The organism is Paenibacillus vortex V453, from assembly GCF_000193415.1.
Taxonomy (GTDB): domain Bacteria; phylum Bacillota; class Bacilli; order Paenibacillales; family Paenibacillaceae; genus Paenibacillus_AQ; species Paenibacillus_AQ glucanolyticus.
Genome location: NZ_ADHJ01000012.1, coordinates 115,344 through 173,014, shown reverse-complemented (window position 1 = coordinate 173,014; position 57,671 = coordinate 115,344). Strand labels below are relative to the sequence as shown.

The 57,671-nt window shown below is 50.4% G+C and carries 51 protein-coding genes and 4 pseudogenes (2 of these 55 cut by a window edge); 17 read left to right on the top strand and 38 right to left on the bottom strand.

Going from position 1 to position 57,671, the window contains the following annotated elements; genetic code table 11:
* The 4 genes from acnA to PVOR_RS05945 form a co-directional block, all read left to right on the top strand.
* A protein-coding gene (gene acnA / locus PVOR_RS05955) for an aconitate hydratase AcnA (protein WP_006208212.1) crosses the window boundary here: on the top strand, positions 1 to 1,045 show its final stretch. It extends 1,673 nt beyond the left edge of the window; 1,045 of the gene's 2,718 nt are visible here — the last part of the coding sequence; the start codon falls outside the window, past its left edge; the stop codon is at positions 1,043 to 1,045.
* A 181-nt stretch (positions 1,046 to 1,226) separates the two neighbouring features.
* Positions 1,227 to 1,382 (top strand): hypothetical protein, encoded by a 156-nt coding sequence (locus tag PVOR_RS30955; protein WP_006208211.1) that lies wholly within the window; start codon positions 1,227 to 1,229, stop codon positions 1,380 to 1,382.
* A 186-nt stretch (positions 1,383 to 1,568) separates the two neighbouring features.
* Positions 1,569 to 1,967 carry a GntR family transcriptional regulator gene (locus PVOR_RS05950; RefSeq protein WP_006208209.1) on the top strand — a complete coding sequence of 133 codons (399 nt, stop codon included), beginning with the start codon at positions 1,569 to 1,571 and terminating at the stop codon, positions 1,965 to 1,967.
* Complete coding sequence (locus PVOR_RS05945) at positions 1,967 to 3,064, top strand: DUF1648 domain-containing protein (protein ID WP_006208208.1); 1,098 nt, start codon at positions 1,967 to 1,969, stop codon at positions 3,062 to 3,064. The genes PVOR_RS05950 and PVOR_RS05945 overlap by 1 nt, the downstream gene beginning before the upstream one ends.
* A 361-nt stretch (positions 3,065 to 3,425) precedes the next feature.
* On the opposite strand, the gene PVOR_RS05940 is transcribed toward PVOR_RS05945, so the two are convergent.
* Positions 3,426 to 4,166, bottom strand: coding sequence for an IclR family transcriptional regulator (locus PVOR_RS05940; protein ID WP_006208207.1), 741 nt, complete (start codon positions 4,164 to 4,166; stop codon positions 3,426 to 3,428).
* Between the two features lie 222 nt (positions 4,167 to 4,388).
* Here PVOR_RS05940 and PVOR_RS05935 point away from each other — a divergent pair, with 222 nt between their 5' ends.
* From PVOR_RS05935 to PVOR_RS05915, 5 genes are all read left to right on the top strand, one after another.
* Positions 4,389 to 5,381 (top strand): alpha/beta hydrolase, encoded by a 993-nt coding sequence (locus tag PVOR_RS05935; protein WP_006208206.1) that lies wholly within the window; start codon positions 4,389 to 4,391, stop codon positions 5,379 to 5,381.
* 160 nt (positions 5,382 to 5,541) lie between these two features.
* On the top strand, positions 5,542 to 6,711 hold the full coding sequence (locus PVOR_RS05930) for a Fe-Mn family superoxide dismutase (RefSeq protein WP_006208205.1): 1,170 nt from the start codon (positions 5,542 to 5,544) through the stop codon (positions 6,709 to 6,711).
* A 301-nt stretch (positions 6,712 to 7,012) separates the two neighbouring features.
* Positions 7,013 to 7,324 (top strand): hypothetical protein, encoded by a 312-nt coding sequence (locus tag PVOR_RS05925; protein WP_006208204.1) that lies wholly within the window; start codon positions 7,013 to 7,015, stop codon positions 7,322 to 7,324.
* 28 nt (positions 7,325 to 7,352) lie between these two features.
* A complete protein-coding gene (locus tag PVOR_RS05920) occupies positions 7,353 to 8,612 on the top strand; it encodes a lipase family protein (protein WP_006208203.1) in 1,260 nt (419 codons plus the stop codon).
* 32 nt (positions 8,613 to 8,644) lie between these two features.
* Positions 8,645 to 8,917, top strand: coding sequence for a hypothetical protein (locus tag PVOR_RS05915; RefSeq protein WP_006208202.1), 273 nt, complete (start codon positions 8,645 to 8,647; stop codon positions 8,915 to 8,917).
* Positions 8,918 to 9,017: 100 nt separating this feature from the next.
* On the opposite strand, the gene folE is transcribed toward PVOR_RS05915, so the two are convergent.
* The 9 genes and pseudogenes from folE to PVOR_RS05870 form a co-directional block, all read right to left on the bottom strand.
* Positions 9,018 to 9,611 carry a GTP cyclohydrolase I FolE gene (gene folE, locus PVOR_RS05910; protein ID WP_006208201.1) on the bottom strand — a complete coding sequence of 198 codons (594 nt, stop codon included), beginning with the start codon at positions 9,609 to 9,611 and terminating at the stop codon, positions 9,018 to 9,020.
* A 121-nt stretch (positions 9,612 to 9,732) separates the two neighbouring features.
* The gene (locus PVOR_RS05905) at positions 9,733 to 9,969 is read right to left on the bottom strand and encodes a YneF family protein (RefSeq protein ID WP_006208200.1); all 237 of its coding nucleotides are present in this window, start codon (positions 9,967 to 9,969) and stop codon (positions 9,733 to 9,735) included.
* 143 nt (positions 9,970 to 10,112) lie between these two features.
* The gene (gene queG / locus PVOR_RS05900) at positions 10,113 to 11,966 is read right to left on the bottom strand and encodes a tRNA epoxyqueuosine(34) reductase QueG (protein WP_006208199.1); all 1,854 of its coding nucleotides are present in this window, start codon (positions 11,964 to 11,966) and stop codon (positions 10,113 to 10,115) included.
* A gap of 40 nt (positions 11,967 to 12,006) precedes the next feature.
* The gene (gene lepB, locus PVOR_RS05895; protein WP_006208198.1) at positions 12,007 to 12,609 is read right to left on the bottom strand and encodes a signal peptidase I; all 603 of its coding nucleotides are present in this window, start codon (positions 12,607 to 12,609) and stop codon (positions 12,007 to 12,009) included.
* A 202-nt stretch (positions 12,610 to 12,811) separates the two neighbouring features.
* On the bottom strand, positions 12,812 to 13,234 hold the full coding sequence (locus tag PVOR_RS05890; RefSeq protein ID WP_006208197.1) for a GNAT family N-acetyltransferase: 423 nt from the start codon (positions 13,232 to 13,234) through the stop codon (positions 12,812 to 12,814).
* A gap of 435 nt (positions 13,235 to 13,669) precedes the next feature.
* Complete coding sequence (locus PVOR_RS05885) at positions 13,670 to 14,758, bottom strand: efflux RND transporter periplasmic adaptor subunit (protein ID WP_006208196.1); 1,089 nt, start codon at positions 14,756 to 14,758, stop codon at positions 13,670 to 13,672.
* Positions 14,759 to 14,791: 33 nt separating this feature from the next.
* Positions 14,792 to 16,120 (bottom strand): ABC transporter permease, encoded by a 1,329-nt coding sequence (locus PVOR_RS05880; RefSeq protein ID WP_006208195.1) that lies wholly within the window; start codon positions 16,118 to 16,120, stop codon positions 14,792 to 14,794.
* 14 nt (positions 16,121 to 16,134) lie between these two features.
* Positions 16,135 to 16,906, bottom strand: a pseudogene (locus PVOR_RS05875) (ABC transporter ATP-binding protein).
* A gap of 27 nt (positions 16,907 to 16,933) precedes the next feature.
* Complete coding sequence (locus tag PVOR_RS05870) at positions 16,934 to 19,504, bottom strand: hypothetical protein (protein ID WP_040680253.1); 2,571 nt, start codon at positions 19,502 to 19,504, stop codon at positions 16,934 to 16,936.
* 305 nt (positions 19,505 to 19,809) lie between these two features.
* Here PVOR_RS05870 and PVOR_RS05865 point away from each other — a divergent pair, with 305 nt between their 5' ends.
* Positions 19,810 to 20,418, top strand: coding sequence for a superoxide dismutase (locus tag PVOR_RS05865; protein ID WP_006208191.1), 609 nt, complete (start codon positions 19,810 to 19,812; stop codon positions 20,416 to 20,418).
* A 99-nt stretch (positions 20,419 to 20,517) separates the two neighbouring features.
* Here the strand turns inward: PVOR_RS05865 and PVOR_RS05860 are convergent, their stop codons facing one another.
* From PVOR_RS05860 to PVOR_RS05835, 6 genes and pseudogenes are all read right to left on the bottom strand, one after another.
* A complete protein-coding gene (locus tag PVOR_RS05860; protein ID WP_036638746.1) occupies positions 20,518 to 21,753 on the bottom strand; it encodes an MFS transporter in 1,236 nt (411 codons plus the stop codon).
* Between the two features lie 59 nt (positions 21,754 to 21,812).
* Positions 21,813 to 22,955: an A/G-specific adenine glycosylase gene (mutY, locus tag PVOR_RS05855; protein ID WP_006208189.1), complete on the bottom strand. Its 1,143-nt coding sequence runs from the start codon at positions 22,953 to 22,955 to the stop codon at positions 21,813 to 21,815.
* A gap of 26 nt (positions 22,956 to 22,981) precedes the next feature.
* Positions 22,982 to 23,374 (bottom strand): holo-ACP synthase, encoded by a 393-nt coding sequence (gene acpS, locus PVOR_RS05850; RefSeq protein ID WP_006208188.1) that lies wholly within the window; start codon positions 23,372 to 23,374, stop codon positions 22,982 to 22,984.
* A gap of 255 nt (positions 23,375 to 23,629) precedes the next feature.
* Positions 23,630 to 24,439, bottom strand: a complete 810-nt coding sequence (nadE, locus tag PVOR_RS05845; protein WP_006208187.1) for an ammonia-dependent NAD(+) synthetase — start codon at positions 24,437 to 24,439, stop codon at positions 23,630 to 23,632.
* A 114-nt stretch (positions 24,440 to 24,553) separates the two neighbouring features.
* Positions 24,554 to 24,988, bottom strand: coding sequence for a BrxA/BrxB family bacilliredoxin (locus tag PVOR_RS05840; protein ID WP_006208186.1), 435 nt, complete (start codon positions 24,986 to 24,988; stop codon positions 24,554 to 24,556).
* 327 nt (positions 24,989 to 25,315) lie between these two features.
* A pseudogene (locus tag PVOR_RS05835) lies at positions 25,316 to 27,041 on the bottom strand (two-component system sensor histidine kinase NtrB).
* 215 nt (positions 27,042 to 27,256) lie between these two features.
* Between PVOR_RS05835 and PVOR_RS05830 the strand changes: the two are divergent.
* Positions 27,257 to 28,534, top strand: a complete 1,278-nt coding sequence (locus PVOR_RS05830) for an NAD(P)/FAD-dependent oxidoreductase (protein WP_006208184.1) — start codon at positions 27,257 to 27,259, stop codon at positions 28,532 to 28,534.
* An 80-nt stretch (positions 28,535 to 28,614) separates the two neighbouring features.
* On the opposite strand, the gene PVOR_RS05825 is transcribed toward PVOR_RS05830, so the two are convergent.
* From PVOR_RS05825 to PVOR_RS05815, 3 genes and pseudogenes are all read right to left on the bottom strand, one after another.
* Positions 28,615 to 29,880: an ABC transporter permease gene (locus PVOR_RS05825; protein ID WP_006208183.1), complete on the bottom strand. Its 1,266-nt coding sequence runs from the start codon at positions 29,878 to 29,880 to the stop codon at positions 28,615 to 28,617.
* 14 nt (positions 29,881 to 29,894) lie between these two features.
* A pseudogene (locus PVOR_RS05820) lies at positions 29,895 to 30,630 on the bottom strand (ABC transporter ATP-binding protein).
* Between the two features lie 102 nt (positions 30,631 to 30,732).
* A complete protein-coding gene (locus tag PVOR_RS05815; RefSeq protein WP_100086469.1) occupies positions 30,733 to 32,055 on the bottom strand; it encodes an MFS transporter in 1,323 nt (440 codons plus the stop codon).
* A gap of 213 nt (positions 32,056 to 32,268) precedes the next feature.
* Here PVOR_RS05815 and PVOR_RS05810 point away from each other — a divergent pair, with 213 nt between their 5' ends.
* Positions 32,269 to 32,736, top strand: coding sequence for a MarR family winged helix-turn-helix transcriptional regulator (locus PVOR_RS05810; RefSeq protein ID WP_006208179.1), 468 nt, complete (start codon positions 32,269 to 32,271; stop codon positions 32,734 to 32,736).
* A 78-nt stretch (positions 32,737 to 32,814) separates the two neighbouring features.
* Here the strand turns inward: PVOR_RS05810 and PVOR_RS05805 are convergent, their stop codons facing one another.
* The 13 genes and pseudogenes from PVOR_RS05805 to PVOR_RS05750 all read right to left on the bottom strand — a co-directional run bounded on the left by PVOR_RS05805 (position 32,815) and on the right by PVOR_RS05750 (position 49,073).
* The gene (locus PVOR_RS05805; protein WP_040680251.1) at positions 32,815 to 33,870 is read right to left on the bottom strand and encodes a glycoside hydrolase family 53 protein; all 1,056 of its coding nucleotides are present in this window, start codon (positions 33,868 to 33,870) and stop codon (positions 32,815 to 32,817) included.
* 288 nt (positions 33,871 to 34,158) lie between these two features.
* The gene (locus PVOR_RS05800) at positions 34,159 to 36,231 is read right to left on the bottom strand and encodes a beta-galactosidase (RefSeq protein ID WP_006208177.1); all 2,073 of its coding nucleotides are present in this window, start codon (positions 36,229 to 36,231) and stop codon (positions 34,159 to 34,161) included.
* A 39-nt stretch (positions 36,232 to 36,270) separates the two neighbouring features.
* Positions 36,271 to 37,149: a carbohydrate ABC transporter permease gene (locus PVOR_RS05795; protein ID WP_006208176.1), complete on the bottom strand. Its 879-nt coding sequence runs from the start codon at positions 37,147 to 37,149 to the stop codon at positions 36,271 to 36,273.
* Between the two features lie 21 nt (positions 37,150 to 37,170).
* Positions 37,171 to 38,061, bottom strand: coding sequence for an ABC transporter permease (locus PVOR_RS05790; RefSeq protein WP_006208175.1), 891 nt, complete (start codon positions 38,059 to 38,061; stop codon positions 37,171 to 37,173).
* A gap of 172 nt (positions 38,062 to 38,233) precedes the next feature.
* Complete coding sequence (locus tag PVOR_RS05785; RefSeq protein ID WP_006208174.1) at positions 38,234 to 39,925, bottom strand: extracellular solute-binding protein; 1,692 nt, start codon at positions 39,923 to 39,925, stop codon at positions 38,234 to 38,236.
* Positions 39,926 to 40,022: 97 nt separating this feature from the next.
* Positions 40,023 to 41,664 (bottom strand): annotated as a pseudogene (locus PVOR_RS05780) (response regulator transcription factor).
* A complete protein-coding gene (locus tag PVOR_RS05775; RefSeq protein WP_006208173.1) occupies positions 41,642 to 43,426 on the bottom strand; it encodes a sensor histidine kinase in 1,785 nt (594 codons plus the stop codon). Before PVOR_RS05775 ends, PVOR_RS05780 begins: the two are co-directional and overlap by 23 nt.
* Positions 43,427 to 43,755: 329 nt before the next feature.
* A complete protein-coding gene (locus PVOR_RS05770) occupies positions 43,756 to 45,270 on the bottom strand; it encodes an MDR family MFS transporter (protein WP_006208172.1) in 1,515 nt (504 codons plus the stop codon).
* A gap of 193 nt (positions 45,271 to 45,463) precedes the next feature.
* Entirely contained in the window at positions 45,464 to 46,345 is an 882-nt protein-coding gene (locus tag PVOR_RS31390) for an energy-coupling factor ABC transporter ATP-binding protein (RefSeq protein ID WP_006208171.1), read from the bottom strand.
* Between the two features lie 52 nt (positions 46,346 to 46,397).
* Positions 46,398 to 47,042: an energy-coupling factor ABC transporter ATP-binding protein gene (locus PVOR_RS31385; RefSeq protein ID WP_234972782.1), complete on the bottom strand. Its 645-nt coding sequence runs from the start codon at positions 47,040 to 47,042 to the stop codon at positions 46,398 to 46,400.
* Positions 47,020 to 47,610 (bottom strand): ECF transporter S component, encoded by a 591-nt coding sequence (locus PVOR_RS05760; protein ID WP_006208169.1) that lies wholly within the window; start codon positions 47,608 to 47,610, stop codon positions 47,020 to 47,022. Before PVOR_RS05760 ends, PVOR_RS31385 begins: the two co-directional genes overlap by 23 nt.
* Positions 47,611 to 47,731: 121 nt before the next feature.
* On the bottom strand, positions 47,732 to 48,490 hold the full coding sequence (locus PVOR_RS05755) for an energy-coupling factor transporter transmembrane component T family protein (RefSeq protein ID WP_040680249.1): 759 nt from the start codon (positions 48,488 to 48,490) through the stop codon (positions 47,732 to 47,734).
* Position 48,491: 1 nt separating this feature from the next.
* A complete protein-coding gene (locus PVOR_RS05750) occupies positions 48,492 to 49,073 on the bottom strand; it encodes a GNAT family N-acetyltransferase (RefSeq protein ID WP_006208167.1) in 582 nt (193 codons plus the stop codon).
* A gap of 171 nt (positions 49,074 to 49,244) precedes the next feature.
* Here PVOR_RS05750 and PVOR_RS05745 point away from each other — a divergent pair, with 171 nt between their 5' ends.
* Positions 49,245 to 50,315: an alpha/beta hydrolase gene (locus PVOR_RS05745; protein ID WP_040680247.1), complete on the top strand. Its 1,071-nt coding sequence runs from the start codon at positions 49,245 to 49,247 to the stop codon at positions 50,313 to 50,315.
* A 129-nt stretch (positions 50,316 to 50,444) separates the two neighbouring features.
* Here the strand turns inward: PVOR_RS05745 and PVOR_RS05740 are convergent, their stop codons facing one another.
* Entirely contained in the window at positions 50,445 to 50,750 is a 306-nt protein-coding gene (locus tag PVOR_RS05740; RefSeq protein ID WP_006208165.1) for a hypothetical protein, read from the bottom strand.
* Positions 50,751 to 50,932: 182 nt separating this feature from the next.
* Here PVOR_RS05740 and PVOR_RS05735 point away from each other — a divergent pair, with 182 nt between their 5' ends.
* Positions 50,933 to 51,418: a GAF domain-containing protein gene (locus PVOR_RS05735; RefSeq protein ID WP_006208164.1), complete on the top strand. Its 486-nt coding sequence runs from the start codon at positions 50,933 to 50,935 to the stop codon at positions 51,416 to 51,418.
* A 76-nt stretch (positions 51,419 to 51,494) separates the two neighbouring features.
* Complete coding sequence (locus tag PVOR_RS05730) at positions 51,495 to 51,857, top strand: hypothetical protein (protein ID WP_006208163.1); 363 nt, start codon at positions 51,495 to 51,497, stop codon at positions 51,855 to 51,857.
* A gap of 124 nt (positions 51,858 to 51,981) precedes the next feature.
* On the opposite strand, the gene PVOR_RS05725 is transcribed toward PVOR_RS05730, so the two are convergent.
* The 4 genes from PVOR_RS05725 to PVOR_RS05710 all read right to left on the bottom strand — a co-directional run bounded on the left by PVOR_RS05725 (position 51,982) and on the right by PVOR_RS05710 (position 55,136).
* Positions 51,982 to 52,542, bottom strand: a complete 561-nt coding sequence (locus PVOR_RS05725) for a hypothetical protein (RefSeq protein ID WP_040680246.1) — start codon at positions 52,540 to 52,542, stop codon at positions 51,982 to 51,984.
* Positions 52,543 to 52,713: 171 nt separating this feature from the next.
* Complete coding sequence (locus PVOR_RS05720) at positions 52,714 to 52,911, bottom strand: YwbE family protein (RefSeq protein ID WP_006208161.1); 198 nt, start codon at positions 52,909 to 52,911, stop codon at positions 52,714 to 52,716.
* 191 nt (positions 52,912 to 53,102) lie between these two features.
* The gene (locus PVOR_RS05715; RefSeq protein ID WP_006208160.1) at positions 53,103 to 53,912 is read right to left on the bottom strand and encodes a C40 family peptidase; all 810 of its coding nucleotides are present in this window, start codon (positions 53,910 to 53,912) and stop codon (positions 53,103 to 53,105) included.
* A 459-nt stretch (positions 53,913 to 54,371) separates the two neighbouring features.
* Positions 54,372 to 55,136 (bottom strand): pirin family protein, encoded by a 765-nt coding sequence (locus PVOR_RS05710; RefSeq protein WP_006208159.1) that lies wholly within the window; start codon positions 55,134 to 55,136, stop codon positions 54,372 to 54,374.
* Between the two features lie 237 nt (positions 55,137 to 55,373).
* Here PVOR_RS05710 and PVOR_RS05705 point away from each other — a divergent pair, with 237 nt between their 5' ends.
* Both PVOR_RS05705 and PVOR_RS05700 read left to right on the top strand, forming a co-directional pair.
* Positions 55,374 to 56,060 carry a response regulator transcription factor gene (locus tag PVOR_RS05705; RefSeq protein ID WP_006208158.1) on the top strand — a complete coding sequence of 229 codons (687 nt, stop codon included), beginning with the start codon at positions 55,374 to 55,376 and terminating at the stop codon, positions 56,058 to 56,060.
* Positions 56,057 to 57,550, top strand: a complete 1,494-nt coding sequence (locus PVOR_RS05700) for a sensor histidine kinase (protein WP_006208157.1) — start codon at positions 56,057 to 56,059, stop codon at positions 57,548 to 57,550. Before PVOR_RS05705 ends, PVOR_RS05700 begins: the two co-directional genes overlap by 4 nt.
* Before the next feature lie 27 nt (positions 57,551 to 57,577).
* On the opposite strand, the gene PVOR_RS29070 is transcribed toward PVOR_RS05700, so the two are convergent.
* Positions 57,578 to 57,671: the 3' portion of a hypothetical protein gene (locus PVOR_RS29070; RefSeq protein WP_006208155.1), read on the bottom strand. 89 nt of this gene lie beyond the right edge of the window; the window shows 94 of its 183 coding nt (coding positions 90–183); its start codon lies off the right edge, out of view; it ends in the stop codon at positions 57,578 to 57,580.

Genomic DNA, 57,671 nt, shown 5'->3' with positions numbered 1-57,671 from the left:
GGCCTCACCGCCACTGGTTGTTGCTTACGCTCTGGCAGGTACCGTGAACATCGACCTGCAGAACGATCCGATCGGCTACGATCCAAACAATGAGCCAGTTTACTTGAAAGACATCTGGCCAACCAGTGCTGAAATCCGTGAAGCCATTGGTCAGTCCCTTAGCGCTGACGCTTTCCGTGAAAAATACGAGAATGTGTTCACAGCGAACGAGCGTTGGAACAAGATTCCTGTTCCTGAAGGCGAATTGTATGAGTGGGATGATCAATCCACGTACATTCAGAACCCGCCGTTCTTTGAAAGCCTGGGCAACGGTCTGAACGACATTCAGGATATCAAGGAAGCGCGTGTGCTGGCTCTCTTGGGTGATTCCGTTACAACGGACCACATCTCACCAGCCGGTAACATTGCACCGTCCAGTCCTGCAGGCAAATATCTGAGCGATCACAAGGTGGAACGCAAAGACTTCAACTCCTACGGCTCCCGTCGCGGTAACCACGAAGTCATGATGCGCGGTACCTTCGCTAACATCCGCATCCGTAACCAGGTAGCTCCAGGTACGGAAGGCGGCGTAACCACATACTTGCCGACTGAAGAAGTCATGTCCATCTATGATGCATCCATGAATTATCAAGCAGGCGGACAGAACCTGATTGTTATTGCAGGTAAAGAATACGGTACAGGAAGCTCCCGTGACTGGGCGGCAAAAGGTACGTATTTGCTCGGAGTCAAAGCTGTACTGGCTGAGAGCTTCGAGCGTATTCACCGCTCCAACCTCGTAGGCATGGGTGTGCTTCCGCTCCAGTTCCAGGAAGGTCATGGCTGGAAGAGCCTTGCGCTGAACGGCCGGGAAACATTTGATATCCTGGGTCTCAGCAACGATGTGAAACCAGGTCAAGAATTGACGGTTGTTGTTACACGCGAAGACGGTACTCAATTCGAGTTCCAAGCTATCGCTCGTCTCGACAGCATGGTGGATGTGGACTACTACCACAATGGAGGTATCCTCCAAACGGTACTTCGTCAAATGATCGCATCGAACCAATAAGACAATTCATCTAGGCGCTTTAGCCTTAGGAACAAATCCCCATCATCCGCTAATGGATGATGGGGATTTTTCATTTCACAGTACTTTTTTCCTGAATATTGGAAATTCCGTTTCGAATGATGCCGGAAAGGTTAAATGGTAGAAAACATTCCGGAAATCCATATCTAGGAGGATCGTACCTATGATCAAAATACATACGATGGCTTCGTTCCATTATCAATATCAACGGCCGCAGCCAGTGACGGCTCCGAAGAAAGAGGATTCGACAGATAAACCCGTCACATTTCAAGAGATTCTGAATCAAAAGATCAAAGAGAAGAATATCAAGCTGAGATAAGTCACGCTCTCTTGTTACATTACATATCGAGCAATGAAAACACGAGGACCGCCTTCCAATCCCAAGATTGTGAAGACAGTCCTCGTTTTTTTTCGTTTATGAAAAACTGCGGATTGACCTTTACACCATACGTTCCAACTGTTATACTACATATATAACAGTTACAACGAATGCGGAGGTTCTCTTATGATTATCCAACTGGATATGCAGTCCGATGTCCCCATATACAACCAGTTAATGAATCAGATTATCGAAGGCATTGCCAGCGGCAGCCTTAAGCCCGGCGATCCCCTGCCCTCGGTTCGCAGCATGGCATCCGACATCGGGATCAATCTCCACACCGTTAACAAAGCGTACACGCTGCTGAAGCAGGAAGGCTTTATTCAGATACACAGGCAAAAAGGCGTGGTGATACAGCCGGATACCATGCCGGGCATTACCCCCGAATATCAGGATAAACGCAATGCCTATCTAAAACCTATCATTGCTGAAGCCATCTGCAGGGGCTTATCCGAAGAACAGCTGCTTCAGATCGTACGAGATATGCATAATGAGATCACCCAGACTGGGGAGGAGAATGTGTAATGGTTATGATATCAGCCTCGATTCTAGTATTTATGATTATTCCGATTATTGTACTGCTTGCCTTTATGCCTTATTACACCAGGGAAACAGTTAGCTTTGGAGTATCGGTGAGTGAAGAAATGTTCCACAGCGAAGCCCTTCGCAGGCTGCGGAAGCAGTTTGCTTCCATCAGCTGCGGTATTTATGCCCTTATCTTGATCGCCTGTCTGATCGGATTGTTATCGATTGGGAACACAGGGTTCGAATGGCTTATTGTCGGCTCCATCACGGCAATCGTCATTGCTTCACTTGCCCTGAACCTGACCTTTCATTTCAAAATGAAAGGGATCAAGGCCACTCTTCCCCCTGCGACAACCGGACGCCAGGTCGTGGCAATCGATACCAACTTCAGAAGGCAGAAGCTTGTCCTCTCTAACCGCTGGTTTATCATTCATGCCGTCATTACCATCATCAGCACCGTCTGGATTTTCCAATACTATGACCAGATCCCAGATACCATTCCCATGAAATTTGATTTTCAAGGCAGCGTGATCAACTATGCGGACAAATCATGGGGTGTAGTCCTGCTGCCCAACATTATGCAGGTATTCATGATCCTCATCTTCATGTTGATCAATTGGTCCATCCTAAACAGCAAACAGCAGATCGATCCGGGAGATCCGGCGGGCTCCTCAGCGCGCAACGCCATCTTCCGCCGCCGTTGGTCCTTCTTCAATACGATGGCTGGTCTGCTGCTTGTGCTGATGTTCTCCTTGATCCAGCTCAACATGATCGAACAGCTGAATCCCGAATTGCTGCTGGTCATCAGCTTAGCCATACCGTTGGTGATTGTCCTCGGTGCAGTGGTGTTATCCTTCACAACAGGTCAAGGCGGAAGCCGGCTGAAGAGAGATCCCAACACTCCGCACTCCACTCATAGTGCCAATGACGATAAGTATTGGAAGCTCGGCTCCGTCTATTTTAATCCGCAGGACCCTGCTCTCTTTGTGGAAAAAAGATTTGGCGTTGGCTGGACCATCAACGTAGCAAGTCCGTTAGCCTGGCTATTCCTTGCAGTTCCGATCGTGATTGCCCTGCTGACCATGCTCCTGGTTTAATTTAATCCCCTTACTTCATCATCCAGAATGAAAAAAGAGATGGCCCTGGTCTAAACTCAGGTGTCATCTCTTTGTATATTTGCAAGGGCTCCCGGCAAAACCCTGCACATCTTATCGCCATGCATCCTTCCACTCTCCGTTTAAGCTTTTTCATCATATAAGAGTAACGCTTATCCATGATATCCTCAGAATACAGACCGCCTGTAGCGGACATTTTTCTTCTCAGAGATAAGGATGGGGAGTCTTTGAAGTTTACGCTTTCTCATCTCATGTAAAATAACCGGGCAGCTGTATCACTCGGAGCTGCCCGGTCATTCAATAACTTATAGTGATGCTGTCCGCAACTCCGAAATAGAATGAATTAAATCATCATTCCCATTTCCCGCGCTGCTTCCATCAGGACGGGCGCATGTTCACGAAGTGTATCCGCCGGGAGGCGGGTGACCGGCCCTGACATCGACAGCGCGGCCGCCACTTGACCGTTCCGGTCAAAAATCGGCACCGATACAGCGGCAGCTCCAGGCTCACGCTCTTCAATGCTGATGGCGTACCCCTTCTCCAGAATTTCGGCGAGCTGCTGCCGGTACACGTCCCGATCAACAGACTCTGGCCAATCTGCCGCATTCAGCAGCTCCTCCTGATCTACCGCAGGCGCAGAGGCCACCAGCACCTTGCTGGAAGCGCCTACCGACAGTGGCAGTCTTACTCCCACCTGGGCGACCCGCCGGATGCCCTGGTTACTCTGCACCGCCTGGATGCGAAGCCGATCGGCGCCATCCCGCAGATACAAGCTGACGGTTTCCCCCAGCCGGTCCCGCAGCGCTTCCATCGCGGGAAGAAGGCGAATGGCAGGATCATCGCTCTGGGACAGATGCATTGACAGCTCCCATATTTTAAGGCCGAGCCGGTATTTCTCCGTCTCTTTGTTCCGCACCACAAATCCTTGGTCTTCCAGCGTTGTAAGCAGTCGATGGACCGTGCTTTTATGCAACCCGATAAGGGAGGCTATCTCCGTCAGAGCAAGCTCATTATTTTTCGTAAAACACATCAATATATCAAGTGCCCGCTCTACAGCACGTACCGTTAATTTTCGGTCTTCCATCCCGACCTGCTCCTCTCGTGTTTCATTGTATGAAACCTGGTTACAATAATTATATGAGAATTATTCTCAAAAGTAAACCATCCGCACCGGGACTTTACATTTGTCTTACAATCTATTGATTTGCATTGACTTTATAGGCCACCGGGCATACGATTATTATAAATTTCGATATTTTCACTTTAACGAAAAAAATTCTGACTATATGGTAAGGAGGGGCCACTTATGAGTACAACAACTGGTAGTAATGCCCCACTCTCCCAATTGAATGACACGCCAGCCGAGCTGTCGACAGGCCTGGTTCGTTTTAAGCATATTATATTAGCGTTGTTGTTATCTGTCGTTTTTTTTCTAGTTTTCTGTTTTATTGCACTGCATGCCTATATTGCTTGGGTATTGTCGAATCCGACGGTTGCTCCGCTCTATTCCAATCCCAAACTCGCTAAAGATATGAATTACGAGAATGTCACATTTCACTCGATTGATGGTAAACGGAATATTAACGGGTGGTATATACCGGCAGAGAATTCCTCCAAAACCATCGTGCTGAGCCACGGCTACGGCGCCAACCGGGAGGAAACCTGGGTTCCTATGTACGATATCGCCCATTACGCGCACAACATGAATTTTAATGTGCTGATGTTTGATTACGGCTTTGCGTCCCAGACCAGCAAGGAAGTGGCGACCGGCGGCAAGGAAGAGAAACGCCAGCTTCTCGGTGCCATTGAGCATGTGAAACAGCGCGGCGCGAAGCAGATTGTCGTCTGGGGTTTCTCCATGGGTGCCGGTACTGCTCTCCAGGCGGGGCTTGAGACCAAAGATGTGGACGCCATGATCCTGGACAGTGCATTTTTGCTCGAGCCGGACACGCTTTACCACAATATCCATAACCAGATTAATCTTCCGCGGCATCCATCTCTGGAGATTCTGGAGCTGCTCTTCCCGGTCCTCAACGGCACAAGTCTGGATCAGATCCCTTACAACGAAGTGAAGAAGCATGACTATCCGTTCCCGACCTTGTTCATTCACGGAACGAAAGACGATAAGGCGCCTTACCCGATCGCCGAGAAAATTGCGTCCAATCAGAGTCATGCGGATTCGGATTCCTGGATCGTAGAAGATGCCCATCATGAACTTATCTTCCGTGAGCATCCTAAAGAATATTTACGCAGAGTATCAACCTTCCTCGGCAAACTTGAAACACCGGAAGGACCGTGACGTTCCGGATAATAGCATTCATTGCGAGATGCCGCAGCTCCATACTATGTTCCAACCCCCTACTGCCTGGAGCAGTGAGGGGATTTTATTTTTTCCACATAATACAGGCTGCAAAATGAATATAGTGAGTTTAGTGAAGCTGATACTGGAGGGAACGGACATGTTATTTCATTATGGAGCGAAACTCCCGGTACGATTATTGGAGGAAATTCGCTATTGGAAACATCAGGAAAGGAAACATACCGGGCTGATTAAAGCCGTAGTTCCTGATCTGGAACCGGTCTACGTTCAGATGCTGGATCAGTGGGCCCTCGTATTTGCCGATACAGAAAAAGTCGCTGACGAACTTCTGCGCCACATTCTCAGCAACCATGCGCCTCCTTCACCTCAAGTGCTGGCCCAGGTAGAGCAGCTGCTTCGAGCCTCCTGCGAGCAATCCAGAGAGTTCATCCGCCAGCTGCACGGACTGAAGGAGAATAGCGAAGCCGTTCAGAAGGTACCGCTTGCCGGTACGGTTGTACATCACGTCATCCGGGAGTCCGAGTATTTCCTGAACGCACTGGAGACCCTCAACTCCGCTGGAGCATTGGAGCGATTCATGGATATGCCGCAACAATCCATGACGCTTCATGAGGCCTCGTCCCCTCCACCATCTCTCTCAGAGGCTGAGCTATCCATTCAAGGCATGGGCGACAGCGGTCAGGCCGTCCCGATTGGTGGACACCGCCTCCCCCCTCTCCCTTACGCTTATGATGCGCTTGAGCCTTACATTGATGAAAAGACAATGCGGATTCATCATGACATTCACCATAAGAGCTATGTCGACGGCTTGAACAAAGCGGAGAAGAAATTGGAGGAAGCCCGAAAAAGCGGAGATTTCGAACTCGTGAAACATTGGGAACGCGAGCTAGCCTTCAATGGTGCCGGCCATTATCTGCACACGATCTTCTGGAATATTATGAACCCTCGGGGCGGCGGCGAACCGGGCGGGGAGCTTGCCCAGCAAATCAAGAATTATTTCGGCAGCTTCGATCGCTTTAAGAATCAATTTACCGAAGCAGCAGACAAGGTGGAAGGCGGCGGCTGGGCCATCCTCGTCTGGAGCCCGCGCAGCCATCGGCTTGAAATTTTACAGGCTGAGAAACACCAGAACCTGTCCCAATGGGATGTCGTCCCTCTCCTCACCCTGGATGTATGGGAGCATGCCTATTACCTCAAACATCAGAATAAACGGAAAGATTACATTAACGACTGGTGGAAAGTGGTCTACTGGCCAGAGGTTGCGGATCGCTTCAAACATGCCAGCAAGTTAAAATGGAAGCCGTTCTAAGCAAAATCCAGCTGGATTGCTTCGCAATGGTTAATATTGGGTATTAAGCTATAGCCCTCCTTACTTCGCTTCTGAAGTTTAGGGAGGGCTTATCCATTATTTCAGATAACCACGTTGTTAGGTCTTAATAACCATTACTCTGGTTATTTATTCGGTTGAAGTCTCCTATTTACTGGATTATGATAAAAAGAATGAATGAACATCTGGAAGGGATGAAATTGATATGCTTACCCGATTAGGGTGGAAAAAACCATTCATATTCCTTATGTTAACAATGGTTGTACTAGGGGGTTGTCAAAATATGAATTCAAATAAAAACAACAATACCTCAGGTATCACGGATGACATTACAAACCATGATGATGAATTAATGAGCCAAACCAGAGAAACTGCAATTCAATTCTTCAAGGAAGAATATGACCTGGAAGTTGAGATAACAAACCAAAAGAAAATGCCTACCTATGTCGCAGATGAGATTGATGTTGAAGGATATGTCATTGGACATAAAGATCAAACATTTAATATTTCTGTAAATTACAAAACCTTTCAAACCAAAAATTTTGTCATGAGTCCTGAACTAAAGAAGGTTATCCAATCTAAGAAGCAAAAATAATGAATTATGTTTGATGGAGGAACTCATCATGGTCAATGATGAAACATATAACATTTTATCCAGATTGGCATACAAGGATCTAAAAGAAGGCACTCAAATTGAAGATCTTCCACAATGGGAGGTTTTAGAAAATACTAAAAGCTATAAGTTGTCAGGATTTGATGCTGTCACTTTTGTGAATAGAGATACTGGGGAAGCGGTCATTGCATACAGAGGGACAGAGGGAGAAGCACAGTTATCAGCATCTATACCTGATTATGTAAGTGATGTTGGAATTGGAATTGCGGAACTCAAAAGGAAAGCTGAAATTGAAAGACCATTTGAGGACCATCTAACCAAATTTGAGGATGCGGTTGGAATTAGCAGCATCAACGATTGGCTCGGCGAAACTTCAAGAAAGCTTGATAAGAATATGAATATTCTGGGTACCAATCAGATGTACCAGGCGGAAGACTACGCTAAAGAAATGCAGGAAAAACATAAAGATCTAAATTTTTCTCTGACAGGTCACTCACTCGGCGGTGCAAATGCACAATATGCTGCTGCTTATACAGGTATGACAGCTGTGACTTTTAGTGCCCCCTCTGTTATTGGGAGTCTGTCTCCGGAATTTAGAAGAAAAGCCGAGGATGGGGGGTTCGACTCCCAGATTATTAATTTTGCGCATCCAGGTGATATTATTGCCAGTGGCACTTTGGGAGGTTATGACGGCCACGTAGGCTCTACCTATTACATAGACTCTAGTTACCAAGATGCTAACGATGGGATTAGCATAAAAGAAAAAATTGATAATACACTAGGGGGTCCGAATTATCATCAGCTTGAACGATATCAATTCGAGAATGGGTATATTTCCAACCCTCTGTATGACGGCAGCTCTGACAAGTCTATCGAGTCTCCCCGAGTCCCATCAGAAAGCATGCTCTTTGATGGGTTGAGGAACATGATACTTGGAACTGCAGGAGCCTTATCTCCATTCTTGGGCCTAAATAGAGATGCTGCAGGCAGTTCCTCCAGCACCATCCAGGTCACCCCTGCCGAGCTCCGAAGCGTGGCCGAGAAATGGAGAACACACGCCCAGCAAAGCGATGCCGAAGTTCAAGGAATCAGGCAGCGTCTCGCTAAGTATATGTATTCCAGTCACAGCAGACGCCTCCAGCCGATTGTACAGCAACTGGATGCATCCATCATGTCGATGAGCGAGTGGCATTTACAGCATACCACGGATATTGTTCAGTACATTAAATTTAAGGCTGATCTATTTGAGCGGACAGACAACATCGGGTAAACATCTATAAGAAGTGACCGGGAGGGAAAGATATGAGTCGAGAAATTTTGCTGGAACTTGATGATTTGCTTCAAGCAGAACGTGAGCTGTCGGGACTGCTGGCCGCCATCCAGGCTGACGAACAGGAAGCGAAGGTCATGTACGCCCGTCTGCAGGATTGGAAAGGCCAGTCAGCCCATGTTTTACGGGAGCAGATCGAAGCCTTCTTCCTGGAAATGTCCCGCCGGATCAAGGATATCGAGGAACACAAAAGCAACCTCACCCAGTATGTACAATATATGAAACAGGTAGATGGCGCATCATAGGTCCTCATGCTCATCTTGAAGTATTTAAAATATCCATTCATCATACAGCAAAAAAAGGCTTCGCCTCCATGGGCGAAGCCTTTTTCCATTATCCTCATTCTTAGTCTTTGATCAAAGACAGGAATTCCGAACGCTGCGCGGAATCGCTCCGGAAGCTTCCGCGGACAGCTGACGTTACAGTCTTGCTGCCTGGCTTCTTCACGCCGCGCGCGCACATGCACAGATGCTCGCCTTCCACAACGACCATGACACCGTTTGGCTCCAGCGCCTCGACCATAATATCCGCGATTTGCGAGGTGATGCGCTCCTGTACCTGAAGCCGGCGGGTAACCGCCTCTACCAGGCGTGCCAGCTTGCTCAGGCCAGCGATTTTGCCGCTTGGGACATAACCGATATGAACTTTACCGAAGAACGGCGCCATATGGTGCTCACACTGACTGTAATAGACGATATCCTTTACAATAACCAGTTCCTCGTGATTTTCGTCAAATGTAACGCCGAGAACATCCTTAGGATCGACTTCGTATCCCGCAAAAATCTCCTCGTACATCCGTGTCACGCGGGCCGGTGTCTCAAGCAGTCCCTCACGCTCGGTATCTTCACCGATCAGCTTCAAAATCTGCTCTACATGGTACTCGATCTGCTCTCGGTTTTCGCCTACTTTGTTATTTACATAATCTTTTACGCCCGCCACAGTACATCCCCCTTTCCGTCCCAAAAAAAAGCAAACGGTTAACTTATAGCCGCTGTTAGCGGCCTTTTTAAATAGAAATGCCCCTCCGTCCTAAATGTAGACGCGAGCGGGCCTTCTGGCATTATGATTTGCGTTTACGACCTTGACCTTTACCAGGCATTGGCTGATTTTTCATCATTTGCTGCGCACGCTGCATTTGCTTGCCGTTCATGTTGTACCCCATTTGTTTGGCCATCTTCTGCAGCATTTGCGGATCATTCTGCATCTTCTCCAGCTGCTTGCGGAGATAGAATACACCGATGAAAAATCCGCCAACCAGACCCACGATCAATGTAATAATCGGAATGACATAGTTCATCACTTGACCACCTTCTACTATACTAATATTTACCATTTAATGGCGCATATACGAACCTATCATAGCATGTCCTTTTCGACACAGCAAATGAAAATAACGGATATATAGCAGCCAGGCAGTCCCATGATGGCACCTTAGATCCCTTACGACCCTTTCCGGTCAGGCATAGCCCCTTCCAGCGTTAACAAGGTACGTTTAATTTCCGGGCCGCCGGCATATCCAATCAGCGCCCCGTCGGTTCCAATCACCCGGTGGCATGGCACGATAATCGGCACAGGATTTTTGTTGTTTGCACCGCCTACCGCACGCACGGCTTTTGGACGACCGATGGATTCGGCTATATCCTTATAAGAACAAACCGTCCCGTAAGGAATGGATTTCAGAGCTTCCCATACTTGCAATTGGAATGAGGTTCCCCGCATATCCAGCCCAATGTCGAACTCCTTCAGCTCACCTGAAAAATACCGTTCCAGCTGCGCTGTCGCAGGAGCTAACCTCGCCTCGTCCCGCTGGTAACCGCCGTTGCCGGCCCAGGTCCGAGACCACTGCTGGATGACTGCTTCCTTTACATAGAAGCTGCCGAACTCAATCAGACAAAGTCCCTTCTCCGTTGAACAAACCGTTAAAGGTCCGATCGGCGATTGAATTTCGTCATAATACAAAACTTCGGGTCCGCCTTCCGGAATGGCCATAGGCTCTACTCCATGAATGGCGGGGCTCTCCTGTTCCGGCTTATCTCCCTTATCCGGGGAAGCCGGCAACGCGTTGCCACTGGATAAAGCTTCTCCCCCGGCTTGCGCCTCAGTTGGGGCCTCTTTCTCATTCGATTCAGGCTTCAATTTATTCAAGGCTTGCTGCAGCATATCTCGTACTTGGGAATCCCCTTCTGATTTCATGCTTTTCTCTAAGTTGTTCAACGCTTCTTCGCCTCCAATACGGCCCAGAGCCCATGCAGCGGTTCCCCGCAGCTCCGGGCGCGGGTCTTTCAGCAGTACTTCGCTCAGCTTCGGTACAGCTGAAATATCTTTAAAGTTGCCAAGCGCGATGACAGCGTTGCGCTGTATCGGCTTTCGGCCGCGCCAAGCGGCAGATGTATCTCCGAACGTTTCCTTGAATTCACGGTTGCTTAAATCAAGGATCGGCAGGAGCAGCGGCTTGGCTTTTTCAGGATCGGGTTTGAAGGCCTCTTGATGAGTCCAGTTCTTGCCCCGATTCTTCGGACAAACAATCTGACAGGTATCACAGCCGTACAGCCGGTTGCCAATCTTGCGCATGACTTCTTCGTCCAGAAACCCTTTGGTTTGGGTCAAAAAAGAAATACAGCGCTGGGCGTTAAGCTGCCCCGGGCCCACAAGCGCTCCGGTAGGGCAAGCATCGATGCACTTGGTGCATTCCCCGCAGTCCTCGGTAACCGGCGTATCCGGCGGAAACGGGATATTGGTGATCATCTCGCCAAGGAATATCCAGGAGCCTAACTTCGGAGATATGATGGCACAGTTCTTAGCACTAAAGCCAATGCCTGCACGCTGGGAAACCGCCCGGTCGACAAGCGCTCCCGTATCGACCATGCTTTCAAGTCTTGCATCCGGTACCCGTTCTCTTATAAAAGCCTCCAGACGGCTCATGGCCTCCCGAAGCACCTGATGGTAATCTCTGCCCCAAGCAGAACGCGCCATAATTCCCCTGTACTTTCCAGGCTCCGATTTTGGCGGGTTGTCCATTTTGGAATGGTACGTTATCGCAATCGCGATTAAGGACATGGGCTCGTTTCCCGGGAGAGCCGGAGTAACCCTCTTATCCAGATCCGGCTCTTCAAACCCGGATTCATAACCTTTGTCCCGATGATTCTGCAGGACTCCCTTCAAGGACTGAAACGGTTCCGCCGAAGCAAAGCCGATATCATCAATACCAAGCTCTGGGGCAACGGATTTCAGTTCCTGTTTGAGCTCCTCCCAAACCGAAGGCGGAGGAGCGTACGAGCCGAGTGTGTAGGTCATTCTCCAGCGCCTCCTTTCCTGGGATGATGTCCATTGGCAGCTACAGCTTTTTGATCTCGGACAGCGGCCAGAATATGAATTCCGCCCTGCCTACAATGTCGCTTTCCTTCACACTGCCAAACATGCGGCTGTCCTTGCTCTTTCCGAGATGACGGTTATCTCCCATAACAAAATACCGTCCCTCCTCGAGGGTAACAGGCTCAAAGCCTGGATCTTCGATCGCAACATCGGTGTATCCTTCCTCCTTGGCCACACCGTTAACATACAGCGTCTGATCCTTTACTTCAATGGTATCCCCTGGAACGCCGACAATACGCTTCACCAAAAACTCCTTCTTGTCTGGACCATCGCTTGGATCCTTAAGCACGATGACATCACCATGACTCGGTTCTGCAAAGCGATACACTACTTTATTAATAAATAGCCGCTCCGATGCTACCAGTGTCGGCTGCATTGATTCACCTTTAACCATGGACAGGTTGAACACAAACATATTTAGAAGCACCATAATAACAAATGCAATCGTAATCGTCTTTACCCAGTCCCAAAGCTCGGCTGCCCACCCGTTCTTCTTGCTGGGTTGATTCTGTGGTCCGTTGTTCTCGCCATTCTCAGTTGAATCCGGAGGAATCACTTGTCCCATACTGCACCTACCTTACTTCGATTTCGCCTACAAGCTCCGACGGCGGCACCCTCAAAAAAGGTACATTAATAGAAAAGCATATCTCCCAACCATTTGCAACGGCCGGTAGATATGCTTCATATAGAAAAAATGTCGTTTCTTATCTCTGTCGAAGCTTAAAGCCGCCGTTTTACGTGGCTCGTATGTACCGCTAGTCGTTCAACTATTGACCTAGGATACTGAGCTTCTGGAACGACCGCAGGATTTGGCTGGCACCGTATCCCATGGCTTCATAAAATGGCATGGCTGCGGCGTTGTGCTCGTCTCCGGCTACCATAATCCGACTGACCTTACGTGATTGAAAACGCTGTTCCATCGCCGATATCAGAGCCTTGCCAATTCCTTTTCTGCGATAGTCAGGATGAATGGCAATGCGGTAATAACAACCATGATTGCGTTCGATCGTACCAATTAGGGCACCAACGATTTCACCGTTTTCTTCAGCCACCATAATCAGATCAGAGTCCCAAGCGAGCTGTCTGGAGAAGGGCTCCATCGTGTTTTCGTAGCAGTCTTCCGATAAAGCAATCTGTAGTAGCTCGGTTACGGGGGTACAGTCACTCAACTGAAAGGAACGAACATGCATTTCAAAATCTCCCTTTTCGTTAGCATGATGCGGTTTACCCGGTTTACAAAGATCTAGTATTCCGTTAACGCAAACCTGACATTTGTGTTTACTACAAAAAACGCGAAAATCCTGTTTCCTTGTCCATTAAACCACATCTTTCTCGTAAATTCACGAGTTTTCTTCTGTAAGCGCTTTATCTGAAGCGGTTACATTTTTATTGATGGATTTACTTCCATATTTTTGTTGAATGTATATGCTGTTTCCTGCTGAAAACTGTTAGCGCACTGTAAAAATCAACTCCAATACTTTCTATACATGCTTTTTGTATCTGTACTAATTTTACAAAGCGACCCACTAAATCCTCTGCTTATCTTATTGGGAAGGGTACGAATAGAAAAGCAGCGTCCTCCCGGCTATATGCCGTTAAGAACGCTGCGTAATCGATTTCTATTTTTACTGGAGAACCACGGTATCGCCCGATTTCAGTCCTGACAGGACTTCGATTTTGTCGAGAGTTTGCATACCGGTCTCAATATCCTGACGTTCAATTTGACCGCCGCCCCTATCCACCATGACGTATGATTTACCCCCATCCGTCATGACGGCGAGTTTGGGAACGACAACGGCTTTGTCCTTCCGCTTGGTCACAATGTCTCCGTTAAGCGTCAATCCGCCGATCAAGCGGTCATTCTTAGGCAGCGAGACAATCACCTTGAACTGCGGTGTCTGAGACGTTTGTTTTTCCTGGGCGGTTGCCTCAGCGAATTTGGCCACCTCCAGCACTTTCCCCTTCAGCTTCAAATCCTTGATGGAAGGCATCTTCACCTCAACCGCCATATCCGGTTTAATGTTGAACACCTCGTTCTCCCCTACATATGCCACGAACCGGAGGGAATCCAGATCGACGATTTTACCGATATACTGGTTCGCCGTGACCGATTGCGGCACCTGCTGTGTCGGGTCGAACAGAAACAACCCCGTAGCCGGAGATTGATATGTGGACTTCTTCAGTCTATCATTCAGATCATTCATCGTCTGTCGTTCAATATCATTGTTCACTTCGTCCAGCTGGCTGCTCAGCCGCGCATTTTCCTGGTCTGCCAGCATTTTCAGACGCTCGGCCTCGGTTGCCCCGACTGGCGCGTTATCCAGGTCCTGATTCAGCGTGAATTCCTTCAGTTCCTGCTCCAGCTTCTTCTTCTGCAGTTCGGCCTCTTTCTGCTGAAGCTGCTGGCGGATCGCTGTTTGCTCCAATTTAAAGAGTGTATCGCCCTGCTTGATCTGCTGGCCATTCTCTACGCTCCATGACTCGACCTTCGCTTCAAAAGGGGCGTACACATTCGTCTCCCGTCCGTACTCGGACGTTCCCTTGACCTGCACGGTCGAAGTGATGGTTTCCTCGGTTACGGGAAACGAGATGACCTGGGGTTCTTCCATCATCGGAATTTCAGGCTCTTTCGGTTTCACCTGTCCATATCCCCAATAACCCACCACACCCAGCACAGCCACGATAATTGTCCATTTTATGATTTTTTTGATCATACCGATTTAGCTTCCTTTCCGATGCTCATAATCCTAATCCCGCTTAATGGCAAGGAGCGCATTTGTTCTTGCTGCGCTGATCGCCGGATAAATCCCCGAGAGGATTCCGGTCATCACCGCGAATGCGATGCCGATGGGCAGCGTGCCCAGCGTAACTGCAATCTGCAGCCCCGACATCCCTGCAGAAGCTGTAATGAATGAATTCAACCCGTTGATGATCAAATACGCGAACACGATGCCAAGCAAACCGCCAAGCAAACCGAGCAGACTGGCCTCCACGATAAACATATTGCGGATTTGCGGCATATTCGCCCCCAAGACCTTCATAATGCCGATTTGCCGGCGGCGCTGATGCGTAGACATTGTCATGGCTACAATGATCGAAATGGAGGCCAGCAATAGAATAAATACGCCTACGCCCAGTGCAATCGCCTTGAATGTGTCCAATTGGGAAGCGATCTGATCGCGCATCGCCAGATTGTCGCTTGCATTAAGCGCAAGTTTTGATATCAAATCCTCAAGTGGTTTAATATTCTGCAGGTCATCCACTTTGACCGTTACGCTGTCGTATACCCGCTGCTTGGAAGCCGTCCCATTTTGCAAATTCAGGCTGTCTGCAAGCCATTCAGCCGTATCAAAGGAAACATAGGCCTGCCTGTCGTAGATGGCAAACTGGGCTTCCCGCCCCGTAGGCACATCCAGCACACCCCCTACGTACATCTGCGGACCCAGCAGCTTCTTTTCGTTGTCCATCTGCTCAAGCTGAATGCTTTTGCCGCTCATGTCCGTCACGGTGCCCTCATACATCTGGAATTCTTCCCACAGCTTCGGATTGTTGGGATCGGTATTCATCATATTGGTCAATCTCTCGCTTGTCTCTGCATCCTTCCATCCTGTTGTGGCTCCATAATTGAGGACGACGGCGCCTATCTGCTCAAGCGCACCACCCTCCTTGAACCTGTGTCCCTGCTCTTTGAGTTTGGACAGGTCCACGGCCACTACATTAACACCTTCGCTAATCAGATTGTCGGACGAAATGGATCGGAAATATCCAAGCTGCTTGGTCGCGATAACGGATTTGACATGATTAAAGCCCTGAATCACCTGAACCTTATCATCCGTAAGCAATCCACGCTCCCCACCGGCAGCGCCGCCCCCCTCTCCGGGTCCACTGCTGCCCTGCGGGGTCACCGTAATCTCATCCAGCTTCATACCGCCTATAATCTCGGTCTCCAAATAACCCTGGGCGGCGTTGCCAATGCTGATCGCAACAATGATTGCCGCACATCCAATGGAAATACCGGTCATGCACAGGGCTGTCACTACTTTGCGGCGCTTGATCTGCCCCCATGCCAGCCGCATGCTGTCTAGAATTTTCAGCTGACTTCACCTGCCCCCTCCGAATGAACCTCGACACCGGACGGAAGCGATGAGGCATTAGGCGCCTTAGAGCCTCCTGCTGCCGGTCTCGTATATTCCTCCGGTTGAACTAAGTAACCGTCACGGAGCATGATCGTTTTTTTCATTTGAGCCGCAACTTCCATCTCATGGGTAACGATGACAAATGTCGTATTCATGGACTCATTCAGCGCCATCATAATCCGGATGATTTCCTCTTCCGTTTTGGTGTCCAGATTGCCTGTCGGCTCGTACCGCAAAAATGACGGAAGGCTCCGTGATCAGCGAGCGCGAAATACTGACGCGCTGCTGCTGTCCGCCGGACAATTGGGAAGGGTACAGTGCTGCCTTATCGCCAATTCCCGTCATCTCCAGAAGCTCCATCGCTTTCTTCCGGCGCTTGGACGGTGAAACGGACTGAAAAACAAGCGGCAGCTCCACGTTTTCCCGTACCGTCAGGGTCGGAATAAGCTCGTAGGCCTGAAATATAAATCCGATATGCTTGCGCCTAAAGACGGCAAGTTTGTTCTCCCCGTATTTGACAATATCCTGATCGGCAATATAAATATGGCCCTCCGTGGGCTTCATCAGTCCAGCCATCAAGTTGAGCAGCGTCGACTTGCCCGACCCTGAGCTGCCGAGGAGAGCAATCATCTCTCCCTTCTGGACTTCAAACTGGATGTTATGAAGCACCTTTAACACTTCGTTGCCGTTTTTAAAGCTGTGCGATACATTTTCCAAACGCAACATGTTCGCTGTTCCTTTCCGATTCTTAATCTATCTCTCCTCATTCGGATCCACAGTAGGCTGGAATGTCAGATTATAGCTTTGGCTGCCAAGCGTGATTCGCTCATTCTGGAATTCGTCCACAAGGGTCAGGTTAAACCATCCGCCGCGAAGTCTTTTATATTGATCGTCCGTCAACTCGATCGACATAGACCGAGTACCCGGCACCTGGATATCCGTACCTGGCGTAAGTGTGCGCTCCTGTGTCTGTCCCAGCACGTCTTTGATGATCAGAATCAGCTTGTGGCCGGAATCCGCGGCAGTAATGCTCTCGCTGCGTTTCACGTCAAACGTGACATTCAGCGAAATGGAAGAGCTGCCTTCCTGCAAATGCCCTGACGCCTTCGTGACGGAGACGTTGTAAGGATACCAATCGAGCTGCGTCAGCCCGGAGCTTGCTGCCGGTCTCACCGGATTCAGCATCAGTTTCTTCACGCCCATCACACCGGTAATGTCTTTCCCCGTTTCCGCAAGCTTGCCGCCGGACATCGCCGTGCCAAGAGCTAGTCCCAGTTCGCCCGATACCCCTTTTGGCACCCTTGCCCAAAAGACAACGGACTGCTTGGACCCTGGCTGTAGCGCGGCTTCCGGCTGAATGGTGTCCGCTTCGTAAATCATTCCGTCCGCGCTCTGGAAATACCCTTTCAGCATGGCCGCTTGTACACGGCGCTGTTCATTGCTGGTCAGCAACAGCTCGGAATAGACAATGTCGGTATCTACCCCCTCATAGATCACGGTCCGTCGCTCCTGCGCATCTGCACGTTTACCGATAACGGTAACCGAGTAGGGTTTTCCCTTCTCCAGCACTTCAATCGACTGCGTGGCTCCTGAAGTGGTTACGGTCAGGAAAGAAGATTTAGCTGTATCTTTCTGGGTAAACAGCTCGAAGCGGAGCGAACGGATGTCCTTGGTATAAGGGATCCGCGCCATGACATACACCTCTGTTGATGACCCGGGGGCAATCAAAGAGCCCTGTTCCTCTGCAATAACCTCAGAGCCGGTCAACACCGTTTTTTCGTCCGATGTGACGTTTGCCTTAAGCTCAGGCAGCGGCAGCGATTTGGATTCCTGAGTATTTCGCAGACGCAGCTTGGCAACAATGAGATCTGTATCCTGCCATGGGAGACGCTGCATGGATACAAGCGTGTAAGCAAATCCCTGGGCAGACTGCGCGCCGTATTCGACACCGATGGAAGCCTTGCGCTCCGTTTGATACGAAATGTCAAAATAGGCAATCGGCAGGGCCACTTTCTCCTGAGCTCCTGACGCCGATTCGCTGCCCGGCTCGGCCGGATTAGCAGGGGTTTGGGTTGAAGGATCATCCCCGGCAGAGGATTCAATCATTTGCAGCTTCAGCTTGTCCTGCTTGAGCTCAAGCGGAAGCGAAATTTCCATCGACATCGTTTTCTCTTCGCCAGGTCGCAGTGTCAGACCCACTTTGTTATCCGGATTGTAAGGATGGAAGGAGCCTTCCGAGGCTTTAATCGCAAAATCATAACCCGGCACTGCCACCGATTTCTTGCCTTTGTTCTTGAAAGACATCTCGATGTTCCATATGCCCTCGCCCCCGGAGGAACGCAGCGAAGCCTGCCTGATTCTGGCTTCAACCGGAATCCCCTTGATCGTCATCTTCTTGGCTGCCCCCGCCGCGATATCCCATTTAGGAGCTGTTGCCGCTGGCAGCTTAAAGGACTCGACCGGCAAGGTGAGCTTCAGTGTGTCGTCGTTTTCGGTCCATAGGAAACGCAAACCGGCCGATTTAAGATAAGAGGGAATTTCCGTTATGTAATATACCAATTTCTTCTCTTTCGGCTGGATGGGTACCCCCTCTGTACCTGCTTCGTGATGAAGAAGGAATGAATTGCCGCTTGCTGTCACCAGATGAGGTTCGAAACCGCGGTCGCTCCACACTTTCCCGCCATGGTTTGTCATGTACATGCCGACTTTGGCTATCACTTTGCCGTCATACTTAATGATCTCCAGCGATTCCGCCTGAACGGTAACCGGCGTACCGCCCAATTGCAGCTTGGTACTCGATCCCGGTGCGGCAGCTGCCGAATAATTGGCAGGCAATCTGTACGTTCCGACACGCTGCAGGTAGCCTTTGGCTTTCGGATTCCATACGTCCATCACCAGCTTCATGCCGGATAAGGAGTTGCCTTCGGTTTTGGCATAGTAGGTCACGCTGAGGCTCTGACCCGGTTCAATCTTCTTCTTGGCAAGATCTCTGGTAATTGGATTAGCAGCTGTCACAGAACCGCCGGGTAGCACCACCTTAGGAAAATAGGATACCAGCCGTGCGGAGCTCTTGCCCCCGTTTTTGTACTTCAGGGTAAACACTGCAACATATGTGCCGTTTTGCTGCCATCCGTCGGCATGCTCCAGCGTTGCCGTAACGTTATTGCCAAGCGTTACGTTCCATGCAGGCACTGCATGATTCTGCGAATTGGATTTCGTGACTTGCGATGGCCCCGTCTTAGCTGCCACTGCCTCTGCTTGCGGTGCCGCTGCCAGAATTGCAGCCATTAAGACGGCAGTCACTCTGAACTTTGTACTACTCATGTTTTGAAACGACTCCCTTCTACCTCGGCATATCCCTTTCATTGTCCCATGCAGATGTCATCGACTTGTGTCCATGGTCATATATATAACGACAAGTTTCACAGGAAAGTTCTTCATAAATTTTTGCTGATTTATCAGGTCTTTCGGACTTTTCAAACATAAAAGTTGATTTAATCACCCAAAACGGTTTAATATATGTAGTGTAGCCGGATTACATATCTCATTGCTCCGGGATGATAAAGACTTCCTGATGAAGGAAGACCTTTCATCATAACCAAAAACTAAATTTACAGGAGGTTTTTATTATGGCATTTCAATTACCAGCACTTCCTTACGCAAACAACGCGCTCGAGCCTCATATCGACGCACAAACGATGGAGATCCACCACGATCGCCACCATAATACCTACGTAACGAACTTGAACGCTGCGCTTGAGAACGCTCCTGAGCTTCAAGACAAATCCCTTGAAGAACTGATTGCTAACCTTGACGCTGTTCCAGAAAGCATCCGCACAGCAGTTCGTAACAACGGCGGCGGCCATGCAAACCACTCCCTGTTCTGGGAAGTTATCGGACCTAATGGCGGCGGACAACCGACTGGCGCATTGGCTGATGCTATCAACAATGAACTGGGCGGCTTCGATAAATTCAAAGAAGATTTCGCAAAAGCAGCTACAACACGTTTCGGCAGCGGCTGGGCTTGGCTCGTTGTTAAAGACGGCAAATTGGCAGTAACCAGCACACCTAACCAAGACAGCCCGATCATGGAAGGTCAAACACCTGTCCTTGGCCTTGACGTTTGGGAGCATGCTTACTACCTGAACTATCAAAACAAACGCCCTGATTACATCTCCGCTTTCTGGAATGTAGTCAACTGGGAAGAAGTCGGCAAACGCTACGATAACGCGAAGTAATATCGTTTAACTAAGCCGATGCATACAAAAAGGCTGCTTACAGCTGTAGATCATGTCTACCGCTGTAGCAGCCTTTTTTTGATGTCTACGACTATCGATTTAATGGATGCCGGTCGCCGTCACCTTATCGGACTCGTAATAGCGGACTTTGGATGGTGCATAGATGACACCCCATAATACGACCGAGATAAGAACCGCTGCACCTGCACCGATCAGGCAGACGGCCTGCAGTGACCATACATCAGCTGCAAAGCCTAGCAGAAGCGTAAGAGCGATCTGAAGCATTCCTTCCAACATACGGGTCACGCTGGTGAAGCGTCCCATCAGATCGATAGGCACCTGATTTTGAAAGAATGTGGTAAACCCCGCATTGGCATACGAAGAGAAAAAACCAAAAATGATAAATCCGATTACTGCAGTCACAAGGCCGGAAGCTGCATAGAAAATCATATAACCCGCACTCGACAGCAGGACGCCAGCTCCGATAAACATACGCAGCGACAGCCATTTTACCGATAGAGACGCTGCCGCCGAGCCTGCCAAATACCCTGCTCCTGCTACACTTATAAGCAAACCGTAATCCTCATCTCCGAGCAGCAGCACTTGTTTAATGAAGGTTGCCTCCTGGGAATCGAGCGCAAATCCGAGCAGCATCGCGCATTGAAACAACAGGTAGACCAGCATGAAATATTTCGCGGCTTTGCCGAAATCAATGACAGCGATCCAGTCCTGAAGGAGTGTCTTCATCGTGATGACATTCCGTTTGCTGCCATCCAATTCCTCCCCATCCACATCGGGAAGAAAGTAAATGACCAGTGCGCAGATAAAGAATGATACCGCATTAATAACAATGCTGATTCGAATATCCGTATAAGCGATCAATAGTCCGGATATAGCGGGACCCAGCAGTACGGCTCCGGAAGTAGTAAAGCTGGACCATGCATTAAACCGCTTTCGTTCCTCTGTCGGAATCAACTTCGTGACATACGTCATTGAGGTAGGCCCGAAGAAGGAGCCCGCCACATTTATCAGGAACATGATGATATAAATCCCCCACACGGAGGACATAAAAGGGATTGTGGCAATCAGGACACCCCGAATAATATCGGTTGAAATCATAAGCTTGCGCTTATTCATCCGGTCAATGATGCTCCCTGCCCACGAGTTAGTCAATAAGGTTGCAAGCGGCCGGATGATGAACAATCCAGCCACGGCAGCAGGAGAGCCTGTCATATGCAGCACAAGCAAATTGATCGCAACCAGATAGATCCAGTTCCCGAGATTGGAAACCCCGATACCAAAAATGTACAACAGCGCATTCTTCCAGCTATGCAACAGCTTCACTACTCCTTATGCTGTTTCCTTCTATACTTCTCCTAGGAAGGAGAACAGCTTCAAGATGAGAAATACGAATGTAAAATACGGATGAACACGTTCGGGAACGCGTAGCGTTCCATGTCATGCACGTGAATCCAGCGGAATTGCTCGATGCCCGTCTCATACGCTGCTGCGCTTTCTGCGGCTTGCAGGGAAGATATCGGCGCATCCTGCCATGTGCAGCGGTATACCCCCATATTCCAATGAATATGGCTAAAGGTATGCTCCGCGTCCATCACATGGCCGATTGGCAAAACTGGAATCCCTTCCTCCAGCAAAGCGCCTTGCAGATGGCTCATAGCCGGCTCCTCGGGCATCACAGCCGGGTTTGCCGATGCCGGCACAATGACATGAGGCAGCTCCCACATTCCTGCCAACAGGCCGGTTGATGGCCGCTTGCGGATCAGGATTTTCCCTTCGTGCACGCCCGTACCCTCTACGATGGCTGTAAGGCGATATTCAGGACGAGGGGGCTTCGCCTTTGTCTTAATCGGAAGGGACTCCTCCTTGCCCTCATACCGTGCCGTGCAGTGCTCCATGACCGGGCACACCAGACATTTGGGCGACTTCGGCGTACAGATTAATGCCCCCAGCTCCATCAGTGCCTGCGTAAAATCCGATGCTCGTCCCTCAGGGACCAGAGTAAGCACCAGCTCCTCCATTTTGGTACGTGTCTTCACTTTCATAATATCTTCTTCAATCAAAAAATAACGGGACAGCACGCGCATCACGTTACCATCCACCGCGGCCGCGGGAATGTTGAATGCAATGCTGCGAATGGCGCCTGAAGTGTAAGGACCGATGCCTTTTAGTCCCGACACTTCGTCTTTACCGCTTGGCATAACGCCACCATACAGCTCCGTTACTTGCCTTGCAGCAGCCTGGAGATTGCGTGCCCTGGAATAATACCCTAGACCCTCCCAGCATTTCAGCACATCGTCCTCCGGTGCATCTGCAAGCGATTGGATCGTCGGGAACCGCTCGATAAACCGATGAAAATATGGAATAACCGTATCCACCCGGGTCTGCTGCAGCATAATTTCCGATACCCAAATATAATAAGGATCGCGGTGTCTGCGCCATGGCAGATCCCTTTTATTCACCTCGTACCAATCCAATAGCTCCTGGCTGAAATATCGTTTAAGTTCTGTGTTATACATCTATATAAATCCCCTTCATAACCTTACTATAGTGTCTCAACAACCGCGAAGGCCGAAGCCAGCTCTGTCTGATGCGAAATCGTCAAATGAATCGTGTAATCGGCAGGTTGGTCAATTCCGAGGCGTGTCCAGGCTTCCTTGGACAGAGTGGCGATGGGTTTCCCGAGGCCATTTGGCAGCACTTCAATGTCCCAGAATCCGATCAGGCGACCGATTCCGCAGCCAAAGGACTTGGATATCGCTTCCTTGGCAGCAAAGCGCCCGGCAACAAACTCCGTCCGTTTAGCTCCCTTACGGGCAGCGATTATCCGCTCACCCTGTGTAAGTACACGTTCCATGAATTTCTCTCCATGCGGGCCTGTCATCAGAATGTCCATTCGTTTCATGTCCAGCACATCATGTCCAATTCCGTAAATCACATCTTCCGCTCTCCTTCACTAACCCGTCTTCCGTCCATAATCAAACTCACTACTATATTGTATCAGTCGATGTACGTCAACGCGAGACTGTCGTGTTACAACAACATGAAATCATTCAATTTGTGTCATTTCAAATTTTATCTGTTTAGACGGTTCAAGCCGCATCCTGATGGGGTGTGGGGTCCCGAATATAAAAAACAAAAGCCTTCTGGAAGGTAATCCCCCAAAAGGCTTTTTGGCCTGAAAATCGTTATATTAAATTCCTGGAATCGTGTTGCGCTTGTGAGCGGTTTTTACGTAATAACTCTCCAGTTTCTCCTGAACTTCAGGATTGATTGTCTTGCCCTCCAAATAGTCACTGTTATCATCGTAGCTGATTCCGAGCTCTTTCTCATCCGTCTGTCCTTCCCATAGCCCAGCGGAAGGCGCTTTGTCCAGGATCGATTGCGGTACTCCCAAATAGGATGCAAGCATACGGACCTGACGTTTGTTCAAGGAACTTAGCGGCGTGATGTCCACTGCTCCATCGCCCCACTTGGTGTAAAAGCCGGTGATGGCCTCAGACGCATGGTCAGTCCCGACAACAATCAAATTCTGCTCAAACGCCAGCGCATATTGCACCACCATGCGAACTCTGGCTTTTACGTTGCCTTTGCCGGGAACACTGATATGTTTATGAACACCAATATTTTTCAGACCATGCTCAACCTCAAGAGCAATCTCATTTACAGCTTCCTCGATATTGGTCTCCACGGTATGCTTCAGATCGAAGGCTTTGGCCGTAGCATAGCTGTCGGAAATATCGGCCTGTTCACCGAATGGCTGAAATACTCCAAGTGTTTTGTATTCCTTGCCAGTCTCCTCGGTGAGCTCGTCGGTTGCCCGCTTGCACAGACCCGCTGCCACAGCGGAATCGATCCCGCCGCTAATAGCGATCAGCAGCCCCGAAGTGCCTGAGTTTTTCACATAATTTTTCAGAAAATCAACCCGTTTGCTGACCTCTTCCTCCACATTAATGGTTGGTTTGACACCCAGTTCAGCAATAATTTGTTCTTGTAGGCTCATGATTCAAAGACTCCTTTCAGTATGCTCTCTCTTTCTTAAGTACGTAACATATACAACAAAAGCCCCGCGGCTTCGGAATATGCCGAATGCTTCGGGGCCTATGTAACTGCCAGCTTACTGGCAGTAGCGATTGAATGCGTCGGACAAATCAGCCGCGATTTCTTCTGCGGAACGGTTCTCCACTTGGTGACGCTCAATAAAGTGCACCAATTCCCCGTCCTTCAGCAGAGCAATCGATGGTGAGGATGGCGGATACGGAGCAAAATACTCACGGGCTTTTGCCGTTGCTTCCTTATCCTGTCCAGCGAATACGGTATACAAATGATCCGGCTTCACTTGGTTCTCAAGCGCTATGGCTACACCTGGGCGTGCTTGCCCTGCAGCACATCCGCATACGGAGTTTACAACAACCAGTGTTGTACCTTGCGCATTTGGCAGCACTTCCTCTACCGCTTCAGGAGTTGTGAGCTCCTTGATTCCCAAACTGGTGAGTTCATCCCGCATCGGTTGAACCATATCGCGCATATATCGGTCAAAAGACATACCCATAACTGCTTCACTCCTTATATAAACAAGATTGTTCGAATTATAACAGCTCATCGATATCTATATTATACAATCCTAAAGAGTGAAAGCAAGAAAATACAAAACGAGCAGCATCACAAAATGGGATACCGCTCGTCTTTAACTGTTTCCGGTGGTTTAAACTAGGTAGCAGGATAGTTGGCTCCATCCTTTTTCTTGTCAACGATGGGTTCGCCACGACGATCCTTGTTTTCGCGCTGCTGCTGCTCCTGCTGTTTCGAATCATTTTTACTCATCCGAATCCCTCCTTTGCCATTAGCTCTGCCTTATGATGCCTATTCATCCTCCTAATTATTCGGACGCGGCAGCGCTTTGGGATTCCATTAAGCCCTGAGGGTACGAGCGGACAGAAAATGAGATAATGAACACCGTTCCCTCGCCTTGCTGTGACTTCACATCGATCGTTCCATGATGCCGCTGAACAATGCTCATACACAGGGCGAGCCCAAGCCCCGTTCCCTTACTCTTCGTGGTGTAGAAGGGCTCAAACAAACGCTCCAGCTCGCTCTCCGACATGCCCGTTCCGGTATCTGCCACATACAGCTGCACCTGGTCCCCTTCGATCCGGGTTTCAAGGGTCAACGTTCCTTTGTCATCCATAGCCTCCATGCCGTTGCGGCACAAATTCAGGATCAGCTGTTTCATCTCTTTAGCATTCAGGTGCAGCTTGGGTACATGGGTTCCGAGCTTCAGTTCAATGCTCTGTCCACGCAAGTTCGCGTCAGCCCACAAGAGCGGGCTCAGCTCATGGATAATATCATGAAGATGACAGTCTTCCTTCTCGGCAGCCCGGTTCTGGGCCAGAGACAAAAAGTACATTAATGATGCCATTGGCACGGTCCAGTTCCTCCATGACGATCCGGTAATAGTGATCGAGTGTCTCCGGGCTCTTCTCCTTCATCAGCTGCAGGAACCCGCGAACCACGGCCATCGGATTACGAATTTCATGGGTAATGCTTGCCGCCATTTGGCCAACCAGGCTCAGTCGTTCTACATTAATAAATTCGGTTCGAAGCTTCTCAAGCTCCGTGATGTCTTCCATAACACCCACCGCACCCAAGATGTCGCCTTTCTCATTATGTATAAGCGGATAAATGCCCGTTGAATAAACTCGCGTTGGGCTGCGCATAATCTCGCCGGTGCTTTCAATTCCCTCCATGGCCTTCAGAAACCGGTTGCGGAGATGTTCCTTCTGAATCATACCGTCCAATAAATCGAACAGCGGTCTTCCAATCACATCTTTGGACGTCAAATTCGGAAACACACTCCTGCAACTGCGGATAAGAAGTTGGTTAAAAGCGATGATGTTCCCTCTGTTATCCACGGCCACCATTCCTAAAGGGATCATCTCTATTATTTTTGTCAAAGAGATCATTTCTTCACTCTTCACGTCATATTGGCCTGAGGCCAGACGCTCGCTGGTCAGCTCGATCCAATACACAATCATGCCGGAATAAAAGATGCCAATCAGCATATAGAGTATGGTCACCAGGATTGTATCCGGATTCAGGTGATCATTATTAACCTTTCCTTCAATGGCATGAGAGGCTACAATGATCAACATAGCCGGAATCAGTGCACTCCACAGCCAGCAGATCTTCTCGGTCTTGGAGCCTTTCTTGAAATTGGAGGAAATCCAGGGCAGAAGCGAGTAAACCAGGACCAGTACATTGAGGATGAAGTCGATCATCGACCAGCCGTTTATCAGCCCATGGCTTGTCATATACAAGACGGCAAGACATAACCCTGATCTTCGACTTCCATATAATATGCCTAAAAATAACGGGATCACGCCAAGATTGATCGGAACGTAATATTCGTTCATCGCTGAAATCAGGACGCAGAGTACGGTGCTGACTCCGCTCGAAATTACGATATGCTTGTGAAATCGAAGCAGATCATTCGGATTCTTCTTGTTCAGCCACTTGAGATGTCTGTCGAGGAGAAGGGGTAGATGAAAGATGAGTGTACCAGACAGCAAAACTTGCAGCAAAATATCCTTCCATAGGCTCAGCACAGTGATCAATCACCTCAATTGGACAACGTGTCTAATATTTCTGATTAAAACACAGGCGACATCATTTTACAATATCTTGTAAGTTCCTGTTGAAGCAACAGAAAACCCCGTCTTACGTCCTATTCATGAGGTTTGGGTTAATTCGCGAATACCTATATAATTATAATAAGATTCATCTATTCATTGATATAACCTCAAAGGAGCTATGAGCAAACATGCTTGATTATGATATTATTGTCGTCGGCGGTGGACCTTCCGGATTGATGTCCTGCGTAGCTGCAGGAGAAAGAGGAGCTTCCGTTCTGCTGATTGATAAAGGGGATAAACTGGGCCGCAAGCTGGGCATATCAGGCGGTGGAAGATGCAACGTGACAAACGCCAAGGAACAGGATGAATTGATAGCCAACATCCCGGGCAACGGTCGTTTTTTATATAGCGCTTTTCAGCACTGGAACAATCGGGATATCATGGCCTTCTTCGAGGGACTCGGCATCCGGCTCAAAGAAGAGGACAATGGGCGCATGTTCCCTGTGACGGACAAAGCATCCAGCGTAGTGAATGCCTTGATTGGCAAAGTGAAGGAGCTCGGAACCGATATCCGGACGAACAGTCCGGTTAAAAGCGTTCTGTTCGAGAACGGCCAAACGGCTGGAATTCAATTAAAATCCGGGGAAGTGATCAAATCCTCCTGTGTCATCATAGCCACAGGCGGTCAGTCCGTTCCTCAAACAGGCTCGACCGGGGACGGTTATCCTTGGGCGGAAGCAGCTGGCCATACCATTACTGAGCTGTACCCCACTGAGGTCCCTATCGTCTCAACCGAGACGTTCATCGCATCCAAAGAGCTGCAGGGTTTGTCGCTGCGTGATGTTGAGCTGTCCGTCTGGAATCCCAAAGGGAAAAAAGTGATCGCTCATCGGGGAGATATGCTGTTTACCCATTTCGGGGTGTCCGGCCCAATCGCTCTGCGCTGCAGCCAATTTATCCGCCAGGTGCAACGGAAGTTCGAAATCGTGAACGTGGATATGGCAATTGACATGTTTCCTGATCGCTCGCAGGCCGAAATCGAGGCCGAGCTGAAGGAGCGCTTTGAGGCTGAGCCCAAAAAGAGTATTAAAAACGTTCTTAAGGGTATGCTGCCGGAGCGCATGATTCCGCTGCTGCTGTCCAAATCATCTATCGACAGTGACATGATCTGCAGCGGTTTATCCAGAACTGCACTTACGTCCCTTGCAACCATTTTGAAAAAATTTGCGTTCCGAGCTTCAGGCACCCGGTCGCTGAAGGAAGCCTTCGTGACCGGAGGCGGCGTCAGCCTTAAGGAAATTCAGCCGAAAAGCATGGAATCCAAGCTCATGCCAGGCCTGTTTTTCTGCGGCGAGATTTTGGATATTCATGGATACACCGGCGGCTATAATATCACGGCGGCGTTCGCAACGGGTTATACGGCGGGCAAGCACGCCGCGGAAGCGGCAGCGTATAACAAGAACTGATCCAATGGTATTGGAAATTACGAATAAAGCACGAAGCGCGCCAGTATGCCCTTTCCTACCCGGGTCATACTGGCGCGCTTTTATTCATCTTGCTGATGCTTATCCTCCCTGTACATCGGCCATGACATCAGTGATGGTGCGATCATGACTGCCGCAGCCGTCAATGCCAGCGCGGCCAGCCATCCGACTCCCCCCTGAAACAGCGTGAGCCCTGCCACCAGGGAATACAAAAATGCCGGGAGAGCAAGCAGCGTTCTAACGGCAAGAATACCCGCAGAGCGGTGCTGTTCATTCGTAAAGGGAAGCACGTGCATAAATTCAGCCTTCGCGAACACGGCCCACCGTGTATTGAGCCAATACGATATCATCAGCACAAGCGCGATATACACAACGATTTTAATGATTAACGGCGGGAGCCATACGGCCGGAATGCCAACCAATGTAATCTGAATATATAATGTCAAACTCTCAGGGTGACGCAAAATCGCTTTTAACCCTGCATCGGCAAGCCTCTTCTCCGCTGTGCCCTTGAACAACCGGCCGGACTTGCGCATAAACCAGGTCTTGCTTCGCACACTCGGCGGTTTGCCGACAGCTTGAACCAGCAGCTTCTCGGTCAACTGGATGCGGGTCCTGGCATCCTCCCTTGTATCCGCCATAAAGGTTCCATGCATGGCAAGACGCCTGCGGCTCAGAAGAATTAATACAATCAGCAGAATGACGACGATTGTCCATAAGACTGCATAAACCTCAAGCCACAAGGATACAAGCAGCGTTAGTAATCCAACGGAAAGCCAGCGTACCGCATAAATCAACAGGTGCTGCCGCCACCCTTTGCAGCTTGAGCGAATCATCCCGGCCCATAGATTCGTACACCAGGCACAGACAACCGTAATCACCAGCAAGGTTATCAAGGTACCCCCGGTAATTTCATGTTCCCTGACCAGGATTGGCAGGGCAAGCAGGGTAAACAACAGTCCCTTTAGCGCTGACATAGCATGGCTGTATGCCATGCCTCTGATCAGCAGCCCCTTCATCCATTCCCGCTGCTGGCGGAGAAACAATACGTCAGCCTCTTCGAGGAACAGCAGCACTCGGCCGGAGAACATAAAGAGCAGGATGACAACCACCGCTTGGAGGGGCAGGAACTGTGCCCACCCTGGAAGGGGGCTTGTCCACAACTCACGGTATAACCCGCCTCCCAGAAGCAGGCCTGGAATCAGAATGTAGAGCATCACGATCCAATCAACCACGGTCGCCAAGCTTTTACGTTGATAGGTCCAATGTGCAAGCACCCTTCTCCAGAAGAGCGCCCCCGGATGGCTAAGCTGCTGTGAGCGATTCATACCCATCCCCTCCCTCATGTCAGCGCATCGAAGCAGTCAAACAACGATGCGCCTGGAAGTCCCGCGGCCTCACGGAGATGATATAGCGTGCCTTCGGAAACAATCCGGCCCGCGGATATGAGCACAAACCGATCACAAATCTTCTCTGCGGTGTCCAGCACATGCGTAGACATCAGCACACCGGCACCACGGCGTCTCTCCTCCAGCAATAAGTTCAAAAAATCGCGAGTAGCCCGCGGATCCAAACCGATAAACGGCTCGTCTACAATATAGACATCGGGCTTGGAGAGGAAGCCGATCATCAGCATCATCTTCTGCTTCATCCCTTTGGAGAAACCTCCCGGCAGTTCGTTCCGTACAGTCTCCATTCCAAACTGCCGAAGAAGCTGTTCGGCCTGCTCTTCGAAATGGTTGTCATCCATTCCGAATGCAGCAGCACGCCAGGTCCAAGTGCTCCCACAGCGTTAAATCCTCGTAGAACACAGGCTGCTCGGGTACGTACGCATATCGGGGAGGATCACCCGCAATCCTGACATCAGCCTTGCAGTCCTTCAAGAGCCCTAACACCGCCTTGATGGTTGTGCTCTTTCCGGCACCGTTCGGCCCGATCAAGCCGAGCAGTTCACCGGGAACCACTTGAAACGATATTTCGTGTATGCGGGGTCGGCCAGGTTCGTACCCGGCTTCCTGAATGTCTACTTCCAGCACCGGCTCGGCCCCGCGAATGTTCTCCAGAATCCTATCCTGCATCCTAACACCCCATCCATTCATTCTATTTCCATTATTACGCAGATGGACAAGGATTAGTTGCAAGCACCGAAACTTTCTTTGTGGTTTTACATTGTCGAGGGTTCAGGTACCATAGGGACTGCGTTCAAGGACGGCAGAGGCTTCGTCCTTTCTTTCAATCCTTCCCTTGAACAGGAGTAGTACGCCTCCCACTGCAGCAGTTCCGAGTCCTGCAACAATATATGTTGGAACAGCGCCGATTCCCGTGATAAGCGCACCACCGATAGTAGGTCCGACAATGGCCGCGCCGCTTGTAAGGCTGTTGACCGTTCCGAATACACGGCTGGTCATATGCTCCGGCGTTCTTTTCATGAGCAGCATCTGGAAAGGAACCAGCACGAATCCTCCACCAGCGCCCGCCAGAAAGAATGAACCGAACAGCACCACGCTCTGCAGCAGATGCGGCATCTTTGTCACTACAACTACGGCACATACGGCGAAGACCAGACCGGCTGCGGTAGCGCCGGCGCCCATCTTGGCAAGAGTGCTCCAGCTCAGCTTGCGGACAAACATGGCTGCGATTAAAGTACCTAAACCGCTGGCGGAAATACAGTAACCAAGCAGATCCTCCGATACATTAGGAATCAGCCGGAACAGGGTCACGATCTGGGAGTCGGCCATCTGCAGCACCAGCACTACTGCACATATCGTAACAACTCCTCCCAGCAGCAGGGGGATGCCATAAATCAATTGCAACCCTTCACCGATCTCCTTCAAAAAGGATTTCTGCTCGCCCTGACCAGCCCGCACTCCATGGTGCGACTCCCCGGTCAGGCCTTCTTGTTTAACGATCTTTCGGCCTGGAACACCGAGCAGAAGCAGCGCCGATACCACAAAAGCGCCTGCATCAATGATGAAGCATAACTGTATGCCGAACAGAGCCATCAGCAATCCGCCCAAGGACGGCCCGATAATTTTGGACATTTGCTCAATCGAAGAACTGATCGTAACCGCCTGATCGATATGCTTAGGATCTACAATTTCTTTAATTTTGCCGCTCTTGGCAGGAGAGAACAGAACATCCATCAGTCCCTTAACGATGAGCAGAACATAAATTTGAATTAAATTTCCCGCCAACAAGACTCCCAGCAAAATGAAGACTCTCACAACATCCGAAATGACCATGATCTTTTTCCGGTCATACCGGTCGCCGATCCAGCCTGCTATCGGTCCTCCGATCAGAACAGGAAGCGCCATGCATAACGTCATAGCGGTAATTTCCCATGGCGCGGCTTGCCACTTCAATCCGACAAGCGTCAGGAGCGCGATGATATACAGCCATTCGCCCATGTTGGACACCAGCTGAGACCCCATCAACAACATATAGTTCCGATTGCGGAGCAGCGGTTTAAATCCCTCTGATTCTACGGTTTGTACTTGATTCATTCTCCCACCCTTTTCTTCCCATTCGAATAATTTCATTATAGAATCGGCATTCAGGGAACGTATCAGGCTTAAGGCGTAGTTGATACCGGAGCTGGAGAATGAAAATGTTTCGGCAGCATTGTGACAAATCACATGTTGAAATTGTTCATTTAAGCGTAATCTTAGATTTGAAGTAATTCAGGACATGAGTCCATATCAAAGGCGGGAGAATGTATGAAGGTATTACATGATCGCGATACACAGCTTGCTATGCACCTGTATCGGGTGTTTGCCAAGTCATTCAAGAGCGTCAACGAACATGTCGTGAATGGCAGCAAAATCGAAGGCTTTAACCCCACCTCTTTTGCCGTAATGGAGGTGCTGTTCTACAAAGGCCGCCAGCCTATCCAGCAGATCGGGGCACAGCTGCTTCTGCAAAGCGGAAATGTCACCTATGTGGTTGATAAGCTGGTCGCAAAAGGATATGTTCGCCGCAGGCCCTGTCCCGAGGACAGGAGAGTCATCTACGCCGAACTGACTACTACCGGAGAGCAATTGATGCAGAAGCTGTACCCCATACATGAGCAGCACATCCAGCATGCGCTTGGCGGACTGAACGAAGAAGAGAAGCAGCAGCTGATCAGCCTTCTCGCCAAAATGGGAAAACATGCGGAGCTGGCGCAATTGATCGTACGACAGTAAGTGCAAAACGAAGAGAAGAACCCTCCTCCTTGACTTCGGAATCAGGGTTCTTCTTATTGAAATCGTGTTTAGCTATACTCAGTCTTTGAATCCCTCCAGTGCGAGGGTCGGTTTCCCATCCGCCTGCCAGGTCCCCTTGTTATAACCTGCATTGTAACCCGGTGCAGCTTCCGGTTCCCAATAAAATACTCCAAGCCCCGTTCCTCCTGGTAATCCGCGCACTTTGGTTTTGATGCTCTGAATAAAACTCTTGGCAGCAACCGGCTGGCTGTAATCCATGCCGATTTCACTGATCATGATGCTTTTTCCATACCTAGCGGTCATGTCTTTGGCATTGGTGATGGTCTGATCCACCTTCGTTGACCAGTCGCCCGCTTCCGGGTACAGTGACATGCCGATAATATCAAAGTTCGCACCGTTACTGATCAAGCCGCCGATGTTCCATTTGAACAATTCATTATCGTAGCCGTTGGATAAGTGGACTATGGTCTTGGTCGAGCTACTGACGGACTTAACCGCATTATGCCCCGAGTTGACAAGCCATGCATAATTTTTCATGTTCACCGAAGCTTTGCCGTCCTCCCATAACATTCCGTTGTTGGTTTCGTTGCCAACCTGTACCCAATCCGGCGTCACGCCCTTATTCTTCATGGTGTTCATCACGTACACGGTGTGGGAATAGACCGCATCCATCAGCTGCTGGAAGGTGAAGCTGCGCCAGGCATACGGCTTGTTCTGCTGCCCCGGGTCGGCCCAGGAATCGCTGTAATGCAGCGTGAGCATAATGCTCATGCCTTTGTTCTTGGCACGCAGAGCCAGCTCAGCCGCTTTTTCCGCATTCAGATAACCGTTCATGTAATCATTCATATTGGGATTGACCCAGACTCGAATCCGCGCAGAATTAATCTGGTAATCATTCTTCAAAATGTCGAGAATATCGCGCTGAATCCCATTCTTATCCTTCCATTTATACCCCTGAGCCTCCATGCCGGTGACCCAGCTGATGTCGGCTCCTTTGGCAAAAGCCGGCGCCGCCTCAGCCGAGCCGTTACCCGTGAAACCGAATGATAACGCAAGCATCGATAGACAAAGAAACATCCTGAACAGAACTCCTTTCGTATCCCCGGTCATCATCATACCCCCTTCGTTATTCGTTCACTGCGCAGTGACACCCCTATTGTAAGCGCTACCCAAACAAAGCCACAGGGCATAATCCCAACATTTCCGGTGCTTTTTCAAGTAAAATCAATTCAGTCCAAAGAAGCTGACTGGCCTCAGCCTCTTTGGACCGTACGGGCTTCCAACATGAAGTGCATCACATGCCGATATCGCCGTGGACGAAAATATAAATAAAACAGGTGCCAGCATGCCGACACCTGCCTTAAGGTGATACGCTAGATGATCTAATTGAATTAAGGTTTATTAACCATTCACTTTGCGCGTAATCACCTTCACGCCATAAGGCGCCAGTTCTAGCTCCGCACCCACTGCCTCGCCTGAGACCAGATCGCTGTACCGAGCCCCATCCAATGCAACCTGCCTTGGCTCGTTCGAGAAGTTCATTATAAAAATATAATCCGACTCTCCATCTGTGCGAATGGATGAGCTTACGCAGGAAGGCAGCTTCGCGGCCAATGCCCGCCGAACGGCGGTCTGTTCAACGAGTTCCTTGTAGAAATTCGAATGAAAAGGCTCCTTGTTGCGGGAAGCGATATAATAGGCTCGACCCTTCCCAAGCAGATTGACCGTCAACGCCGGGCGCCCGGCATAAAAATCAGATCGGTAAACGGCCAACGCTTCGGCCGTCTCCAGATGAATCAGATCGCACAGCTCAGCGGCATCATACATTTCCGCAAGGCCAAGTCCGCCCCCGGCATTCGTCACAATCCCATTAACATCATGATCATGCAGGGCGTCGATTTCCTCCGACCATATGCCAAGCGTCTCTCGGAGCGGACCGGGAAAACCGCCCAGGAAACAAAGATCATTCTCGTCCACGATGCCGGACCAGTACGTAGCAACAAACGTGCCGCCCGCCTCCACAAATTGGTGAATCCTCTCGCCCACTCCCGGCCGGACCATATACAGCATCGGCGCGACCAGCAGCTTGTAAGGGGCAAAATCCTGCTCCATATCAATGACATCAAGAGGAACTCCCTGCTCCCACAATGCCCGGTAATGCGCCTGCACGGTGTCCTCATATTTGACCCCCATATTCCGCGGACCCTGCGCATCGTTGATCGCCCAGCGATTCTCCCAGTCAAAAATGATCGCGGCTTCGGCCGGAACGCCCGTTCCGACCACAGCATTCATCTTCTTGAGAATCTCTCCGACCTCAGCCACATCATGGAACACCCGCGTGTGTTCGTGACCGACATGATCCACGACAGCGCCGTGCAGCTTCTCGCTTGATCCCCTGCTCTTGCGCCATTGAAAATATTGCACGGTGTCCGATCCATGGGCGATGGCTTGCATGGAGGACAGGAGATGCATTCCCGGCCGCTTCAGCTTGCTCACCTGCTGCCAGTTCGTAAGACTCGGCGTGCTCTCCATCAGCATCCATGGCTGTCCGCCTTTGATCGAACGAATGATATCATGCATCATGGCAACACGGGCCGCCTGAGCGGCATCATCCCCGCCACGATCATGCCAGGTCGGATAGCTGTCCCAGGATACCACATCCAGCAAATCGGCAAACTTCCAGTAATTCAGCCCTTCAAAATACTCCATCAGGTTGGTTGTAACCGGAAGGGAGGGATTGATCCTGCGGAGTGGCTCAATCTCATGCTGGATGAAATCGGCCGTCTGATGCGTCACAAACCGTCTCCAGTCCAGGTTCATTCCGTGAACCTGCGTCTCTCCATGAGGCGCCGGGGATTCGATCTGGCTCCATTTCGTAATCGTATGGCTCCAGAATGCGGTCCACCAGACATGATTCAACTCATCCAGTGTTCCGTACTTATCGTGAAGCCAGGTCCGGAATGCCTCCTGGCAATAATCGCAATGGCAATCGCCGCCAAACTCATTGGATATATGCCAGCCGATGACCGCAGGATGATGGCCGTACCGCTCCGCAAGCTTCATGTTGATCGTATGAACCTTCTCCCGGTATACAGGCGAAGTATAACAATGATTATGCCGGAAGCCGTGCAGGTTCCGAACGCGCCCTTCGCTTACGCGCAGCACCTCCGGGTACTTCTCCGACATCCAGGCCGGTCTTGCGCCGCTTGGCGTAGCCAGAAAAGCGTAAATGCCATTGGCCGCAAAACGGTCCAATACACCGTCAAGCCAGTCGAACGTAAATACCCCCTCCTCCGGCTCCAATGAAACCCAAGAGAATATACCAACGGACATCACATTGCAGTTCGCCAGCTTCATTAGCCTGATGTCCTCTTCCAGCACTTCGGGATAACGGAGCCACTGCTCCGGATTATAATCTGCGCCATGCAGCATATGCGGAACGCGCGGACTGATCGGATCAAACGTTTGCTTCATGTTACGAGAACCTCCTGTTTCCTGATATGATCTCAACTCTTATTCTTTGACAGAACCCAGCGTCATTCCTTTAACGAAAAAGCGCTGCAAAAACGGATACACCAGCAGGATTGGCGCTGCGCCGATAAATATCTGCGCGGCATTCACCGTTGTCTGGGACAACATCTCCATCTCCTTTGGGCTCATGCTCATTGAGCTCATGTCCCGCTGAATAATAACTGTCTGCAGGAAGGTAGCCAATGGGAAGTCCTTGGCGTTGTTGATATACAGCAGCCCGTCAAACCATGAGTTCCAATGGAACACCATGCTGAACAGCGCAATGGTTGCAATCGAAGGCAGCGAGATTGGCAAAAAGATTTTAAACAGCGTTTTGAAATGACCCGCTCCATCAATCAAAGCCGCTTCCTCCAGCTCTTTCGGGATCCCCCGGAAAAAATTCAGCATCAGAATCACCAGGAAGGTATTCACGGTGCTCGGCAGCACCAGCACCCAGAACGAATTGATTAATCCCAGCTTCTGAATCACGATATAGAACGGCACCAGCCCGCCGTTGAACACCATGCTGAACACAAACAGCCAGGAATAAATGCTGCGGCTGCGGAAGACTCGGTTGTCCTTGGACAGCGGATATGCGGCCAGAAACGTTACAGCGAGTGTCAGAGCGGTTCCCAATACGGTGCGGGCAATGGAAACCCAGATCGAGTGCAGAAATGCCGGGTTGTTGATCGTTTTCTTGTAAGCCTCAAGTGAAAAATCGACTGGCCATAAACCCACCAGACTGGCATCAGCAGCTGCTTTGGAGCTGAATGAAATCGCCAGCACATGAAGCAGCGGAATGATGCAGAGAATGGCCAGCGAGACAAGCAGGCACGTGTTAAACACATTGAATATCCGGTATTGCATCGTTTTATGGTACATGGCTCTCCCTCTTTCACGTAACTAGAATATACGGTACCCCGCCCACTTGTAGGCCAGACGATAGGATACGAGAATCAGGGCCATACTGATGACCGATTTAAACAATCCAATAGCCGTTCCGAACCCCATCTCCCCGTTCAAAATAGCCGTCCGGTACACAAACGTATCAATGATATCGCCTTTTTCGTACACCAGCGGGTTGTACAGGTTGAAGATTTGATCAAAGCCGGCATTCAAAATGTTGCCAAGCGCCAATGTTCCGACAACGATCGTGATCGGGATCATCGAAGGGATGGTAATATGCAGCGTTTGTTTCAAACGATTGGCCCCATCCATTTCCGCCGCTTCATACAAGGTCGGGCTAACACCTGCCAGTGCAGCCAGGAACACAATCGTGTTGTAGCCAAACTCCTTCCATACATCTGACACAATCACCGTGAATCGGAACCAGTTATTGTCGCCGAGAAAAAAGACCGGGTCCAATCCAACCGCCGCCAGAATCCGATTGACAAAACCGTCCACAGCCAGCATTTCGATCAGAATGCCGCCCAGTATGACCCAGGACAGGAAGTGAGGCAGATAAACCATCGTCTGAATGCTCCGCTGAAGCGCTGTTTTGCGAATTTCATTCAGCAGAATGGCAAATACAAACGGGATGAGCAGATTGAACACAATTTTCATCACCGCGATGACCAATGTGTTCCATATGACCTGCATGCTGTCCTGTCGTTCGAACAAATAGCGGAAGTTATCTAAGCCCACCCACGCAGAGCCGCCAACGCCTTCCCACGGCTTATAGTCCTGAAAGGCCATAATGATGCCGCCCATCGGCAAATAACTGAACAAGAACAGACAGATCAGGGCCGGCAGCAGCATAACGTGGAAAGGCCATGTTTTTTTTATCCTCTTCATCCAAGATCCTCCCGTTAAATCAATCTACCTCTTGATTATAGGGCCCGTCCCAAGAGCCGTAGTAGCCCACAAAACCAATATTCATGGCACGATATCAATCAGTTTGGGAAGGGTCCCTCATTGAAAAAAGGACGGCCTTGGCAGGCCGCCCTTCATACAGATCAGATATAAACTATTTCACGCTTTGATACCAGTCGTTAACCTCTTTCGTAATCTGTTCACCGCCCCCGGCTTTCCACGTCTCCACGAATTGATCAAACGATTCAACAGGCTGCTTGCCGTAAATAATTTCGTTCAGCGTTTGGTTCTCGATCTTTGTCAGGTAATCCCATTTCGACTTCATCGTTGCCGTGACGGGTCCCGTAAACATGTCTTTCTTGGAAATCTCCTCTTGGGATAACAGCACCTCCGCGGCGGCTGGAGTATCCTTGCCGTAGTTTACCGCTACATCCTTCTCCAGTCGGCTCTCCGGCTTCCCGCCTTTTGCCAGCTTCAGAAGCGCCTTCATCTGTTCATCGGGAATCCGGGCTCCGTCACGGACCAGCAAGTAGCGGACAACGTTGACGTAACCGCCTTGGATTTCATCATTCGGCACCATTTCGCCGTTTGCATCAAGTTCAAAATCATAACCCTCGAACAGACCGTTGGCAAATTCGCCGCCTTCCTTGGACACGGCAAAGTTATCAAACAGATAGTTCTGATACGTAAAGAACGCTTCCGGATGCTCCATGTCTTTATGGATCAGCGTAACGCCATTCGTATACTGTGTTCCATGACGCATCGCCGTACCGTCCGGCCCCGTCGGAATCTGCACCGGCTTCCAGACGGCCTCCGGCGCATTTTTCACCGTATCCAGCAGCGGCCAGCCGCTCATCCAATAAGGCCCCGGAATAATCCCGGCGGTTCCGGCTACTGCCGGCTCCGCTGTCTTGTTCTCATCCCACAGCGCGGCTTCCTTCGGAATATACCCTTTATTCATCCACTCGTTCAGCTTGCTCAAGCCTTGCTTCATGCTTGCGTTGACCGAGCCGTACTCCAAACTGCCGTCCTCGGCCACGTTCCACTGCTGCGGCAGCGTTCCGTAAGCGCCGAATATCCAGGACGGATCTCCCATCCAAGTGTTCATGGACGTCTTAAAGCCAATGCTGAGCGGTGTGACTTTATCCGGGGCAAGCCCCGACGGATTCTGGTTCTTGAAGGCATCCATCACCTTCTCAAGCTCATCCATCGTCTTCGGTGCACCCATGCCCAGCTTGTCCAGCCAATCCTGCCTGATCCATAACACGTAGTCATGATTATAGGCAAAGTCCAGCACTGGGATACCCATGCGTTTTCCGTCCCGGCTGTATTGATTCCACACGTTGGAATCCAGACTCATCGCGCTCTTCCAATTGTCCGATGCATACTGGTCAAACCATGTCCCCACCTCAGCAAACATACCGGAATCGATTAAATCCTGAGCCAGCTGCTGATTCTCCGTTCCGAGCGTTACAATATCCGGCATTTCCTGTCCGGAAGACATCGCCAGACGCAGCTTGGTTGCAAAAGCGCCATTGGTGTCCGTAATGGACCACAGCGATTTGATGTTAATGCCAAACTTCTCTTTGGCCCACTTCGTGGCCACGTTGTTCTCAATGGTTTCCCCATTCTTGAATTGCAGCGTCGGATCGACGCCCCATACCGTTGTAATCGTAACTTCAGGATCATATTTGTCTTTGTAGACGTTTTCAGTTTTGGGTTCGGCAGGCTGTGCTGCTTCCGATTTCGGCTCACTGCCACCGCCCGAACATCCCGCCAGCGTTCCGGCAAGCAAGATAGACGCGGCCAGGGTTGGCAGCAGCCAATTCTTCCTTCTATCACTCATATCTAAATCCCCCTTCTACCACCTTATGGATTACATGTTTAATTATAGAGGGGAGCGCATAAGCATCCTATGTCACGAATCGAACATTTCTGCACCTTTAGCAACATCCTTGATCCCTGTATTCGTTCGGGGTCATCCCGTAATGCTTGCGGAACATTTTACTGAAATATTGCGGATTCTGATAACCCAGCTCTGCGGTAATTTCGTAAATCTTCTTGTTTGTATGCTTCAGCAGGTATACTGCCCGCTCCATCCTTTTCCGAATGATATAGTCACCGAGGCCCTCACCGGTCTCGCTTTTATAAATTTTGGATAAATACACCGGATGCAGGTATACCCGGTCCGCAATCGTTTTGACGGACAGATCATGACCACAATCGGTAGTCACCATCTCCTGCACCTGTTTGATAATATGGCTTTTGCTCGTTGTCTCCTGCTCAGAGGAAATAGCCTGAAGTTTATTCAGCATATCAAGCGACCAGGACCGCAGCTTGGCAGCCGACTGAACAACCTGCTGAATATAGAGCGGGTCCCAGCCTGCCTGGTCCAGCTGGTGGATATAATATCCCTGCTTGTGGGCCATGTACATATAGGCATTCGTAACCGACAAAAAAATCTCGTACAACGCGCTCTGTCCGATGAAGGCGGTTTCAAGTTCCACGAAGAGCTGTTCTATTTTCTCCCGAGCGGAGTCCCACTGTCTCGTCTCCAGAAGATGGAGCAGACTGGGCGGCTTCATGAAGGAATGGGTGGCATGGGAGGCCGAGTCGCGCCGACTTCCGTCGTTGTCAGCAGCGAAACGAATCGCTTCATGGTCCCCGCTCCCTCCTATATAAAGTGAGCTTAGCCCTGTCCGATAAACGCCTGCCAGCTCGCTCGGAAAATCAAAACTTGCCGATACGAGAACAGAAATGCCGCCTTTCAAATAACTTCCTACATCTTGCTGAAACTGGGTCACATACCGCTTCATCACATCGGAAGCAGCTGGCCCATCCGTCCCTTCTGATAGGAGTTCTGTCTTTAATTGTGCCAGCAGAATCATCCCGCTGTGCGGGGTCTTGCTCGGCCACACGCGAAACAGCTCCGCAAACACCTCTTCGGCGATGTTCCCGATGGCATATTCCATCAGACTGATCGAATGATCGTCCATGCCGGTGAACTTCGGTCCAAGCTGGATCAGCAGCATGATGGTCCTCTGATCGGTTCCAAGAGGGATTTCATATTCACGAAGCTTGTGGTCGAATCACATGCCGCGGCATCTCGTGTCCCAGCAAGAGATCATGCATCAGACTGGTTCTCAGAATCCCGATATCCGATTTACGGCTGTACCTAAGCTGTTGGTATTCTCCAAGCTCCTTCCGCTCCTCCCGGATCGACTCCAGCGCTGATTGCACACTTCGCATGAATTCGCCATCGTCCACCGGTTTTAAAATATAGTCCGATGCGTTCAGCCGAATCGCCTGCTTCGCATATTCAAAATCGGAGTATCCCGTCAATAAAATACAGCGGATATGAGTCCACCTCCCGGCAATGGTCTCTATCAGCTCCAAGCCGGTCATGACCGGCATACGAATATCGGTCACGACCACATCAACGTCCTGCTCCTCCAGCAGATCAATCGCCTCCAGGGCAGATGAAGCCTGATAGACTTGTCGTATATTCAGCTCACGCCATGGAATCGTCTGAAATAAACTCTCCGTAACGTAGCTCTCATCATCAACCAATAAGAGATTCATCATTTTCATGCCCCCTGCCCTGGCTTATACTGCCATGTGATTGCGGTATTGGCCAATAGAGAATGGCCCGTACGCCGCCTTGAGGAGATGCCATGAATCGCAATCCGGCATTCTCTCCGTAACGCAGCCGCATCCGCTGGTGAACATTCCAGACGCCGCAGCCCATTTCTTGATCCATCGGCCTGTTTAACCGCTCCTCGATGTCGGACAGCTTCTGTCCATTCATCCCGATCCCGTTATCATCGATCAGAATGCAAGCCATACCGTCCATACTCTGAAAGGTTATCCCGATTTCGCCTTCGCCGGAATGGGGTTCAATGCCATGCAGCACGGCATTCTCCACTAACGGCTGAATGACCAGCGGCGGAATTTCAGAGCGGCCCGCTCCCTCAGTCAAAGCGACATAATAACGGAGCCGCTTCATCCGCATCTGCTGAATCTCCAGATAATGAGTAACAAATTCCAGCTCATCCGACAAGGGGACGAGCTCCCTCTCCTGACGCGTGGTATAGCGGAAATACCGGGACAGATTATGCGACATCGCCACCACGGCTTCGTATTTCTGAAGTTTGGCCATGCTGGTAATAAATGAGAAGCAGTTATAGAAGAAATGAGGATTGATCTGCGACTGCAGCTGCTTCAGCTTCGCTTCCCTGACGTGGATTTTCTCCATATATACATGCTCAAACAGCTCCTGGATCTGCTCCACCATGGAGTTGAACCTTGCAGCCAGAAAACTGAATTCGTTTCTGCCCGAAACTTTCACCCTTACCCCGTAATCACCGGCCTGCAGCCTGCGAAACACATAAACCAGCTGCTTGATCGGAACCTGAACCTGGGAGTACAGCAAATACGCAGCGAGACAGCTCATCAGAAGCAACGCGCTGATCGAGATATAAAAGAGCCTGTTCGACGTAAGGATAGGCTTCATGATGTCCGATAGCGGGATATAATCAATCAAATACCACCCGGTCGTTTCCGACAATACGATGCTGACCGAGTAGGTTTTGCCGTCTACTTCCTTCACACGATTCTCTACATCCTGGAGCGGCTCGCTGCCAAGCTCCGCAATCATCTGATGGATCAGCTCCTGATCCGCGGTTCGGTTATAAATCACGCCCGAAGCCGGTTTATAGTAGAACGGATCGCTCCTTCCGTCACTCTTGAAGCGGTCCAGCATATCCTGGATGTTGGTGCTGTCGAATTCAACCTTGATGATGGTATTTGACTTCCCTGTATGCTGCTGAGTGGAATAGGGTGCCACCGAATACCACACGAACAGAAACCGCTGATCGGTCCCCTCCTGATAAGGAGTCACCTGCCAGCCCGGCTTCACGTCCTGCGCTAGCTCCTCCGGCGAGTAGAATCCGGCATCACTCTCTGTGACCACCCGCCCGAGAGACGGGGAATAGATGGCCAGATGGCTTCGCCAGTTTGATGAACTCTCCTGTATGCTCAGCTTCGTCTGGATCTGCTTCACCAGATTGATCGCGTCCAGATTCAAATACTTGTCCTGCAGATAAATATCCCGAAAGCTGGAGATGTCCGGGTCATGCAGCAGTAAATTCGGCCATGATGCCAGAATATCGATGTTGGTATTCACCTGATTCTGAAAGAAGACAAGCTGGTTGGTATTCGATTGGCTGAGCTCATCGCTAAGCACATTCGTAGTGGTTTGATTGGAATAAAAATAAAGACCGACAATCGGGATTAACATCAGGAAGATAAACAGAATGATTTTTCGGAACAGATTAAATCTGGACATGCTGCAGCAGCCCCTTGGTTTATGTAGTATGAGGAGTTCCTATTATAATGAAATATGTTTATTATATCGGAGTTCCGTCAGGGCCGAATAGGGTATTAATGCAATATTTCGGGCACTTTCGAAGGGTTTGGTCATGAAGAGAGACTAGTGTTGAAAAAGCGCAGCTTTTGATGGTCCACAGCCATCCAAGCATGCCCCGAACCACGCATCGTGCGCACAAGGAGAAGTGCGTACGATGTACAATACAAAACAAGGGACCCCTGCGTCCAAAAGGCAGGGGTCCTGTTATTCTTCTATATCATGAGTTAATAAAATGAATGCTTAAGATTTCACGGAAGGCTGCGCTCTCCCGTCCCTTCCTCCGGCTCAGGAGGAGCATTGCGGAAGGCGGCCACGATAAACAAACAGATCACGGCCATTACGGCCATCACCACAAACAGCGAATTCAGACTGCCCTCCAGTATTCCGCTCAGCAGACCGCCTGACCCTTCAGGCAGTTCAGCGATTCCATGCGGAGAGAGCAATTTGTTAATGTCGTCGCTGGTAATGCCTGCAGCATCCGGCTCCGCCGCAAGTCTGCCCGCAATTCCCGCGTTGACCCATAATCCGAACACCGCTACGCCCACGGTCTGACCGAACGTCCGAATGAAGGAGTTCAGCGCCGTGGACGCTCCCCGAACCTGATAACCCACCGAGGATTGTGCAATGATCTGGAACAAAGTCGAGATGTATCCGAAGCCGACGCCATAAATGAAAGTAAAGACCAGCAGCACGCCCAGCGCCGTATCCTTATGCATATAAGCCAATCCCACCGCTCCGATCATCAGGAATACTACGCCGATAATCGCCGTTTTCCGAGAGCCGGATTTAACGATCAAACGGCCGCTGATAATCGAACCGATGAGCCATCCGATCGACATCGGTGCCAGCGTCAGGCCCGACAAGGTTGCATTGCCGCCTCGAACGCCTTGAATCCACAGCGGCAAATACGTGGTCAACCCGATGATAAGCGCACTGACCAGAATGTTGGCCACCGTCGATACCGTAATATCCCTGATCTTAAACAGATGGAGCGGCAGCATCGGTTCCTTCACCTTGCTCTCCACCACCAGGAACGCAAGCAGCAGCACCACGGAGCCGATGATCAGACTGAGCATGAATGGAGACGTCCAGGAATAGGTCTCTCCGCCACCTACCGCGAGCGCAAATAACAGCGCCGTCATCCCCACGGTAAACAGAGCCGCTCCCCCGTAATCAATCGACACCTCGCGGGTGGTCCGTTCCTCTTTGAAATAACGGAAAATCAGCCATATCGATAACAGCGCAAACGGTACATTAAAGACAAAGATCCAGTGCCAGGACAGGTAATCGACAAAATACCCGCCAAGCAGCGGACCAATCAAGGAGGATATTCCCCATACGGAGCTGATCATCCCCTGAATTTTTCCACGCTCCTCCAGATTGTAAATATCCCCGACAATCGTGAAGGTCACCGGAATGACGGCGCCCGCCCCGATCCCTTGGATCGCTCTAAAAATAATAAGCTGCGTCATGTTCTGGGACAGACCGCACAGCAGCGAACCTGCCAGAAAGATTAGCGAGCCGTATAGAAATACAGGCTTGCGTCCGTATAAATCACTAATTTTGCCGAAGATCGGCGTTGTCACAGCCATCGTTAACAGATAGGCCGTAAATATCCAGCTCATCAGGCTCACACTGCCGAAGCTGCTAATAATGGCTGGACCAGCCGGTCCGACAACCGTGCCTTCAATCGCAGCCATAAAGGTGGATAACAGAATCCCGACCAATATGTAACTGCGTTTATCCTGTTTCAGTACGTTCACGTTCCTTACTCCCCTTTACTTTAGACAGCCCCTGCCGAAGCAGGCATTTTATTGGATATCTTGAAAGATATATGCCAAAATCGGGGCTCATAGCATAAAAAGCGCCTACCTGATATCAGGAGCGCTTCCACATCATGTAATATTTCTATTATAAAGGTTACCTCGTAGTATGCACAGTCACATTTTACCGTTCCTATAGATGAATGAACGATGTGGCATGTTCCTTTATGAGCTCGGGATCGTGAGTAATCATGAGTATGGCCGATCCTTCTTCCAACATATGCTGGCAAAGGCCAATCACCCGGTCGATGGCGGCATAGTCCATCCCCGAGGTTGGTTCATCTAATATATACAAAGCCCGCGGAAGCATCAATTGGCTGATCACACTCAGAAGACGCTTCTCTCCCTGACTGAGCAGATAAGGGGACATGTGAAGCCGGTCCGTCAGCCCAGCCTTCTCCAACAGGAACCTGGCCCGCTCTTGCTCGGCAGCCGACAACTCCCGTCGTTTCTTCACGGGTACCCCTCCATGAAGGCTGTATATCAGTTCCTCCCATACGTTGGGGGCAGTAAACATATATTCGGGCTGCTGGAACACGTAACCGATCTGCTCGGCCCTGCGGTACACGGCCATGCCCTTGATATCTTCCCCCTGCCAACGTATACTGCCTGCTGGAGCTGGCAGCAGTCCCATGATCAGGCGGCTGAGGGTTGTTTTGCCCGACCCGTTCTCACCGGTCAGCAGCACCCAGTCGCCGGGGTATATCTTGGCATGGATGCCGTGCAGCGCTTCCCGGCCCCCGGGATAGGCAAATGTTAGCGAATCGACCTCAAGCAATGGGGAGGCGGCAGACTCCCTCGCGCCTTCTGCATGGGGTACCGCGGCAGGAACGGAACCTGCGGCGATCGGCTTGCCCGCATGGCGTTCAGCCGAATGCGGGGGAGTTGCCGCCGGGACAGGTTTGTCCCCGGCGGCGGCACCCGCTGCCTCGCCTGGAGGACGAGGCAGCAAGCCCAGCTGCGCCAGCTGCTCCTCGCAGCAGCGCAGCAGCTCCCCCGGCGGCCCGTCGAGCACGACGGTCCCGCCGTCCAGGACGATGACGCGCTGCGCGGCGCGCGCGGCATCGTCAAAGCGGCCGGACGCGGTAATGAGCGTCCGGCCCTCCGTCTGCAGCGTGAAGCACAGCTGCAGGAAGTTCGCCTGCGCCGCGGCGTCCAGGCTCGCGCAGGCGTCGTCGAAGACGTAGAGCCGCGGCCGCAGCGCCAGCACCGCGGCAATGGCCGTGCGCTGCCCGCTGTCCGCCGGACAGGCGGCGCACCGGGTCCAGCCGGCGGTCAAGCAGCCCGACCGCGGCAAGGGACTGTGCCACCCGCTCCTCAATCTCCGCCGGTGATACCCGCATGTTTTCAGGACCGAAGGCCGCTTCGTCCTCTACGATGCCCTGCACAAGCTGCGCATCCGGGTCCTGAAACAACACCCCAACCGCCTCCGCTATGCTAGCAATCGGCGCCGCTGCGGGATCGATGCCATCAAGCAGCACCTCTCCTTCTCTCGTGCCCCCGCCGCTGCGCGGAAGGAGACCGCACAGCAGCTGGCACAGCGTAGATTTGCCGCTGCCGCTTGCTCCGATGATCGCCACCCGTTGGTTGCGCGCTATCTCCAGATTGATATTTTGTATAACCGGCTGTTCTTCTCCATCATAAAGAAAACCCAGTTTCCGGCATGTTATCGTTGTTCCTGACATCCGTTTATCCCTTCGTTGAGGCGGCAAACCGGCGAAGCAGCCCCGTCTTCACTAAAGCCTCTCCCAAAACTTTGGTTACCAAACCACAGAGCAACACACCGCTGAGAATCCGCACAACGAGCGCGATCCCAAGCACTTCAAGCGGCCAGGATGTATACCCGAACATATTGGCTGCGAACAGGAACCACAGCGGAACCATGGCTCCGCCAACCAGCATGAGGACGCCCGCGCTCCATTTTTGATAACGGAAGATCGCAAATATCGTCTCTGCCACAATCATATAACAAGCAGCAGCCACGAAACAGGAAGGAATGCCGTACACCGTTCCCGTCAGAGCCTGTATCGTGCCGCCAATGGCAAAGGTGACAACCGCTGTTCCCGGTTTGCGAATGATGTAATAAGCCAAGAGACCATAGATCATATAGATTCCGGTTGTAGTCGAAGTTGCAATGGGTCCTCCAAGACTGTTCAACAGCTTGTTGACCGGCCCTATGTATATCGTAAGAACGGCATTAACAGCGGCAAGCATCGCCATCAGGATAATTTCCTGGGTAGTAAAAGCAAACCATTTTTTCTGAAATGATGATGAATTCAAGTGGAGTCCTCCTTAATTCCAGTCATGAATGACTGTACTTGCGTTCGAATGCTTCATTATCATATTTTGCATCCTTCTGCCCTTATCGTCAACTCGGTTTTTGATATATCCGGTTAACAATTTAAACAATCCACCACAGCCACACCGTTGCAAGCACATAAATCACAGCCGATACGGCCGCCCATGAAGGTATGTTAACCTCCGTTCGGTACGTTCGGTCCGGATACGCCCCAAACCCCTTGGATTCCATGGCTCCCGCTGTTTGCTGCACACGTCGCAGCGCATTGAGCAAGACTGCCGATACAAACTTTAATCCATAACTTATGCGGCTTCCTAATCCCTTCGGCGGACGATGCCCCCTAACCTGCTGGGCATCCAGAATATGGTTTCCCTCTTCCTCCAACAGCGGAATGAACGTGAGGGCAGCCGATATGCCGAATGCAAACCGATAAGGGACCCGAAGACGCCGGGTCAACTCCGCCACCAGCTCCCTGGGGTCTGTTGTAATGATGTACGCCATGGAGGTCAGGAACAGCGTAAACATTCTCAGGGTCATGGCCCCTGCAGCATTCAGCGCTTCTATGGTCACCGATACCGATCCCCATTGCAGCCACACGGTCTCCCCTTGAACGGTCAGACTGGTCAGAATAAAATAAGGCACCGCAACGATGGCAATCAGCCGAATGCCTCCCAGCAGCTGCCTGCCTGACATATGTCCAGCATATCGGGCTTGTCCGATACAGAGAAGCAGAAAAACCGCCTGCTGCCAGGCCTGGTCAAGCAGCATCGCAATCACGGCTGTACAGAACAATATCACAAGCTTGCTTAAAGGATCATATCGATGAAGAAGCGAGCTGCCCTTCTCATATTGAATCAACACGTCACCACTCCTGCCTTTCCCTTGCCTTAAGCCAATCTTGCCTAAGCAGTGAAAACACTGCTGCATCCACATAACCGCTGGATGTATGCCGGTACTCCCGCAGCACGCCCTCGCGCATATAACCGATCTTTGCAAACCAACGGCATGCCCGCTCGTTTCGGGGATCCACAAAGGCTTCGATCCGGTTTAGCCCCATGGATGAATATCCGAAGTCAGCTGCCAGTTTCGCCGCTTCCGACATGAAGCCTTGCCCCCAATAAGCACGGGTCAGCTCGCAGCCGAATTCAGCCCGGAACGCACCCTTGAGCTGCCAAATATTAAATCCACAGCTGCCAATCAGCTCCCCGGTTTCGATGATTTCGACTCCCCAGCGGATGGCTTCATCCTGCTCGGCAAGCCGAAACAGCCATTGAATCAGTGCCTTCGCATCCTCAGCTGAATGCATGACCGGCAAATCCAGATAAGCCGTGGTGGCCGAATCCGACCAACAGCGGAACATCGCTTCCGCATCTTCTGCTGTCATCCTTCGCAGCCGTATTTGCCTACCTTCCAGTTCAGGAATATTTCCTTCACAAATGTACATGGATCTGAGGTCCCCCCTTACAAAAAAACTGACTTGTATCCGCTGTTTCCGGTGATACTATCTATGTGTATAAATGAGTATAACGAAAAATCCGATCCGTTCCTGGTCATCCATCAGCATCCTAGAGGCTGGATGTTTATATATTGATGGATTCGGGAGGCTTCCGTCAATATGTGTTGCACAGCCCCCTTGTACAGTACGGAAGAAGGAGGAAGTCATCTGAGTATGTATATCGCGATTGTATTGCTGTTAACCGTCGTTATGGTCGCCGCTGCCATTACCCAAATCGGATATCTGCAGATTACGCGGATGAGAGTGAAGAATGATCTCAAACTGTTCACGGTGCTGGAAAAAGCCGGACTTTACAGCAGGGAGCGATATGAATCCCTTCGAAAGAGTGAAGTGGCTATCACCAGCTTTGACGGATTGAAGCTGTGCGGAGCTGCCATAGAAAACAACCCCGGTTCCAAGCACTGGATGATCCTCGTGCACGGTTATACCGGCTCCCGAGCAGTTTCCACCCAATTCATTGATCTGTTCACAGAGGAGGGCTACAACGTACTCCTCATTGATCAGCGCCGGCATGGACGAAGTGAAGGACGATATACCACCTACGGTTATTATGAGAAACACGACGTGCAGGCATGGGTTCGCTGGATCACTCAGCAGTATGGGCAGGACGTGGCCATCGGGCTGCATGGCCAATCTCTGGGGGGTGGAACCGTACTGGAATATCTGTCTATCGCCGAGCCGCAGGTCAAACTCGTTATCGCCGATTGCCCGTATTCCGATTTGACAGATTTAATGCGACATCAGCTTACCCGCCTTAATAAAATCCCTTCCGTGCCATTTCTGTCGTGGGTGAATGCAAGGATTCGGCGCAAGGCCGGATTCAGCCTCGACCAGGTCAGTCCAATCCGCGCTGTTCGGAACAGCACACTTCCGGTCTTGTTTGTCCATGGCACCCAGGATCATTACGTACCGACCCGAATGAGCATCGAGATGTTCAAGGTTAAACCGGAACCGAAACAGCTGCTCCTTATTGAAGGAGCCATTCATGCCAACGCATACCATATCGACCCTGAGTTATACAGGGCAGGTGTACATGCTTTCCTTCGCAAGTATATAGGCCAACCCGTGAAGACATATCAACCGGAAGCCGCTCAAGTACCTCAGACGGAGGAAACTCCTCCCTTACATCCGTTTCAATTGGAGCTGGACGGTTCTCTTGAGACGATATAAATGGTTTGCTGCAGCTGAAGCATGGATACTGAACCGACAGCATAAAGAGCCCCCGCTCTAACGCACAGCACCTAATGTTAGTCGGGGGCTTCTTTCTCATTATTCATCATTATTCATCATTATTCATGTTTATGCCATGGAATCTTCCTTCTTCGATTTTACCGGCTTGAGCACTTCTCCGCAGAGATCCTTAAGCTTGCTCTGAATCTCCTTAAACTCTTCGATTCCGGCACCAGTCAAGCTGTAGCCCTCACCGTGTGCAGTCAGGAAATTCTCTTCCGTCAAACGTTCGAGCTCATGCTTAACCTCCCGATCGCCGACCTTATATCCTTGTCGCTCCAGTTCAGGCTGCATCTCACTTATCGTAAGGTCACGCTCGTGTGCGTGATAGAGCATATGAATCCCAATAAACAAATTTTGTACGTCTGCCCGCATTCGCTTTCTCTCCCTCCACCTGTTAAGTTGATACCTGGTCTTTTCATTCATTACCCTTGCACCCTGGCGGGGAATCAGCCGTCTGGCCGGATCAAGCTCCCCATGCTCGTCCCTTGACGAATATCTTATACTTATACTATGGTGAATGAACCACGACGATATAATGGAAGGCGGAAATCAGCATGTTTCAAAATACACCTTATGAAGGCACCCGGAGCGAGCAATATGCCCAGGTCCTGAATCAGTTAAAAGCACTTATACACGATGAGCCAAACGCGATTGCCAATCTGTCTAATGCAGCCGCTCTGCTCAAACAGTTTCTGTCCGATACAAATTGGGCCGGATTCTATCTCTACGATGGCAAAGAGCTGGTGCTTGGCCCATTCCAGGGGCTGCCCGCATGCATTCGCATTCCGATGAATCGGGGAGTTTGCGGCACGGCTGCCGCTAAACAAACGACGCTGCTTGTAGACGATGTACACGAGTTTCCCGGACATATCGCCTGCGATGCTGCCTCGAACAGCGAGATTGTTGTCCCTATTATCGTAGAGGGTGCCTTGTATGGCGTTCTCGATATCGACAGCCCTCTGAAGAGCCGGTTCGATCAGGAGGACCAGCTATTCCTGGAGGAGTTCGTCCACATATTGGAAGCCCAGCTCACCTTATAAACAGGATGTTTTTGCGTATTCTTCCATACACTAACCAGGAGTTTGAATCCAACAATTCTTAGGAGGAATACAAGCAATGTATCAAATGAACAACAATAACTCACAAATTTCGCAGCAAATCCGTCAGTGTGAGCAAATTCTTCAACAGTTGACCCAGCAAACGCAGCAGGGCTCAGCCATGTACCAACAACTGCTGCAACAGGAACAGCAGAATGCAGCCCGTCTGGAGGAAATTGCTCAACGCGAACGTCAAGCAACTCAAATGATCCAATCCGCTCTGCAGGGCCATCAACAAGCCATGCAGCAGTACCAGCAAATCTCTCAGCTTGTCAAACAAGTGGAGCATACCGCGCAAGCTCACAATCAAACACAGCACATTCAGCCTTCCTTCGGGCAGCAGGGTTTCCCTAACATCCACCAAGGGCAAGGCTTTCAATAAGAACATCAAGAAGGGGTACCCACGGTCTGGGTACCCCTTCTGCTGTTTCTGCCATGTGACAGCGACTCGCATGTAAGATCTCTCTCTATGAAATTCCGTCATCCTTGTTCATTGCTTCTTGTTTCTACTTCGATTCATCGCTTACACTGAATTCGATCTCTGCTTGAATCTTGTACCTCTTCGGCTCTTCCCTGTTCGAATCACGCTGCGCCTTCGAATCAATCATAAAGTCCGCAGATCCGTACACCACATACTCTCCTTCAGGAAAACCATTCCTCAGGGAATGAATAAACGCTTTAAACTGTTTATCATCCCCGCCGTTGTATCCGCCACCGCCGCTATAATACTCGCGCAGGGGCTCTCCCTTTTTCAACGTGGTCGTAATATACGGTTCATTCATCGCATAGCTGATGTTATAATCCCTGATGAGCTCCTTCATCGGAAAATAAAAAGCGGAGGCTGCATGGCCGATCGTAATCTCAGCCTCTTCGCCCACATATTCCAGTTCCCCGTATACTTGAACTTTTTCATTTGGCTCGTAATGCTCCTTCTCGCTAACCAGGCGATACACAAAATCCCCATCGGGAACCTCCGCATGACTATCCCTGTCCGCTTTATTCAATGAAAGATTAGACTGAGCCGCCCCCGACATCTCCTGCTCCGCGCAACCTGTAAGAATAAACATCAATATAAACCCCAAGCAAGGTATCTTCTCATCTTTGATTTCACCTCAACCTCCAGACGGCTCGTGTGGTTACAAAGTTGCATAGATATGCAAAAAAGCCGTTTCCAATAGTCCGCATATCTGCGAAGTTTTGGAACAGCTCCTCAACTGGTGCATATCAATAAACCGAATCTACGATTCGTAAATGTTCTTAACCCGTCCAACCTGGCCGTCTTGAAGACGTACTTTGATGCCGTGCGGATGGTTCGGCGAATTGGTCAGGATATCCTTAACCACTCCACGGGTTAGCTTCCCCGTTCTTTGATCCTGCTTCAATACAATATCAACCTCAAGTCCCGGTCTGATGTTGGAACGCTGCCCACCATTCATCATCGTCCCTCCTGTTCTCATCATTCATGCTGTTCATTGCGCTATGTCCACCTTACTGAAATCAAAAGCCAAAAGCAAATCTCAACAACAAAGGACTGCCCGTTACGGATCCTTTCAGATCTCATAACCGGGCAGTCCCTCTATCTCATTCCAAGTATGGGGTAACCCCCCCTATGAATGGATTGGCATTGTTACAGCACACTTCCGCCATACAGGAAGCGGTTTTTCCAAGAGTCGCCGAAGCTGCCTACCAGGACGCCGCCGGATTCTTTCGAATACGTATGCAGCAGCTTGTTGTCTCCCAGATAGATAGCAACATGCGTAATTCTCTGCTTGGACTTGTCCAGTCCCGCATAAGCCGAAGCTGATGATCCTTTATAACTCATGAAGAATACTAGATCTCCGCGTTTCAGTTGATTTACGTTTGTAACCGCTGTTCCTTTATCTTTAACATATTGTCCTTGAGTACGTGAATTACTTGGCAGCGTAATGTTAGCCCCATCCATGAATGCGCGGCGGACAAAGGCCGAGCAGTCAAAAGTTTTCGTTGAACTGCGGTTAGAACCGAATTCATACGGCGTGCCCAGATACTTCATGCCTGCACTGATAACTTTTTCAACGCTGGCATTGGTAGAAGGGGTAGTTGTTCCCGAATTGCCGGAGTTGCTGCCCGAGTTATTTCCAGAGTTGCTGCCGGAATTGTTTCCGGAATTGTTAGAAGAGCCGTTGCTTGGGGTAATCAATTTAGATGAAGCGTACCCTTGCTTGCCACTAGAAGTTTTAATCTTATACCAGCCGGAGCTGCTGCCCAGAATTTGAACGCTGTCTCCTTTATAGACACGATCAACGACTTTACCGGAAGTCGAAGGCTGACTGCGCATATATACATTCGAGCTTGCTACACCTTTTGTTACAGACTGCGCAGTGGCAGCAGAGACTTCATTCACAGACCCATATCCGTAAGAACCAAGAACTGCTGCTGACAGAAGCGCTCCGGCCATCAATTTTTTAAAGCTTTTTTGCGAGAAAATAAGTATCTCCCCCATCTCGTTAGATTGTGGGATGACGAAATTGTCATTTTTCGTGATCCCGCAATCATTATAGACAGGCTATGTCTTGGGACGCATGCTACCATTCTCACAAAAACGCATGCCAACTATTGGTAAAGAGTAGGACTTTAGTCTCTTTTTATACTTTAATTTAGTATATATAGATTATAATAGAAATAAAAAACGCCAAAATAACCCAACGGGCCCGGTGAATAAACGTCCGGATCGCTCTGTTGGGTCTATCTGCTTATTAAATATACGAATGTATTTCTTACATTTGTGCACGGGGCACCTGATTCAGGTTCTCTTACACCTAAAAAAGAGCCTGTCCAGACGGTATCCCATCTGACAGACTCTAGTTTATCGTACATATTAAATTTCATTCCACTACAATATTGTAAACTTTTCGCTTTACGGTCTCTTGGAATAGAGCGGATATCCAGGGTTTTCCGGTACATCGATCAGAATGACCCGTACATTCTCTTGCGCCTTAAGGTTTATCGTCTCCCCCTGCTTCGTATCCATTACCATAAAGTCCCGATGTTCAAATAGAAGTTTCTCCTCTTCGGAGCTAAAACTGCCGGCCCCCCTGACTGCGAGCGCAGCAGCACGCCTGCCGGATTTCAATTCATACTGGGCCTCATGCCCGGCCAGAATCTGGATATCCAGCATCCTCACGTCTACGGATAGATCCGTTGGCGCAGAACCGCCAATCATCGTTTTGACCAGTCCACCCTGAATGCGGGTTACCGGAAATGAATCCGGTCGATACTGACGACAGGCCGGATTCTGTTTCAACGAATCCCTAAGATACGGCTCGAACCATAATTGGAGCCCTTCTGCATCAGGTCCGGTCAAACGTTCCTCATGCGTAAGTCCAGATCCGGCCCTCATCAACTGCAGGCCTCCAGGCCCCAATTCGCTGTGCATTCCCTGTGAATCCTTGTGTACACCCTTACCCTGCATCATATACGTCACGATTTCAAAACCTTGATGGGGATGGGGTGCAATATAACCTTCAACAGGCGAGCGGAACCAGGACCAATAGAAAAGAGGTCCCACCCGGGTCACAGCCGACCCTTCTCCAGAGAAACCGATCGGCTTCAGCTCTGTTATCCTTCCTCCGTCGAGAGAGCCCTTGCTCTGATTCTCAGGTGGATATACATTTCCTATCATGTCCAGTCTCCTCCTTTCACCCATCCATGATTGACCTTGAACAGGTGTTCACCTTGATATCTCGGCTTTAAGATAGTATTAACGATAACAGAATATATATCAACATCCTTATTTTCCCTGATTGAGAATGCATATTTGCGAATCACCTTCAGTTTATTTTCAGTTCGCTTTCAGACTTCATTCAGTTAAAGAACGTATGATACAGTTAAAGGAACGAAATAAGAGGAGTTTTGAGTTATGGAATCTGTTCACCGTATTCGCATTTTGCTTGTCGATGACGAGCCGCATATCCTGCAATTTTTGGAGTTGGGATTAAGAAATGAAGGCTTTGAGGTGCGCTCGGCCCCCGATGGAGAACAAGCAGTTATAGTAGCAAGCAACTTCGAGCCGCATGTCGTCGTGCTGGATGTGATGATGCCGGGGATGGACGGTCTGGAGGTGTGCAGACGCTTGAAGGAAGAGGGCAAGGATGTCGCGGTGATTATGCTAACGGCCAAGGATGAGATTGATGACCGGGTAAAGGGGCTAACCATCGGTGCGGATGATTATATGGTTAAGCCTTTCAGTTTTGAAGAGCTGCTTGCCAGAATCCAAGCACGGCTGCGCAATCAATTTCCAAGCCTGCTGGGTGAAATCCGGCTGGGTTCCTTCACCATTGATGACCGCAAGAAGGAAATTGCATACCAGGGTGAGGCGCTGGAGCTGTCACCTACGGAATACAAGCTGTTGAAGCTGCTTGTGACCAAACACGGCAGCGTTCTGAGCAAATCCAACATTTTGAATATTGTGTGGGATTATGATTTTGGCGGAGAGGATAACATTGTGGAGGTCTATATCCGTTCCCTGCGCGAGAAGCTTGGAGATAAGGAGCACCGGGTTATTCGCACCCTTCGCGGTGCCGGTTACCGGGTGGACTTGTTATGAGAATCCGCGACCGGATACGCTCATCAGGTCCTGGTTCTCTAAGGACGCAGCTGCTGTCGCGTTCCCTTATCGTATTGGCGCTTCTGCTGGTGCTGATCGGTGCGCTGCAATATGTATTGATGAAAAATGCCATGTTCCGTAATCAAGCCGAGGCGCTTGCTCTTCAAGTCCGCTCGCTCCCCAAGGAGCTCTGGGAACCTGACCGCGAGCCTCGTAACCGGCCTGCACTTCCGGATAAAGACACCGATCAGGAGAACTCTCGCCTGCAAGACAAAACCCTGTTCTTTCTGCCGAATATGTCGCTTGCCAAGATTGATATCGATGGGAGCTACTCGGACTTGGCCGCCGACAACGGGCTCATCGCCCCGCAGCTGCCCTCCGAGGATTATACAGCAGTCCTGGCCCAGCTCAAGGAGCGCCAGCCCATTCGATATGAAGTGATCGAAAATGCCGAAGGCACAGAGCAGATCGTTGTCTTTCGCCCTTACGGCAGCCCTGACAGCCCTTCCGGCCTGCTGCAGCTTGGTATGGATACGCAGCCGCTGCACGCGGTTCTTATGCGGCAGCTGATGATTTTTGCTCTTCTGGCCTTGCTTGCCATGGCGGGTGGAATCGCGTTGTATCTGCCTTTACTGCGCCGAACGCTCAATCCGCTCAGCCGAATGGTGGAGACGGTAGAACGCACCGATGCCGGAAATCTGGCTGAGCGTTTTCCCGTTATGCAAGGGCAGCAGGAGATCGACCGCTTGGCCGAGTCGTTTAACGGCATGCTGGAAAGGCTTGAGGATGCATTTCAGGCCGAACGTGAAGCCAAGGAGCAGATGCGGAGGTTTATTGCGGATGCTTCCCATGAGCTGCGGACGCCGCTCACTTCGATTCACGGGTTTCTGGAGGTGCTTGGCCGCGGCGCTGCCGACAACCCGCAGCAGCTGCATGCTGCGTTATCCAGCATGCACGGTGAATCCAAACGCATGAAGAAACTGGTCGAGGACCTGCTGCTGCTCGCCAAGCTTGACCGCAAGCCTGAGCTGCACCTTCAGGAAACCCGGCTCGATCAGCTGCTGCATGAGATGGAGCCCCATCTGAAGATGCTTGCCCAAGGACGGGAGGTATTCTTCCAATCGGCCCCCCTTCTATGCCAATGCGATCCCGACAAGATCAAGCAGGTTATCTACAATCTGTTCCTTAATGCGGTGCAGCACACGAATCCTGACAGGGGGCAGATCCATGTGACGCTTGATAGGGCTGCGGATCATGCCGTACTGCTGGTTCGCGACAACGGGACCGGGATTCCGAAGGAGCATCTTCCCCATCTGTTCGAACGTTTCTACCGGATCGATGAATCCCGGACCAGACAGCAAGGCGGTTCGGGTCTTGGACTCGCCATAACCCAGTCCATCATTGCCGCGCACGGCGGCTCGTTGAGTGTGGACAGTACAGTTAACCTAGGTTCTGAGTTCCGTGCCGAATGGCCGGGGATTATTCCCTAGCCTAAAAACACAGCTTCAAACACCAGCTCATTCAAGGAACGGCGCCCTGTAGGAACCTCGCTCCTGCAGCGCCTCCGGAAGTGCCGATTTGTCTCCCGGATAACCAAGCTTAATGACCGCA

Bases quoted from the DNA above. Each gene is read 5' to 3' on its own strand.
- PVOR_RS30955 (WP_006208211.1), top strand. From the start codon at position 1,227: ATGATCAAAATACATACGATGGCTTCGTTCCATTATCAATATCAACGG.
- PVOR_RS05950 (WP_006208209.1), top strand. From the start codon at position 1,569: ATGATTATCCAACTGGATATGCAGTCCGATGTCCCCATATACAACCAG.
- PVOR_RS05945 (WP_006208208.1), top strand. From the start codon at position 1,967: ATGGTTATGATATCAGCCTCGATTCTAGTATTTATGATTATTCCGATT.
- PVOR_RS05940 (WP_006208207.1), bottom strand. From the start codon at position 4,166: ATGGAAGACCGAAAATTAACGGTACGTGCTGTAGAGCGGGCACTTGAT.
- PVOR_RS05935 (WP_006208206.1), top strand. From the start codon at position 4,389: ATGAGTACAACAACTGGTAGTAATGCCCCACTCTCCCAATTGAATGAC.
- PVOR_RS05930 (WP_006208205.1), top strand. From the start codon at position 5,542: ATGTTATTTCATTATGGAGCGAAACTCCCGGTACGATTATTGGAGGAA.
- PVOR_RS05925 (WP_006208204.1), top strand. From the start codon at position 7,013: ATGAATTCAAATAAAAACAACAATACCTCAGGTATCACGGATGACATT.
- PVOR_RS05920 (WP_006208203.1), top strand. From the start codon at position 7,353: ATGGTCAATGATGAAACATATAACATTTTATCCAGATTGGCATACAAG.
- PVOR_RS05915 (WP_006208202.1), top strand. From the start codon at position 8,645: ATGAGTCGAGAAATTTTGCTGGAACTTGATGATTTGCTTCAAGCAGAA.
- PVOR_RS05905 (WP_006208200.1), bottom strand. From the start codon at position 9,969: ATGAACTATGTCATTCCGATTATTACATTGATCGTGGGTCTGGTTGGC.
- queG (WP_006208199.1), bottom strand. From the start codon at position 11,966: ATGACCTACACACTCGGCTCGTACGCTCCTCCGCCTTCGGTTTGGGAG.
- lepB (WP_006208198.1), bottom strand. From the start codon at position 12,609: ATGGGACAAGTGATTCCTCCGGATTCAACTGAGAATGGCGAGAACAAC.
- PVOR_RS05890 (WP_006208197.1), bottom strand. From the start codon at position 13,234: ATGCATGTTCGTTCCTTTCAGTTGAGTGACTGTACCCCCGTAACCGAG.
- PVOR_RS05885 (WP_006208196.1), bottom strand. From the start codon at position 14,758: ATGATCAAAAAAATCATAAAATGGACAATTATCGTGGCTGTGCTGGGT.
- PVOR_RS05880 (WP_006208195.1), bottom strand. From the start codon at position 16,120: ATGCGGCTGGCATGGGGGCAGATCAAGCGCCGCAAAGTAGTGACAGCC.
- PVOR_RS05870 (WP_040680253.1), bottom strand. From the start codon at position 19,504: ATGAGTAGTACAAAGTTCAGAGTGACTGCCGTCTTAATGGCTGCAATT.
- PVOR_RS05865 (WP_006208191.1), top strand. From the start codon at position 19,810: ATGGCATTTCAATTACCAGCACTTCCTTACGCAAACAACGCGCTCGAG.
- mutY (WP_006208189.1), bottom strand. From the start codon at position 22,955: ATGTATAACACAGAACTTAAACGATATTTCAGCCAGGAGCTATTGGAT.
- nadE (WP_006208187.1), bottom strand. From the start codon at position 24,439: ATGAGCCTACAAGAACAAATTATTGCTGAACTGGGTGTCAAACCAACC.
- PVOR_RS05840 (WP_006208186.1), bottom strand. From the start codon at position 24,988: ATGGGTATGTCTTTTGACCGATATATGCGCGATATGGTTCAACCGATG.
- PVOR_RS05830 (WP_006208184.1), top strand. From the start codon at position 27,257: ATGCTTGATTATGATATTATTGTCGTCGGCGGTGGACCTTCCGGATTG.
- PVOR_RS05825 (WP_006208183.1), bottom strand. From the start codon at position 29,880: ATGAATCGCTCACAGCAGCTTAGCCATCCGGGGGCGCTCTTCTGGAGA.
- PVOR_RS05815 (WP_100086469.1), bottom strand. From the start codon at position 32,055: ATGAATCAAGTACAAACCGTAGAATCAGAGGGATTTAAACCGCTGCTC.
- PVOR_RS05810 (WP_006208179.1), top strand. From the start codon at position 32,269: ATGAAGGTATTACATGATCGCGATACACAGCTTGCTATGCACCTGTAT.
- PVOR_RS05805 (WP_040680251.1), bottom strand. From the start codon at position 33,870: ATGATGACCGGGGATACGAAAGGAGTTCTGTTCAGGATGTTTCTTTGT.
- PVOR_RS05800 (WP_006208177.1), bottom strand. From the start codon at position 36,231: ATGAAGCAAACGTTTGATCCGATCAGTCCGCGCGTTCCGCATATGCTG.
- PVOR_RS05795 (WP_006208176.1), bottom strand. From the start codon at position 37,149: ATGTACCATAAAACGATGCAATACCGGATATTCAATGTGTTTAACACG.
- PVOR_RS05790 (WP_006208175.1), bottom strand. From the start codon at position 38,061: ATGAAGAGGATAAAAAAAACATGGCCTTTCCACGTTATGCTGCTGCCG.
- PVOR_RS05785 (WP_006208174.1), bottom strand. From the start codon at position 39,925: ATGAGTGATAGAAGGAAGAATTGGCTGCTGCCAACCCTGGCCGCGTCT.
- PVOR_RS05775 (WP_006208173.1), bottom strand. From the start codon at position 43,426: ATGTCCAGATTTAATCTGTTCCGAAAAATCATTCTGTTTATCTTCCTG.
- PVOR_RS05750 (WP_006208167.1), bottom strand. From the start codon at position 49,073: ATGTACATTTGTGAAGGAAATATTCCTGAACTGGAAGGTAGGCAAATA.
- PVOR_RS05745 (WP_040680247.1), top strand. From the start codon at position 49,245: ATGTGTTGCACAGCCCCCTTGTACAGTACGGAAGAAGGAGGAAGTCAT.
- PVOR_RS05740 (WP_006208165.1), bottom strand. From the start codon at position 50,750: ATGCGGGCAGACGTACAAAATTTGTTTATTGGGATTCATATGCTCTAT.
- PVOR_RS05735 (WP_006208164.1), top strand. From the start codon at position 50,933: ATGTTTCAAAATACACCTTATGAAGGCACCCGGAGCGAGCAATATGCC.
- PVOR_RS05730 (WP_006208163.1), top strand. From the start codon at position 51,495: ATGTATCAAATGAACAACAATAACTCACAAATTTCGCAGCAAATCCGT.
- PVOR_RS05725 (WP_040680246.1), bottom strand. From the start codon at position 52,542: ATGTTTATTCTTACAGGTTGCGCGGAGCAGGAGATGTCGGGGGCGGCT.
- PVOR_RS05720 (WP_006208161.1), bottom strand. From the start codon at position 52,911: ATGAATGGTGGGCAGCGTTCCAACATCAGACCGGGACTTGAGGTTGAT.
- PVOR_RS05715 (WP_006208160.1), bottom strand. From the start codon at position 53,912: ATGGCCGGAGCGCTTCTGTCAGCAGCAGTTCTTGGTTCTTACGGATAT.
- PVOR_RS05710 (WP_006208159.1), bottom strand. From the start codon at position 55,136: ATGATAGGAAATGTATATCCACCTGAGAATCAGAGCAAGGGCTCTCTC.
- PVOR_RS05705 (WP_006208158.1), top strand. From the start codon at position 55,374: ATGGAATCTGTTCACCGTATTCGCATTTTGCTTGTCGATGACGAGCCG.
- PVOR_RS05700 (WP_006208157.1), top strand. From the start codon at position 56,057: ATGAGAATCCGCGACCGGATACGCTCATCAGGTCCTGGTTCTCTAAGG.